Annotated in this window: 56 protein-coding genes (1 of these 56 running past the window's edge); 31 read left to right on the forward strand and 25 right to left on the reverse strand. The window is 45.0% G+C overall.

Features of this window, described 5'->3' with window-relative positions; all coding sequences use genetic code 11:
* Nucleotides 1-145: 145 nt before the first annotated feature.
* Nucleotides 146-1,699: a 2-isopropylmalate synthase gene (locus tag QUF61_RS00005; protein ID WP_103922170.1), complete on the reverse strand. Its 1,554-nt coding sequence runs from the start codon at nt 1,697-1,699 to the stop codon at nt 146-148.
* Between the two features lie 586 nt (nt 1,700-2,285).
* On the opposite strand from QUF61_RS00005, the gene QUF61_RS00010 reads away from it, so the two are divergent.
* The 3 genes from QUF61_RS00010 (at nt 2,286) to QUF61_RS00020 (ending at nt 5,175) form a co-directional block, all read left to right on the forward strand.
* A complete protein-coding gene (locus tag QUF61_RS00010) occupies nt 2,286-4,358 on the forward strand; it encodes a pilin (RefSeq protein ID WP_289679852.1) in 2,073 nt (690 codons plus the stop codon).
* A gap of 168 nt (nt 4,359-4,526) precedes the next feature.
* Complete coding sequence (locus tag QUF61_RS00015; protein ID WP_177428666.1) at nt 4,527-4,676, forward strand: hypothetical protein; 150 nt, start codon at nt 4,527-4,529, stop codon at nt 4,674-4,676.
* Between the two features lie 100 nt (nt 4,677-4,776).
* Entirely contained in the window at nt 4,777-5,175 is a 399-nt protein-coding gene (locus QUF61_RS00020) for a hypothetical protein (protein ID WP_103922168.1), read from the forward strand.
* 205 nt (nt 5,176-5,380) lie between these two features.
* On the opposite strand, the gene epmB is transcribed toward QUF61_RS00020, so the two are convergent.
* Entirely contained in the window at nt 5,381-6,400 is a 1,020-nt protein-coding gene (gene epmB, locus QUF61_RS00025; protein ID WP_289679853.1) for an EF-P beta-lysylation protein EpmB, read from the reverse strand.
* A gap of 77 nt (nt 6,401-6,477) precedes the next feature.
* Here epmB and efp point away from each other — a divergent pair, with 77 nt between their 5' ends.
* The 3 genes from efp (at nt 6,478) to QUF61_RS00040 (ending at nt 8,117) form a co-directional block, all read left to right on the forward strand.
* Nucleotides 6,478-7,050 carry an elongation factor P gene (efp, locus tag QUF61_RS00030; RefSeq protein WP_103922166.1) on the forward strand — a complete coding sequence of 191 codons (573 nt, stop codon included), beginning with the start codon at nt 6,478-6,480 and terminating at the stop codon, nt 7,048-7,050.
* A 100-nt stretch (nt 7,051-7,150) separates the two neighbouring features.
* On the forward strand, nt 7,151-7,807 hold the full coding sequence (gene rpiA / locus QUF61_RS00035; RefSeq protein ID WP_289679854.1) for a ribose-5-phosphate isomerase RpiA: 657 nt from the start codon (nt 7,151-7,153) through the stop codon (nt 7,805-7,807).
* Nucleotide 7,808: 1 nt separating this feature from the next.
* A complete protein-coding gene (locus QUF61_RS00040) occupies nt 7,809-8,117 on the forward strand; it encodes a S24 family peptidase (RefSeq protein ID WP_289679855.1) in 309 nt (102 codons plus the stop codon).
* 364 nt (nt 8,118-8,481) lie between these two features.
* On the opposite strand, the gene QUF61_RS00045 is transcribed toward QUF61_RS00040, so the two are convergent.
* Genes QUF61_RS00045 through QUF61_RS00075 form a run of 7 tightly spaced genes read right to left on the reverse strand, consistent with a single transcriptional unit; the run spans nt 8,482 to nt 15,470 of the window.
* On the reverse strand, nt 8,482-9,870 hold the full coding sequence (locus QUF61_RS00045) for a sigma-54-dependent transcriptional regulator (protein ID WP_289679856.1): 1,389 nt from the start codon (nt 9,868-9,870) through the stop codon (nt 8,482-8,484).
* A gap of 5 nt (nt 9,871-9,875) precedes the next feature.
* Entirely contained in the window at nt 9,876-11,516 is a 1,641-nt protein-coding gene (locus tag QUF61_RS00050; protein ID WP_103921770.1) for a sensor histidine kinase, read from the reverse strand.
* A gap of 31 nt (nt 11,517-11,547) precedes the next feature.
* Nucleotides 11,548-13,140: a leucine-rich repeat domain-containing protein gene (locus tag QUF61_RS00055; RefSeq protein WP_289679857.1), complete on the reverse strand. Its 1,593-nt coding sequence runs from the start codon at nt 13,138-13,140 to the stop codon at nt 11,548-11,550.
* The gene (locus tag QUF61_RS00060) at nt 13,137-14,030 is read right to left on the reverse strand and encodes an SDR family oxidoreductase (RefSeq protein ID WP_289679858.1); all 894 of its coding nucleotides are present in this window, start codon (nt 14,028-14,030) and stop codon (nt 13,137-13,139) included. The genes QUF61_RS00055 and QUF61_RS00060 overlap by 4 nt, the downstream gene beginning before the upstream one ends.
* Nucleotides 14,027-14,488, reverse strand: a complete 462-nt coding sequence (locus QUF61_RS00065) for a hypothetical protein (protein ID WP_289679859.1) — start codon at nt 14,486-14,488, stop codon at nt 14,027-14,029. The genes QUF61_RS00060 and QUF61_RS00065 overlap by 4 nt, the downstream gene beginning before the upstream one ends.
* Before the next feature lie 29 nt (nt 14,489-14,517).
* Nucleotides 14,518-14,997, reverse strand: coding sequence for a type II toxin-antitoxin system VapC family toxin (locus QUF61_RS00070; protein ID WP_289679860.1), 480 nt, complete (start codon nt 14,995-14,997; stop codon nt 14,518-14,520).
* Nucleotides 14,994-15,470 (reverse strand): hypothetical protein, encoded by a 477-nt coding sequence (locus QUF61_RS00075; protein ID WP_289679861.1) that lies wholly within the window; start codon nt 15,468-15,470, stop codon nt 14,994-14,996. Before QUF61_RS00075 ends, QUF61_RS00070 begins: the two co-directional genes overlap by 4 nt.
* Nucleotides 15,471-15,621: 151 nt before the next feature.
* Between QUF61_RS00075 and QUF61_RS00080 the strand changes: the two genes are divergently transcribed.
* Together QUF61_RS00080 and QUF61_RS00085 are read left to right on the forward strand one after the other, a co-directional pair.
* Nucleotides 15,622-19,353: a Nudix family hydrolase gene (locus QUF61_RS00080; protein ID WP_289679862.1), complete on the forward strand. Its 3,732-nt coding sequence runs from the start codon at nt 15,622-15,624 to the stop codon at nt 19,351-19,353.
* Between the two features lie 13 nt (nt 19,354-19,366).
* A complete protein-coding gene (locus QUF61_RS00085; protein ID WP_289679863.1) occupies nt 19,367-20,461 on the forward strand; it encodes an EndoU domain-containing protein in 1,095 nt (364 codons plus the stop codon).
* 25 nt (nt 20,462-20,486) lie between these two features.
* On the opposite strand, the gene QUF61_RS00090 is transcribed toward QUF61_RS00085, so the two are convergent.
* Nucleotides 20,487-23,627: a cytochrome c3 family protein gene (locus QUF61_RS00090; RefSeq protein WP_289679864.1), complete on the reverse strand. Its 3,141-nt coding sequence runs from the start codon at nt 23,625-23,627 to the stop codon at nt 20,487-20,489.
* A 4-nt stretch (nt 23,628-23,631) separates the two neighbouring features.
* Nucleotides 23,632-24,342 (reverse strand): hypothetical protein, encoded by a 711-nt coding sequence (locus QUF61_RS00095; protein WP_289679865.1) that lies wholly within the window; start codon nt 24,340-24,342, stop codon nt 23,632-23,634.
* A gap of 479 nt (nt 24,343-24,821) precedes the next feature.
* Between QUF61_RS00095 and QUF61_RS00100 the strand changes: the two genes are divergently transcribed.
* Complete coding sequence (locus QUF61_RS00100; RefSeq protein ID WP_289679866.1) at nt 24,822-24,989, forward strand: hypothetical protein; 168 nt, start codon at nt 24,822-24,824, stop codon at nt 24,987-24,989.
* Nucleotides 24,990-25,288: 299 nt separating this feature from the next.
* Here QUF61_RS00100 and hpf read toward each other — a convergent pair whose 3' ends face one another.
* The 6 genes from hpf to kdsC form a co-directional block, all read right to left on the reverse strand.
* Complete coding sequence (gene hpf / locus QUF61_RS00105) at nt 25,289-25,621, reverse strand: ribosome hibernation-promoting factor, HPF/YfiA family (RefSeq protein WP_103921105.1); 333 nt, start codon at nt 25,619-25,621, stop codon at nt 25,289-25,291.
* Nucleotides 25,622-25,718: 97 nt separating this feature from the next.
* Nucleotides 25,719-27,215, reverse strand: a complete 1,497-nt coding sequence (locus tag QUF61_RS00110; protein ID WP_289679867.1) for an RNA polymerase factor sigma-54 — start codon at nt 27,213-27,215, stop codon at nt 25,719-25,721.
* A 48-nt stretch (nt 27,216-27,263) separates the two neighbouring features.
* Entirely contained in the window at nt 27,264-27,989 is a 726-nt protein-coding gene (lptB, locus tag QUF61_RS00115; protein ID WP_103921103.1) for an LPS export ABC transporter ATP-binding protein, read from the reverse strand.
* Nucleotides 27,986-28,513 (reverse strand): lipopolysaccharide transport periplasmic protein LptA, encoded by a 528-nt coding sequence (gene lptA / locus QUF61_RS00120; RefSeq protein WP_289679868.1) that lies wholly within the window; start codon nt 28,511-28,513, stop codon nt 27,986-27,988. The genes lptB and lptA overlap by 4 nt, the downstream gene beginning before the upstream one ends.
* Nucleotides 28,506-29,066, reverse strand: a complete 561-nt coding sequence (gene lptC, locus QUF61_RS00125; RefSeq protein WP_103921101.1) for an LPS export ABC transporter periplasmic protein LptC — start codon at nt 29,064-29,066, stop codon at nt 28,506-28,508. Before lptC ends, lptA begins: the two co-directional genes overlap by 8 nt.
* A 14-nt stretch (nt 29,067-29,080) precedes the next feature.
* Nucleotides 29,081-29,614, reverse strand: coding sequence for a 3-deoxy-manno-octulosonate-8-phosphatase KdsC (kdsC, locus tag QUF61_RS00130; RefSeq protein ID WP_103921100.1), 534 nt, complete (start codon nt 29,612-29,614; stop codon nt 29,081-29,083).
* A gap of 75 nt (nt 29,615-29,689) precedes the next feature.
* Here kdsC and thiD point away from each other — a divergent pair, with 75 nt between their 5' ends.
* From thiD to QUF61_RS00145, 3 genes are all read left to right on the forward strand, one after another.
* A complete protein-coding gene (thiD, locus tag QUF61_RS00135) occupies nt 29,690-30,532 on the forward strand; it encodes a bifunctional hydroxymethylpyrimidine kinase/phosphomethylpyrimidine kinase (RefSeq protein ID WP_103921099.1) in 843 nt (280 codons plus the stop codon).
* A 30-nt stretch (nt 30,533-30,562) separates the two neighbouring features.
* Nucleotides 30,563-31,282: a DUF928 domain-containing protein gene (locus QUF61_RS00140; protein WP_289679869.1), complete on the forward strand. Its 720-nt coding sequence runs from the start codon at nt 30,563-30,565 to the stop codon at nt 31,280-31,282.
* Between the two features lie 355 nt (nt 31,283-31,637).
* On the forward strand, nt 31,638-32,375 hold the full coding sequence (locus QUF61_RS00145) for a DUF928 domain-containing protein (RefSeq protein ID WP_289679870.1): 738 nt from the start codon (nt 31,638-31,640) through the stop codon (nt 32,373-32,375).
* Between the two features lie 113 nt (nt 32,376-32,488).
* Here the strand turns inward: QUF61_RS00145 and QUF61_RS00150 are convergent, their stop codons facing one another.
* The 4 genes from QUF61_RS00150 to QUF61_RS00165 all read right to left on the reverse strand — a co-directional run bounded on the left by QUF61_RS00150 (nt 32,489) and on the right by QUF61_RS00165 (nt 36,383).
* Nucleotides 32,489-34,630: a VTT domain-containing protein gene (locus QUF61_RS00150; protein ID WP_146066863.1), complete on the reverse strand. Its 2,142-nt coding sequence runs from the start codon at nt 34,628-34,630 to the stop codon at nt 32,489-32,491.
* 273 nt (nt 34,631-34,903) lie between these two features.
* A complete protein-coding gene (gene trxA, locus QUF61_RS00155) occupies nt 34,904-35,272 on the reverse strand; it encodes a thioredoxin (RefSeq protein WP_103921094.1) in 369 nt (122 codons plus the stop codon).
* A 133-nt stretch (nt 35,273-35,405) separates the two neighbouring features.
* A complete protein-coding gene (locus tag QUF61_RS00160; RefSeq protein WP_103921093.1) occupies nt 35,406-35,681 on the reverse strand; it encodes a segregation and condensation protein A in 276 nt (91 codons plus the stop codon).
* 363 nt (nt 35,682-36,044) lie between these two features.
* Nucleotides 36,045-36,383 carry a TusE/DsrC/DsvC family sulfur relay protein gene (locus tag QUF61_RS00165; RefSeq protein WP_103921092.1) on the reverse strand — a complete coding sequence of 113 codons (339 nt, stop codon included), beginning with the start codon at nt 36,381-36,383 and terminating at the stop codon, nt 36,045-36,047.
* Nucleotides 36,384-36,542: 159 nt separating this feature from the next.
* Here QUF61_RS00165 and QUF61_RS00170 point away from each other — a divergent pair, with 159 nt between their 5' ends.
* Genes QUF61_RS00170 through QUF61_RS00185 form a run of 4 tightly spaced genes read left to right on the forward strand, consistent with a single transcriptional unit; the run spans nt 36,543 to nt 40,590 of the window.
* Nucleotides 36,543-37,502, forward strand: a complete 960-nt coding sequence (locus QUF61_RS00170) for an ABC transporter permease (RefSeq protein WP_103921137.1) — start codon at nt 36,543-36,545, stop codon at nt 37,500-37,502.
* Between the two features lie 12 nt (nt 37,503-37,514).
* Nucleotides 37,515-38,090, forward strand: coding sequence for an FHA domain-containing protein (locus QUF61_RS00175; protein WP_289679872.1), 576 nt, complete (start codon nt 37,515-37,517; stop codon nt 38,088-38,090).
* A 2-nt stretch (nt 38,091-38,092) separates the two neighbouring features.
* Nucleotides 38,093-40,411 carry a serine/threonine protein kinase gene (locus QUF61_RS00180; protein ID WP_289679873.1) on the forward strand — a complete coding sequence of 773 codons (2,319 nt, stop codon included), beginning with the start codon at nt 38,093-38,095 and terminating at the stop codon, nt 40,409-40,411.
* A 41-nt stretch (nt 40,412-40,452) separates the two neighbouring features.
* Entirely contained in the window at nt 40,453-40,590 is a 138-nt protein-coding gene (locus QUF61_RS00185) for a hypothetical protein (RefSeq protein WP_289679874.1), read from the forward strand.
* A 217-nt stretch (nt 40,591-40,807) separates the two neighbouring features.
* On the opposite strand, the gene QUF61_RS00190 is transcribed toward QUF61_RS00185, so the two are convergent.
* On the reverse strand, nt 40,808-41,437 hold the full coding sequence (locus QUF61_RS00190; protein ID WP_407080038.1) for a ribonuclease HII: 630 nt from the start codon (nt 41,435-41,437) through the stop codon (nt 40,808-40,810).
* A gap of 35 nt (nt 41,438-41,472) precedes the next feature.
* Between QUF61_RS00190 and QUF61_RS00195 the strand changes: the two genes are divergently transcribed.
* The gene (locus QUF61_RS00195; RefSeq protein WP_103922055.1) at nt 41,473-41,994 is read left to right on the forward strand and encodes a hypothetical protein; all 522 of its coding nucleotides are present in this window, start codon (nt 41,473-41,475) and stop codon (nt 41,992-41,994) included.
* Here QUF61_RS00195 and dksA read toward each other — a convergent pair.
* Nucleotides 41,991-42,410 carry an RNA polymerase-binding protein DksA gene (dksA, locus tag QUF61_RS00200; RefSeq protein ID WP_103922056.1) on the reverse strand — a complete coding sequence of 140 codons (420 nt, stop codon included), beginning with the start codon at nt 42,408-42,410 and terminating at the stop codon, nt 41,991-41,993. The genes QUF61_RS00195 and dksA overlap by 4 nt on opposite strands.
* Before the next feature lie 285 nt (nt 42,411-42,695).
* Here dksA and rlmN point away from each other — a divergent pair, with 285 nt between their 5' ends.
* The 7 genes from rlmN to QUF61_RS00235 all read left to right on the forward strand — a co-directional run bounded on the left by rlmN (nt 42,696) and on the right by QUF61_RS00235 (nt 50,001).
* The gene (rlmN, locus tag QUF61_RS00205) at nt 42,696-43,808 is read left to right on the forward strand and encodes a dual-specificity RNA methyltransferase RlmN (protein WP_103922057.1); all 1,113 of its coding nucleotides are present in this window, start codon (nt 42,696-42,698) and stop codon (nt 43,806-43,808) included.
* Nucleotides 43,805-44,608 (forward strand): type IV pilus biogenesis/stability protein PilW, encoded by an 804-nt coding sequence (pilW, locus tag QUF61_RS00210; protein ID WP_289679875.1) that lies wholly within the window; start codon nt 43,805-43,807, stop codon nt 44,606-44,608. Before rlmN ends, pilW begins: the two co-directional genes overlap by 4 nt.
* A gap of 61 nt (nt 44,609-44,669) precedes the next feature.
* Nucleotides 44,670-45,803: a RodZ domain-containing protein gene (locus tag QUF61_RS00215; protein WP_177428649.1), complete on the forward strand. Its 1,134-nt coding sequence runs from the start codon at nt 44,670-44,672 to the stop codon at nt 45,801-45,803.
* A gap of 180 nt (nt 45,804-45,983) precedes the next feature.
* On the forward strand, nt 45,984-47,051 hold the full coding sequence (gene ispG, locus QUF61_RS00220; RefSeq protein ID WP_103922060.1) for a flavodoxin-dependent (E)-4-hydroxy-3-methylbut-2-enyl-diphosphate synthase: 1,068 nt from the start codon (nt 45,984-45,986) through the stop codon (nt 47,049-47,051).
* A gap of 2 nt (nt 47,052-47,053) precedes the next feature.
* Nucleotides 47,054-47,914, forward strand: coding sequence for a prephenate dehydrogenase (locus QUF61_RS00225; RefSeq protein WP_289679877.1), 861 nt, complete (start codon nt 47,054-47,056; stop codon nt 47,912-47,914).
* Nucleotides 47,915-48,087: 173 nt separating this feature from the next.
* On the forward strand, nt 48,088-49,299 hold the full coding sequence (locus tag QUF61_RS00230) for an argininosuccinate synthase (protein ID WP_103922061.1): 1,212 nt from the start codon (nt 48,088-48,090) through the stop codon (nt 49,297-49,299).
* Nucleotides 49,300-49,554: 255 nt separating this feature from the next.
* Complete coding sequence (locus tag QUF61_RS00235; protein ID WP_407079415.1) at nt 49,555-50,001, forward strand: Hsp20 family protein; 447 nt, start codon at nt 49,555-49,557, stop codon at nt 49,999-50,001.
* 88 nt (nt 50,002-50,089) lie between these two features.
* Here the strand turns inward: QUF61_RS00235 and QUF61_RS00240 are convergent, their stop codons facing one another.
* On the reverse strand, nt 50,090-50,332 hold the full coding sequence (locus tag QUF61_RS00240; RefSeq protein ID WP_103922062.1) for a DUF6868 family protein: 243 nt from the start codon (nt 50,330-50,332) through the stop codon (nt 50,090-50,092).
* A gap of 187 nt (nt 50,333-50,519) precedes the next feature.
* On the opposite strand from QUF61_RS00240, the gene aroA reads away from it, so the two are divergent.
* The 6 genes from aroA to lapB all read left to right on the forward strand — a co-directional run bounded on the left by aroA (nt 50,520) and on the right by lapB (nt 56,441).
* Nucleotides 50,520-51,839: a 3-phosphoshikimate 1-carboxyvinyltransferase gene (gene aroA / locus QUF61_RS00245; protein ID WP_289679878.1), complete on the forward strand. Its 1,320-nt coding sequence runs from the start codon at nt 50,520-50,522 to the stop codon at nt 51,837-51,839.
* Complete coding sequence (gene cmk / locus QUF61_RS00250) at nt 51,836-52,513, forward strand: (d)CMP kinase (protein WP_103922064.1); 678 nt, start codon at nt 51,836-51,838, stop codon at nt 52,511-52,513. The genes aroA and cmk overlap by 4 nt, the downstream gene beginning before the upstream one ends.
* Nucleotides 52,514-52,697: 184 nt before the next feature.
* A complete protein-coding gene (gene rpsA / locus QUF61_RS00255) occupies nt 52,698-54,365 on the forward strand; it encodes a 30S ribosomal protein S1 (RefSeq protein WP_103922065.1) in 1,668 nt (555 codons plus the stop codon).
* A gap of 249 nt (nt 54,366-54,614) precedes the next feature.
* A complete protein-coding gene (locus QUF61_RS00260) occupies nt 54,615-54,908 on the forward strand; it encodes an integration host factor subunit beta (protein ID WP_103922066.1) in 294 nt (97 codons plus the stop codon).
* Between the two features lie 51 nt (nt 54,909-54,959).
* Entirely contained in the window at nt 54,960-55,256 is a 297-nt protein-coding gene (locus QUF61_RS00265) for a lipopolysaccharide assembly protein LapA domain-containing protein (protein ID WP_103922067.1), read from the forward strand.
* Nucleotides 55,257-55,259: 3 nt separating this feature from the next.
* Nucleotides 55,260-56,441, forward strand: a complete 1,182-nt coding sequence (lapB, locus tag QUF61_RS00270) for a lipopolysaccharide assembly protein LapB (RefSeq protein ID WP_289679879.1) — start codon at nt 55,260-55,262, stop codon at nt 56,439-56,441.
* Between the two features lie 36 nt (nt 56,442-56,477).
* On the opposite strand, the gene crcB is transcribed toward lapB, so the two are convergent.
* Nucleotides 56,478-56,873, reverse strand: a complete 396-nt coding sequence (crcB, locus tag QUF61_RS00275; protein ID WP_289679880.1) for a fluoride efflux transporter CrcB — start codon at nt 56,871-56,873, stop codon at nt 56,478-56,480.
* A 391-nt stretch (nt 56,874-57,264) separates the two neighbouring features.
* Between crcB and QUF61_RS00280 the strand changes: the two genes are divergently transcribed.
* Nucleotides 57,265-57,671, forward strand: partial view of a Calx-beta domain-containing protein gene (locus tag QUF61_RS00280; protein WP_289679881.1) — the 5' end (the start) only. The gene runs 2,248 nt beyond the window's last position; only the first 407 of its 2,655 coding nucleotides appear in the window; it begins with the start codon at nt 57,265-57,267; its stop codon lies off the right edge, out of view.

The following is a 57,671-nucleotide window of genomic DNA, read 5'->3' on the forward strand; positions in this document are numbered from 1 at the left end:
GTACAGCGAACACTAAGTTCACATAATAACTTTGAGCGTAGGACTGGCAGTCCTTTAAGGACTGCCAGTCCTGAAGTTATTATTTATTTTTACCAGTTACTGTACTAGATATAGTCGATCTTACCCAACTATAAACTTGCAGCGATCAAACATTATGCACTTGTGGATGGGTGCGAATCGCAGCATTCATCATCCGGTTCAGAGCATTAATATAGGCCTTAACCGAAGCGATGACAATGTCGGTATCCGCACCTTGACCCGTGATGATATTCCCTGCTTTTTCCAGACGTACACTGACTTCTCCCTGAGAATCCGTGCCATCAGTGACATTGTTAACAGAATATAATTGCAAGTGGCAGTTACTGCTCACAATCTGTTCAATGGCATTGTAGGCTGCATCCACCGGTCCGCTACCTTCAGCTTGTGCATTTTTTTCTTCACCATTAACATTTAACACCACTTTGGCTGAGGGCATTTCCCCAGTTTCAGAAATCACCCGTGAGGTGATTAATTCAATGGGTCCTTCATAATTGGTCAATGCGGTTTCACTGATCAAAGTCTGCAAATCATCATCATAGATTTCATGTTTTTTATCAGCCAATTCTTTAAATCGCGCGAAAGCTTTATTGAGTTCCGCATCGGACTCAAAATGATAATCCAACTCAGCAAGGCGCTGGGAAAATGCATTACGCCCGGAGTGCTTACCCAACACCATGCGATTGGCATTCCAGCCGACATCTTCTGCGCGCATGATTTCATAAGTTTCACGGTGTTTAATGACGCCATCCTGATGGATGCCTGATTCATGGGCAAAGGCATTGGCACCGACAATGGCTTTATTGGGCTGCACCGGGAAACCCGTGATACTGGAAACCAAACGTGAGCAGTTCAAGATTTGGGTAGTATCCAAATGATTAACCTGACAGTCAAACAAATCCTGTCGGGTACGCACCGCCATGACAATTTCTTCCAAAGCCGCGTTACCCGCACGCTCCCCCAAACCGTTGATAGTGCATTCCACCTGTCTGGCACCGTTGCTCACTGCCGCTAAGGAGTTGGCAACAGCCAGGCCTAAATCATTATGACAATGCACTGAAAAAATGGCTTTGTCAGAATTGGGGATGCGCTCTATCAAGGAATGAATTAAGCTGCCAAAACGATCCGGGAGGTTGTAACCCACGGTATCCGGCACGTTAATGGTGCCAGCCCCAGCATCAATTGCCGCTTCAATCACCCGGCACAAGAAATCTAATTCTGAACGTCCGGCATCTTCTGGAGAAAACTCAACATCATCGGTATAACGGCGGGCACGGGTTATGGCGTGTACTGCATGTTCTACCACCTGATCCGAACTCATGCGTAATTTTTTCTCCATGTGGATCGGAGAAGTCGCAATAAAGGTGTGAATCCGTGCGCTGTTAGCCGCTTTCAGGGCTTCACCGGCAGCGTCTATATCACGGTCTAAAGCCCGCGCCAAACCGCATACAGTGCTGTCTTTAACTTGTGCTGCCACCGCCGCCACGGATTCAAAATCACCGGGACTGGCGGCAGGAAAACCCGCTTCAATCACATTGACCCGCAATTTTTCAAGGGCTTTGGCAATCCGGACTTTTTCTTCTTTATTCATGGACGCGCCAGGGCTTTGCTCGCCATCGCGCAAGGTGGTATCAAAAATGATCAGGGAATCTTTCTGGCTCATGAGAACATGCTCCTGCAAAAGTAGGTTTTTTTAAATAATTTGGGATGTGCGTAAGCCCCGCCGGGATAGCTGTTTATATGCCCATCAGGGCAGCAGCGGATAAAGCAGCAGGAATGCCAGATGCAGACACACGCTTCCCATGCGCTGAGGATGCGCAAAGAAAAAGCCGGAAAACGTGTCATTTGAATTCATTGTGGTCACTTTATTTCAGAAAATTCATACTTGTTTTTTATGATAAGGTTAATTTTTTCATTTGCCAACCCTTAATTTGCCACCCCTTAATTTTTTCCTTATCGCCTGGATATTTCATGAAACAACCTCAATAAATTACAACGTATTGATATAATAAGGTTTTCAAATCATCTTTTAAAAAGCAAATTAGCAACAAATATTGTAAAATAAAAGCCTAAGCTGTGAAATGCTAAGAGGCTATCCGAGAACTCGGTTTTTTAGAAAATCAATTTTTTAACACATTGATAAATAATGGTTAAATTTAGCAAAATAATTGATTTTGCCATTCTCGGACAGGCTCGTGTTGGAGATGTTATCCATAAAACCATACGAAATATCAAGGAGCACATAAAAAATGAAAAAAATCACATTATTATTTTTAAGTTTTTATTTATTTCCTGTTTGGCTGAACGCTGCGCCAGCAACAAATACTGCCTATTTAATTCAACCAGCCAGTTTACGTACCCAATTACCGGCAGATAGCATCGCCTATTTACGCATTCCCGCGCCTTTAGGTTTAATGTCCATGCCCAAAGGCAATGCGCTGGATAAGGCATTAGCCAGCGCAGCGCACCAACAACAACTGAAACAATTGGTTGAGAGCCTGGATAAGCAAACGCTGCTGCAAAGTGAGCCATTATTACGTTTGTTATTGACCCAGCTACGCTCACCATTGGAAATGGTGGTATTGTTACCCCCGGCAGCACCACCAACCATGGCAAATATCCTGGCACGGATGCAAGTTAAGATCAGTTCAGTGGAAGAAGCTAATCAGTTATTACAAGCCATTGTTGACCAGGAACCCGCTTTGCAATTAGCAGAAGCTTTTGATAAGCAAGGCCGTGCTTTACTGAAAACAGATAGTTTGCCGATATTATTACGCTACCAACCAAAACAACAATACTTATATGTATTATCTGGTGTCGCGGCAACCCCCACAGCTTTTGATGAAATATTGGCAACACTCAAACCCATCACTGAACACCCCATGTATGCGTTAGAACAAGCAATTGACAGCAGTTATCAGGGCTTGTTTGTCTGGGTGGATATGCAACGGGTGTTGCCGATGGTTTCCGCATCCATGCCACCACAGGAACAGGCGCAATTACAACAAATGGGTTTATTAGAAACCAAAGCCATTGCGCTGGGTTATGGTTTCAGCAATCACAAAGGCCGCTTAAAACTATTAGTGGATGCGCCTAAAGCAGGCTTGCGTACACTGGTTCCCAAAATTAAAAATGAATTTGCCTTATACAGCGCAGGTAAACCCGGAGTGGTGGCAAGTCTGAATTTACCGCTGGCGCAATTGCAACAAAGTTTTGAACGCTTTGGCAAAGAAAACATGGCGCAATCTGGTGACTGGCAAGACTATTTAGAATTCAAACAAGATTACCAGAAAAATATGGGTATTTCCCTGGAAGAAACTTTACAAGCCTTTGGTTCAGAAATGATTTTCTTTACTGATGAGGCTGGAGAGTTTATTGCCATTAAATTGGCCGATACCAAAAAATGGCAACAGTTGCTGGATATATTTGTCAAAAAAGGCAATGCCATATATCAAACACACCGTGCTCATGGTCAAACCTGGCACCATTTGCAAATACCCTCATTCTTTGAAATGATTGATGAACCACTGGATTCAGATATTAGCTGGCTGGCTGACATCAAAGGCCATAGTTACTGGGTGGAAGAAAATGGCTATTTGATTTTTGCCCAGGTACCGCAGGCTTTATATGATCGTCAGGCCAGCAGTGATCACGTATTACTCAAAGATTGGCTGGAACAGGAACAAAGACAAGAAATTGATCACAGTCTATTACTGCTGTCCACGCAGTTTGATAAAACACCACGTTATCTCTATTACTTTTATTTGCAATTTTTGAATGTTATCGGTGATTTAACACACAGCCCGGTTGATTTGTTTACCTTGCCTTCAGCGCGGGAAGCCGGTCTGCCACAAGCAGGTAGCTACGGCCTGCAATTCTCAATGAGTGATAATTTAATTGGTGCGGAACTGGTATTTGAAAATAATCCGCTGGAAATTATATTAGGTATGTATCAGGGCAATACCATTGCTTTGGTTGGGGTGATGGCAGCAGTTGCCATACCGGCTTACAGTGACTATCTCAATCGTAGTAAAGTTGCTGAAGGCTTAGGCTTATTATATCGCTTAAAAACACCGGCAGAAGAATTTATGTTGGCAAAAAAATCCAATAAACTGCCCAGTGTAGAAGAAATCGGTGCTAAAACTTCCGGGAAATACGTCAGCCAGATTTATTTATTGGAAAATGGCAGTGGTTATGCTGCTGAGTTTTATGACAGTGCATTATCTGGACGTGTCATACTCAGCTATGATCCTGAGCAACAAACCTGGGACTGTTTTGGTGACGATATGAAGCCTTCATTCCTGCCAAAATCCTGTAAATGAGCAAGCAATTACAAGCACCTTCGCCACGCCCTGGAGAATGCGCGGCGGGGTGTGAAGTCCCTTGTAAGTCATGGCAACACTGCGCGACTCGCAAACATCCAAAAGTTAAGGGTAATCCCTGTACTTGCGGTATGCGGCAAACTGATTGTATTTGTGGTAAACCCAAAAATGTTGCCACGTAAATTCAGCATAAGCTTTATTCAGCACTTGCTGTATCGCCACCCTCAAGCCCTACGCACCCGCTATTCCCTGGGTGATTGCATGGTGTTAGATACCATTGAAAAAGGCTTGACGGCGTTAGGAGTGAGAATTTTATAACTTCAGAAACTGGGCTTATTTCATTCTCACTCCTTAATGACAGGGGTTGTCAAATAAAGCAAACATAAGTACATCATCAATAATCTATGGAGTAAAGATCATGTCATCAAAATCACAAGGCGGTGCCGGACGCTTTTTACTGGGTTTAGTGATGTTAATCATGGGCAGCTATTTGTTTCTTAACTCGATTCAGGTCATTAACCAGATGTCCTGGGGCATGAGTCTGTACTCTATGGGAAATTTTAAGGTCACGCCCGGACTAACCCTGGTGCCTTTTTTATTTGGTATTGGAATGATGTTTTATAACCCAAATAATGACTTAGGCTGGATTCTGGTCATTGCCACCATTATTATGATTTCTATTGGTGTAATCAGTAATTTGCAATTCAGAATGCACCGCATGAGTCTGTTTGAATTATTAATGATCCTGGGTTTGGCGGTTGGCGGACTGGGTTTGCTGCTCAGCGGTATACGCGGTATGTCGCGTTCAGAGGAATAAAAATAAACCTAGGAGGCTGTCCGAGAACAGAGGCCGTAGCGAGGGAAGGCTGGTTTGAGGCAGATTTTTTCATTATTTGAGGCGAATATTGGGTATATTTAACGAAAATAAGGGAGAAATCTGACCAAATCCAGCTTTTCCGCAGTAGGTCTTGTGTTTTCGGACAGCCTCCTAGAGACGTAGCAGTGCTACGTCTCTACACCTGTTAATACACGGGTGTTTTATAAGCTTTCCCCGCTTCTTCCCGTACTAAACGCGGCACCAGATAACCTGGCAGGGCTTCACGCATGGCTTTCATTAAGCTTAATGCCCGGGATTCGGCGACTTCAAAATGTGCTGCACCCTGCACCCTGTCTAATAAATGCAAATAATAGGGTAATACCTGTAACTCGCCTAAACGTGTATGCAGCGCAATTTGTGTTTCCGCTTGATCATTGACACCTTTTAATAAGACGGTTTGATTGAGCAAAGTACAATCTGCCTGACGCAGTTGCTGTAGTGCATTGGCACTGGTTTCATCCAGTTCATTGGCATGATTGCTGTGAATCACCATAAAAACCTGTAACCGACTCTCTTGTAAGCTGGATAACAAAGCATCGGTAATACGTGATGCCAATACCACGGGCAGGCGGGTGTGAATACGTAGGCGTTGAACATGTTTGATGGCAGATAAGGCTTGAATCCAGGCAGTTAAATGGGGGTCACTGAGCAATAAGGGATCGCCGCCGCTTAAAATCACTTCATGAATCTGTTTCTGAGCGCGGATTTGCGTTAGTTGCTGCTGCATTTCTGCATGACCGGTTTCCCCATAAGGATAACAGCGCCGAAAACAATAACGACAATGTAGTGCGCAAGCTCCTGTTACCAGCACCAGCATCCGGTGTTGATATTTCTGTAATAAAGCCGGACTTTGCCGTGCATTTAAGTCTCCCACGGGATCGGTATTAAAACCTGCTGCCCGGTTATTCTCCTCATCCAGCGGTAACACCTGGCGTAATAAGGGATCTGTGGGATCAGACTGGCGCATTTTTGCAACATATTCCAGAGGAACTTTTAAGCTGAATGTATTTGCAATATCAATCGGTAATTGCGTAGCACTTAAGCCTAAATGTTCAAGTAAGGTTTCCGGATTGCGGATAGCTTGCTGCAAACTACGTTGCCAACTGGCTGAAGCGTTGTTGTGAGAAAGCCCTGAAGACGCTTGGGAAGGCAATAAAATATCCATTTAAAAATTTTCCTGATTCAAACTGAGATTCTTTAGAGGTATCATAGGGGGTTTTATTTTTAACTCCAGGAATCAATATGGCAACTTATAGTACCAATGAATTTAAATCCGGTCTGAAACTCATGATCGATAATGACCCGCAAACCATTGTTGAAAATGAGTTTGTCAAACCCGGTAAAGGACAGGCATTTAACCGGGTTAAGCTGCGCAATCTCAAAACCGGGCGCGTGGTAGAGCGCACCTTTAAATCCGGGGAAAGCGTGGAAGGCGCAGATGTCATGGATACTGAAATGCAGTATCTGTACGAAGATGGCGAATTTTGGTATTTCATGGTGCCCGACACCTTTGAACAGTATTCCGCTGACGCCACAGCAATGGGAGACTCTGCTAAATGGCTCAAAGGTCAGGAAGAATGTCTGGTTACGCTGTGGAATAACGTACCCTTATCCATTACCCCCCCTAATTTTGTGGTGTTAAAAGTGACCCAGACTGATCCCGGTCTGCGTGGTGATACCGCCAGTGGCGGCACCAAGCCTGCGACTATGGAAACCGGGGCGGTGATTAAAGTGCCTTTATTTTTAGATGAGGGTGAACTGATTAAGATTGATACCCGTACCGGAGCCTATGTTTCTCGCGCCAAAGAAGAATAGGTAAAAGATGCAATCTATCCCTACTCGCCCTATAATATAGGGATTTAAAAATTTGTATTAAAATTCAGCGCTTAATTAAGCTGATAAACAGGAAATTGACATGACACCTGATGACAAGAAAAAACAGGTCGCTTTAGCCGCCCTGGAAACGGTTGAAATGGATACCATTATCGGTATTGGCACAGGCAGCACCGCAAATCATTTTATTGATGCTTTAGCGGGTATTAAACACAAAATTGAAGGCACGGTAGCCAGTTCCGAAGCCAGCGCAGAACGCCTGCGCTCACACGGCATTCCGGTACTGGAACTGAATAACGTCAATGAAATCTCGGTTTATGTTGATGGTGCTGATGAATCCAATAAGCATATGCACCTGATCAAAGGTGGTGGCGGCGCTTTAACCCGTGAAAAAATTGTTGCCGCTGCCAGTAAGCGTTTTGTCTGCATTGCCGATGACAGTAAATTAGTTGATGTTTTAGGCAAGTTCCCATTGCCAGTTGAAGTGATTCCTATGGCGCGTAGCTATGTGGCACGGGAATTGGTTAAACTTGGCGGCAAACCCATCTGGCGTGACAATTTTGTAACGGACAATGGTAATGTTATTTTAGATGTACATAATCTGGAAATCACCGACCCCATTGCTTTGGAAAATGAATTAAACGCTATTACCGGTGTGGTGACTAACGGTTTATTTGCACGTCGTGGTGCTGATATTTTGATGTTAGGCAGTGATAACGGTGTGAAGGTGATCGAATAAAATGTCAGAAGCCTGTGGTAATGAGCCATTCGCCCTGCAAGTGCTGGGTGACAGTATGGAACCTGAATTTAAGGATGGTCATATTATTGTGATTGATCCGGAAGCAGTGGTAAAAAATGGCGCTTATGTGTTTGCAGTTCATGATAAAGAATATATTTTTCGGCAATTACAGATTGAAGGCGAAAATTATTATTTGAAGCCGCTAAATGATAAATATCCCACATTGGAAATTTCAGGCCTGGATCAGGTGCAGGGCGTGATTATCCAGGGCGGCGGCGTGCGACGGCGGGATCGTAAAAAATATGAATAAGCTGTAATTGTCAAAACAAGCTTGCTGATGTACTACCCTATTATTTTGCCTTTACAGGGCTTATGCGCTAGGAGGCTGTCCGAGAACAGAGGCCGTAGCGAGGGAAAGCTGGTTTGAGGCAGATTTTTTCATTATTTGAGGCGAATATTGGGTATATTTAACGAAAATAAGGGAGAAATCTGACCAAATCCAGCTTTTCCGCAGTAGGTCTTGTGTTCTCGGACGGTCTCCTAGTAAAGACGTAGCAGTGCTACGTCTCTATGATTGGCGGTCACATAGCGAATAAAAGCGATCCCCCCTTACTTTGCTTTTTATCCTTAGCAAACAAATAATACGGGCACACTTCCGTAAACCGTAAACCATTTTACGGTTTTTTATCCAATTGCAATTTTTTCAAACGATAGCGCAAGGTACTGAAAGTCAGGCCCAAGAGTTTAGCTGCCTGAGTTTTGTTCCAGCGGGTTTGTTCCAGGGCTTTGAGTATGGTTTCTTTTTCAACATTATTCAGTAATGGATCCAGTGATGCATCACCTGTAGCCTGCTCATTGCTTGTCAACTGTTCCACATCAGAATGAATGACACAGGCGGTATAAAGCTCAGCTTCAGGCAGTTGTAAGTCTTCTGCCTCAATTTTATTGTCTTCACACAAGGTCATTGCCCGCTCAAGAATATTTTCCAATTCCCGGACATTGCCTGGAAAAGGATAGTTTAATAAGGCATCCATCGCGGCTGTGCTGAGGCTCGGCAAATGATTTTCCTGGTTATTGGTGTCTTGTAATGTCAGGCGCAAAAAAATATGTTCAATCAGGGCAGAAATATCATCCTGGCGTTCACGCAGGGGCGGCACATGCACTTCAATGACATTAATCCGGTAAAATAAATCCTGACGAAAATGCCCCTCTTGCACCAGTTTAACCAAATCTTTATGGGTTGCGCTGAGTATACGCACATCCACTGCAATTTCCTGTTGTGAGCCAACCGCACGTACTTTTTTCTCCTGAATTGCACGCAGTAACTTAACCTGCATCCCCAGGGGTAAATCTGCAATCTCATCCAGAAACAAAGTGCCACCTTGCGCTGCCTGGAATAAGCCGGGTTTATCGGCTAAAGCCCCGGTAAAACTGCCTTTTTTATGCCCAAAAAATTCACTTTCCATTAATTCGCTGGGAATCGCGCCGCAGTTCACCGGAATAAATGCATTATCACAACGTGCTCCCTGGCTGTGAATCAGGCGCGCAACCAATTCCTTGCCAGTACCGGATTCGCCACTGATATAAGCGGGAGCCTGACTTCTTGCTAATTTGGCAATGGTCTTTTTCAAGCATTGTATGGGTTGTGAGTTACCTGTCAGCATTGGGGTGTCAGGTAAATTGTGACGTAAATTCAATTTCAGCGCATTACTGGTGATATCCCGTAAACTTTTCAGGTTTACCGGTTTTGAGAGAAAGTCAAAAGCACCGGCTTTTAAGGCATTAATAGCGGTTTCCATACTGCCATAGGCAGTAATCACAGCGACCGGTATATGGGGGTGCTGTTGCTGAATATAACGCACTAATTCAATGCCATCACCATCGGGTAGTTTCATGTCGGTAAAACACAGATGAATTTCCCGGTTTTGTAAACAGCGTTGTGCGGTTGCGAGGTCTGCGGCGGTTAAACATTCAACAGGTGGCACCATACGGGCCAGGCTCAGACTCAGGGTTTCCCGAATATCCGGTTCATCATCAACAATTAAACAGCAAGGGGTATTCATGAATATCAGTTTCCATGATTTGTTTGAAAGACAACAAAATGGATGCGAAAACGACAACCTGTTTGACTGTTTTCGATCAGATCCAATACGCCGCGATTGACTGCGCATAATTCTCTTGCAAGATATAAACCCAGTCCCGTACCGTGGGTTTCGGTGGTAAAAAATGGTTCAAAAACTTGTTTTAAAACAGATTCACTCATACCTCGTCCATTGTCCTGTATGTCGAGATAAATGCGTTTAGCTTCAGGATTTTTGCCGCAAGTAATCGATAATAAGGGTTGTTTTTGGCTATAGCGCAATCCATTTTCGCATAAATTCCATAGCACCTGGTGTAATTGTATGGGATCAAAATCAATATGCAGTGGCTCAGTGCTGATATTTAATAAAATATCAGCATCACTGAGCTGATTTTGTTCTTTAAATTCAATAATAAAGTTTTCCAGCCAGCTATTGAGCAATAATTTCTGATTGTTACTTTCTTGCTGGCGACTCAGTTGCAGCACATTTTCAATAATCGTATTCACCCGCTGACAATGTTTTAAGATCATGCTGGATAAATCTTTATCTGCCACGCTTAAACCCGGTGATTCTTCCAGTAATTGTCCCGCCTGACTGATGGCAGCCAGAGGGTTACGCACTTCATGCGCAATACTGGCAGTTAAACGGCCTAATGAAGCCAGTTTTAATTGCTGTGCGCGTTGTGTGGTCAGGGTGGCATCTTCCAGCAGAATTAATGAGCTGACCGCACCTGCGCCATATAAGCGGGTGAAACTGGCAATCACTTCCACTTCTCCATGCTGTGGCTTAAATAATAAAGAAGCAGAGCGTCTGCCACGCCGCCAACTGCGCAGCGATTCTGCCAGTGAGGGCAATAACTCATTTAAGTTTTGTAACAGGGGGTTTGGAGCCAGCCCCAGCAAACGGATACTGGCTTCATTACATAGACGAACCTTACCCAGGGTATCTATCACCAAAATTCCGGTATGAATATGCTGCACAATCTGTTCATTTAATTGCGCCAGATGTTCAACATGGATACCGCGTTGTCGCGCCAGGGCTTCCGTAGTACGAATGCGTTGGCTGAGGATATGCACCAGAAGTGCAGAGGTGAAAAAAACTGCGCCTAACATGCCCGCCTGGGTATAACTGGTTTGCAGGAAAACATGATAAATACTGGCGTAGACTTCTTGCAGTAACACTGCAAGACTGGCAATAGCCGCAAAGAAAAATGCGGTGCGCCCTTCTGTCAGCATACTGCAACCAGCAATGGTGACCACCAGTAATACCCCGACACCACTGGTCAGACCACCGCTGGCATACATCAATAAGGTAATCGTTAAAATATCCCAGATACCCTGTAATAATACCTGTGCATTAAAATTCCACCACTGTAAATGGATTAAAATTTCGCTGATAAGCGTAAACAGAAAATAAACCGCAGCGACCACCAGATAAAGTTCAGGTTTATAACTGCCAAAAAAATTGGGCGCAACATTGGTGATATAGGTGGAAATAAACAAGGCCGACAGTACCAGACGGTACACATTAAACAGGCGTAATAATTTCCATTCTTTATTCTGCAATGGTTTTTTTTCTGGTGGCGGTGTATCAATATACGGCGGAGACGTAAAAGAAATAAAACTCACGAAATGCTGAACTCCTGTTTTGTATTTTGCATCATTCCTGATTTAATTCATCCACCCCAAACCAGGAAGCCCAGGCACGTAGCGCGGCATTTTTCAGGAGATTGTTTTCCATATCCAGATAGCGCAATGTAGCAGTGCCAGGCAGATTGCTGGGTAAGTTTCGCAGTTGGTTACTACTGAGATTCAGCCATTGTAAACGTGGCAGGATAAATAATTCTGCGGGTACCTGAGTCAGTTGATTGTTACTTAAATCCAGACGTTGCAGGTGATTTAACTGATTAAGGCACAAAGGATAAGTATGGAGCATATTGCCGTTGGCTTCCAGGGTATGCAGGTTTTGCAGTTCAGCCAGACTGGCAGGTAATTCACCCAGCTCATTATTACTGAGATCCAAACGCTTGAGCAAGGGCAAGGCATCCAGACAATCAGGGATATGATATAACTCATTACCGGCTAAGATAAAGCGGCGTAAATCAGGCAGTTTGATGTTTTTTGGCAGATTATTAAGCAGGTTATAACCTAAATCCAGGTGTTGCAGGGTATCCAGTTGAAACAGTTCCAGCGGTAGTTGCGCCAGTTCATTGCCATTAAAATCCAAACGCAATATCTGCCTGAGTTGTTCTATGCCTGCTGGCAACTGAGATATGGCGTTGTAGCTGATGTCCAAACGTTGCAGCTTGGGAAAATGAAAAATATCCTGCGCTAATTCAGTAAACAGATTATGGCTGAGATCCAGTTCAATCAGCGCAGACAGCTTTGCAATGCCGGTTGGGAGTTCGCTCAGTTCATTATCGTATAAATCCAGCCAGCGCAATCGCGTTAAGGCGTAACAGGCAGCCGGGAGTTCTGTAATCAGATTATTACTGAGATCCAGGCGTTGCAGTTGTTGCAGTTGACTCAGGCTTGTGGGCAGGATTTTTAGTTGGTTATCGTAAACATCCAGGCGTAGCAGTGCTTGCAGATCACCGATATTATCAGGCAGTTCAACTAAACGGTTATTATTCAGATTCAGGCGCTCTAAACATGTTAATGTGGTGATTGAGGCAGGTAGTTTTTTCAGGCCATTTTCACGCAACATCAAGTGTGTTAAATGTTTAAGCTGCCCGATGGCTTCCGGTAAAATCCCCAGCTCATTTTCATCCAGATTTAAATATACCAGGGCAGGCAAGGCAAAAAAACTGTCTGCTAAATGTGTCAGAAAATTACTGTTAAGATCGAGTTTTTGCAAGGATTGTAATTGACTTATCTCTGCGGGTATTTCATCAATGGCATTTTGTCCCAGCAAGAGCTGTTGTAGTGATGATAGGCGAAACAACACACTTGGGCATTCACGTAACTCATTGGATAATAAATTCAGTGATTCCAGTTGCTGTAGCTGTTGAAAATTGTCAGGGAGTTTTTTTAGATAATTATGACTGAGATTCAAGCTGCGCAAAGCGGGTAATTGACACACAACATCAGGTAATTCAAACAACATATTGCTGCTGAGATCAAGTTTTTCCAGATGTATCAGGCACGCCATTTCTTCAGGTAAGTCAATCAACTCCTGCCCCGCCAGATCCAGCTCAGTGCTTTGTTTTTGCTGTGCCTCTAAAATAGTTTGCAGTAATATTTTTTGATTCATAATTCGGTATTTGCTATGCAGGCAGCCAGCCCAGCCTTCAGGTTGGGGTATTGGAGCTGTATGCCCAATTGGGTGCACATTTTATGGTTAACAATACGTTTGGACTCTGCCAGATAACCCAGCATTTCCGGGCTGAGTTGGGTTTTTGCCAACTCAGCACTGATAGATGGAGGACGGGATAAGCCTACAGCATCAGCAACCTGGTTAAAATAGTCTGTCATAGTCGTTGGTGTCCCGTCACAAATATTATAAATTTCTGATTGTTTAGTGGCTTGTAACAGTACTGCCACACAGGCGCTGACCAAATCATCAACATGAATCCGGTTGCTGTAAGGTGCGATGCTTTCATCCAGAACAGGTAAGCCTTGTTGCAGCCGCTTGATGGGTAAACGCGCAGGGCCATAAATGCCGGGTACCCGGAAAATGCTAACCGGCACTTGTTGCTGCTGGCTCCATTGCTGTAGCTGCTGCTCAGCATCAACGCGCCGCCGCGCCCGATCAACACGGGGATTCAGTGGCTGCGTTTCATCAATCCAGTCCCCCTGACAATCGCCATAAGTACCGGTTGTGCTAATCAATAAAATTTGTGATGGCAATGTACTTTGCTGTTGCAGTGCCTGTAAAAAATGTGCCATACGCGGGTCGGTTTGCCCCTGCCTGGGGGGTGGCGCAAAATAGGCAAGTACAAAGCGGGACAAGTCAATACCGGACAATGCCGCTGCTAAACTAGCTGGCACATCGAGATCGCCAACCAGGACTTGTATGCCCAGAGCTTGTAGCTGGGACTGACTTTGCTTCCGGTGGCTGAGCGCAATCACCTCACCATATTGCATCCATTGTTGTGCCAGTTTTTGTCCGACATAACCGCAGCCGATAATTAGTATATTCATGGTTCAAGCATTTCAACACCGCCAAAACGAAAACTGTAAACGGCTTCATAGCGGTTCAGCGTATTGCTCAGTTCTTTATCACGCCGTGCATTACTATCCAGACGACGCACCAACACCGTATAAAACAAGCCGGATTCCAGTTTCTTGGCAGGTCGCAAGGCCTGCGCACCCGGTGGTATTTCACCATAACGGATAGGTGACTGGATACTGTTATCTGTTGTTGCGCTGAGCGTCCATATCAGGTTCTCGCCAGATAAGGTATTATCATCTTCCTCGTATTTCCCCTGGTAAACCCGCACTAACTGCGCCCCCTGCGGTTGCCATTGAATCAGCGGCATACCCTCGCGCTGCACCTGAATCAGTGGTTGCAAATCCTCATTATAAGGATTGACTGCAATGCAGCCATTTAATAAGAGCAACAGACCTGACAACAACAAATATTGCCTTAATTTAAACATAACGCTCATTTATCCTTTATAAAATATTTTTATGGTATAAAAATACCGGTTTCTTTTAATTGATTTTTCCATTGATTGTAATCCAATACCTTTATCCCTTGTCTTTCCGCTAAAGACAATGCTTTTTTGTCACGGCTGAAAAAGATCAATTTTTCAAAATGATATTCTATAGCATCGCTCTGACAAGCTTTTTTAATTTGCATCAGCGCATCTGCTTCTCCTGCATCCTGTGCTTTATTGCCAATAAGTAAGCTGATTTCATGTTGAGCAATGGTGATTGGGCAAATTTCCACATGATATTTTTTTTGTAGGGAATCCAGACGTTTTTCTAGTTTTTTAGTGTATTTATACGATAAAAACTCTTTTTTAACGGTTTCAGGAATCCAACAATGGGAATATTCTACTAATAAACGGCTGAAAACACGATGAAATAAGGCTTTATCAGTGTTATAAAATTCTTCAACAAGATGAATCAGAATATTAGTATCCAGAATCAATAATGCTCTCATTTTTTATTTATTGAAGAAAATAAGATGATGCCTGCTATTAATAAACCACCTGCAATTAACAATTTCATATCATCATTTTGGGGTGGCTGTCTATCTTGTACTGGCTGTAATCTTTTGGCAAAGTTTTGTGCCATCACTGCTAAATTATCCAGGTTGCCTTTGGTATAATGAATAGACTCAGTAGCGGATAGTAATCCCTTAAAATCAGGTGGTATCAAACAAACCGGCTTAATACCTTTTTGAATCAATGTCTGCATTTCAAATTTACTCTTTTCATCTATTATTAAAGCATCACACGCAATAAACAAGGCTGCTTGCGTTTGTTGTAATTGTTGGGATATTTGCTCCTCATTGCGTCCAAAATGCTTGGCAAGTACCTGTATACTTTGTCCTTCTCCAGCAGCCAGTGCCTGCACTCTGACTGCAATATCAGCGGCAGTAAAATCATCTTTAGGATAAAAAATAGTTAGCATGGTTTCGTTTCCTGTAATGCAGATGAAGAGGAATTATAACGATTTTAGTCAGGATTTCACGAAATCCTGTCAAAAACCGTTATAATTTCAGCAAAACACCCTACCCGTCAAGTCTTAATCCTTGGTAATAGAGACCAGCCTGGAACCCTGTATGCAAATTGAATTAATGCATCTTATCGCATTGGTTATCGGTATTTTATTCTTTTCTACCTGGTTAACCTGGCGATTTGCCACAATTGCCTGTCAGCAACAGCTCAATAAACAAATTAATCAAGGGGTTAAGGAAAACCAGAACTTACAAGATCGTATTACCCATAATGCCTTGATAAATGGCATTGCCCGTTATCTGCTGACCCAGCAGATGGGTGAGGCCTTAAATTTTACCATCGCCAAAATCGGCAAAACACTGGCAGTCGATAGGTGTTATATCCTGACTTATTATGATCGCCAGCGCCGCTTTAAGTTGACCCATGAATGGTGTGCATCCGGTGTGCAATCTTTTTTACAGGAACTCAAAAACCTGCCACTGAGTATTGATGATTATAAACATGCACACCAGGCTTTATTACAGGGCGAGGCATTCAGTTGTCAACAAGTCAGCCTGTTGCCGGAAGCGGCCAGCAAACTGCGCACGATGCTGGAAGTGCAATCCGTGCAATCTTTTTTACTGGTGCCGATGATGATGCCAGATGGCCCGGTGGGGTGTATTGGTATTGATGCAACGCAACAGGAGCGTCGTTGGAGTCAGGAAGACATTGAAACCTTAAGTCGTATCGGTGAACTTTTGGCAGTTGCAAAAACCCGGCAAAAAATGGAGCAGGCACTGCGGGAAAATGAATTTCGCTTAAAAGAAGCGCAGCGTATTGGTCAGACTGGGCATTTTTATTGGAATATTCACACGGAAAAGGGTTATTGGTCTGAACAGGTTTACCATATTTGTGGTTTACCGCTGGATTTTGAAAAAAATCCCTTACTCAAAGTTTTACATTTCCAGGATAATCAGATTTTACAAAAGTCCGTACTGGAAGCCATTACCCAACGCCGCACGGTCGATTGTGAAGTGCGCTTGCATCCACCCGATAAAAGTCTGCGTTATGCCGGTTTATACCTGGAGGTACAATATGATGGCAAACAAAACCCGGTCACGATTGCTGGCACGATACAGGATTTAACCGCCTCCCGTCAGGCAGAAATGGATTTGCGCCTTGCCCGTGATGAAGCCGCCCGCGCCAATCGTTTTAAAAGTGAATTTATTACCAATATGAGCCATGATATTCGTATGCCCATGCATACGATTATCGGTATGACGCACCTGGCGCTGCACAGCCATTTAAGCAACCAGCAAGCCGATTATCTCAATAAGATTCAGCAATCGGCTTACCATTTACTGAATATTTTTAACAATCTGATCGACTTTTCCCAGACTGAAACCCAAACCCTTAAGCTGGAGCATATTGACTTTCGGCTGGATGATATGTTGAATAATCTTGCGCAATTATTGTTGCCGATTGTCACTAAAAAACAAATCCAGTTACAATTCTCCTGCACTGAAAATGTACCACGTTCACTCAATGGTGATCCCTTGCGACTGGGACAAATTTTATTAAACCTGATTGACACATTGTTAAAATTTACACCACATCAGGAAAAAATACAGATTAGCACCCAATTAAAACAAGCTGATGAGCAACAGATTGTTTTGCAGTTTATTATTAAAAATAAAATCATAGATAGCAAACTCAAGCCCTTGAAATCCTTGTTTGATTTATTTCTCTCCAGTCAGATGCAGTCGGGTGAACACATGACGGGCGCAGGCTTGAGTATGATTTTAAGTCGACGTTTAATTGAAATGATGGGGGGAGAAACACAAGCGCCAACGCAGCAGGAAACTGCATTTTGTTTTTCAATTGTCCTGCAACGGGCACAACAAAAATTGGATAAAACACAAATCACAGCGAACTTTAATGAAAAGCTGCCTCAACACCCGCATGTGCAGTCACATACTTATTCAGATTTGGATTTGTCGCTGGAACACTGTTTTGAAATGGAACCGGATACCAATGGCAGCTTGCATGAATTACAAGATGACTGGCAACTTAAGGCCATTACCGGTGCGCATGTCTTACTGGTTGAAGATAACCGGGTAAATGAACAGGTTGCCAGAGAGCTATTGGAAATTGCTGGACTGAAAGTGAAATCAGTCAACAATGGGCCGGAAGCCTTGCGCGCCATTGCAGAAATTCCGTTTCATCTGGTGCTGATGGATATTGGTCTGCCGGATATGGATGGTTATGAAATCACCATGCGTATTCGGCATGATACCCGCTTCCAGCACCTGCCGATTATTGCAACCACTGCTTATGCCTTGCCTGAAGACATTGAAAAGTGCCTGGCTTGTGGCATGAATGATCATCTGGCAAAACCCATCAGGCCGAAAGCACTGAAACATATTCTGGTGCGCTGGATTCCTCCACTGCATGTATTAGCGCACTGTAAACAGTTCAATGATCCCGCGCATTCCATTCCCTTACCACCGCAATTACCCGGTATTAACTTGCAAATGGCATTAGAGGAAATGCCGGGAGAGTCACAAACACTTTGTCATTTATTACAACAGTTTTACCAGAATCATTATGCTTATCTGGAGCGTCTGGAATCTGCAATTTTATGGCATGACAAACCCGCCATACAAACCATGACCCAGCAACTGGAAGCACTGACGACAAAAATTGGTGCACAGGATTTACAGCAAGCTGCCAGAGCCTTGCAACAACACAGTCAGCAGACAAGTCAAGCAATCTCATTGGAAGATGTGCAGTGGCAGACATTCGCAAATACTTTCCACACAGTTTTCAAATCATTGCGCATCCTGCTGTTTTCTAATCACAATGGCCTGAAGCAAACCGATTTGCCGCAATTACTGTCTGAACGCCGACATTTACATGTGGTTGCTGGCGTGGTGTACAACCCTCAGCAACAAATACTCTTAGCCCGTCGTCACCATCATCAGGAGCAAGGGGGATTATGGGAGTTTCCCGGTGGTAAACGTGAAACCGGAGAAGCCCCTTTTTCCGCCCTGCAACGGGAATTTCAGGAAGAAATTGGTATTCACATCAAACAAGCCAGACCTTTAATTCGGATTTTCCATGATTATCCTGAAAAATCTATTTTATTGGATGTCTGGCAGGTTGAAGCCTGGAAAGGTACGGCGCAAGGATTGGAAGCACAGGAAATCAAATGGGTGGCACCCACGCAATTACATTATTTTAATTTCCCTGCCGCCAATCAACCGATATTACGCGCCATAGAATTACCGGATCGTTATCTCATTACCCCTGAACCTGACAGTCTTTATAATATAGAACGCTTTATGCAGCATCTGGAAAACTCGCTGAAATCCGGTGTGCGCTTGGTGCAACTGCGCAGTAAATACTTATCCGCCACAGATTATCAACAATACGCGGAGCGGGTTTTTGAGTGTTGTCAGACTTATCAGGCTAAGTTATTACTCAACCAGATACTAGTGGAAAAAGATGCCGTTCCTGCGCATGGTCTGCACTTGAATGGTCAGCAATTACAACAATGTGACAGCCGCCCTATACCTGAGAGCCAATATTTATCTGTTTCCTGTCATAAACTGGAAGATATTTATAAAGCCAACCAACTCAATGCGGACTGTCTGTTATTATCCCCCGTCAAGGCTACCGCTTCACATCCTGATGCCAGTCCGATTGGCTGGTTGCATTTTATGAAATGGGTGGAAGCCGCACATTGCCCGGTATATGCCTTAGGGGGTATGCAAACTAAACACATCCCCATTGCCTGGGCTCATGGCGGACAGGGCATTGCTGCAATTCGGGGGCTTTGGAATGGCGAAGCTTAAAAAAGGAAACAAGATGTTGCAAATAAAAACTCAAAAATTACTGACGCATATTTTATACCTGGCTTTATTGTTGATGTTCCCGATAGAGAATCAGGCACAGGTCAATTTTGAACAACCAGCACATTTTAAGCTGCTGCATTCCTGTCCGGCATTTAACTCAATCCGCAAACAGAGTGGCGCGGTTAATTTGAAAGTGGGGCAAACCTATGCAGCTTATGCTGAAAACAAAGCCTCAGGCGCAACGCATGTCTATATTGATGTCAAGGGAAAACGTAAATGGTTATCTCTGGATTGTGGTGAGTATCTGAAGCAAAAACCAATATTGAGCCAACGCCCAAATACCAGGATACCTGCTGGTACTGACTGCCTGCCTTTTTTTGATAACAAAGATAACTTTATCAAAACAGGTGTTGGTGGCAGAGTGGATATGACGCCCCCTGCACCAAAAATTGAGGCTTTTGGCAAAGCACTGAATCAGGTTTGTGGTACAGCAGGCAAAAAAACCAGTAGGGCAGAATTTAAGCGTTTATTACAAGCGCATCCTCAGGTATTAACTGAGCTGATGGTTTATACGGGTGGAAAGGTATTTGCCGGACGCGCAGTACATCAGGACAGCAAGACTTATCTGGATGATTTGACGGAGGCCTGGTATACCGTCCATGCTTTTGATCATATATTTTGTGGCGAGCCAAAATCTGGCAAGGCGATTGGTGGCTTGCATTATCATGGGCGCTACCAACAATTACAGGCCAACGGCGAAGCCTGCCGCCTACCCAATTTTAAACGCAATGAAGTGATACCCGGCAGTGTTTATACGATGGGCGTGCGCATGAAACGCGCTGATGGCGGTTGGGCACAGTTTCCAATCAAAGGCTATGGCCTGACTTTGAGTGCCAGGGATATACTAAAACTGGTTACTCGCGCTTTTGTGGACAATCCCACGAACAGTCGTAACAGCACTGCTTGCATGCTGGCAATAAAAGATGGCGATATTAATTATAAAACCGTGTTTGTGCGCAGAGCTACGGGCATACGTACATTTTTCCCCGATGCCACGCCAGATTTCAGGCGTAATTCAGCCTGTAAAACACCGTTGATTTTAGAGTGAAAATACAAATAAGGCTTAAAAAATCTTATTTCAAATAATCCACTCCCATTCCCCGACTGCGTTCATGGTGATAAAACTGGTACTTCAAACGGCTTTCCAAACCATGACAATCCATACAAAAGGTTTTATTAACATCAGATTGGCGTAAAAAGCTGTTATTTATATCACCGTTTAGATCCTTGGTAATGGCGCTGAGTTGATGTAGCGTTTTGGAGGATTCTCCATCCCAATGATGCGGCGCGTGGCAGGTGATGCAGGCAATACGTCCAAAGCGGCTGATTTTTTCCTGTTCATCCAGCAGGGGCAGTATTTTCGGATCTGAGCGCAAGACAAGATCCTGATAAGGGTGGCTGAATAACTTAATCGTTTTAGTTTCAGCACTTTGTTTGTCGCTGTGACAACTCAGGCAGAGTTTATCGCGCATCAGCAGTGAATCCCCGCCCTCTATTTTCGGTTCAAAGTGCTTACCGATGTAAAGAAATGGCCATTCAGGCGAAGCTTGATGGAGGCTGTGACAAGTACCGCAGGCTCCGGCCTGGGCGGGTTTTTGTTCCAACTGATTAAGGCTGTCGCTGGCGGTGACTTTGAGGTGATGATCCGAGGCTAATACTGCTTGTTGTTGAGGGTGACAGGCGGCGCAGAGTTGGCCCTGGTGATGATCTTCAACCAGTGCCGGGGTATTCTTTTTGCCTTGATGAGTGGCGTGGCAGCTATTGCAATCCACGCGCTTAATTTTTTTACCTGCCAGGGTGACTTCTTCATCCAAAGTCATGTTCACAGGATGAATGCCCTGGGTTTTGGCTGTTTCCTTATCCTTGGCATATTGGCGTTCATGGCAGGTTTGGCACAGGCTTTGTTGATCCTTGACTGCGCTGGTGAGCAAAGCACTGTCTGCCAGACTTTGATGGGGCTGGTGGCAGGTGTCGCAAGTCAATTGAGTGATTTTTTGTTCACCCAGTTGGACGGGTTTGTCCAATGCTAACTCCGCTGGATGCTGGCCTTTGCGGCGCGCCTGTTTGGCATCAGCATTGGTTTGTTGTTGATGGCAAGACTGGCAAAGCTTGGGGCTGGGCATGATTAATAAGCGGGTATCCGCTTTGCCGCCGTGGGCTTGATGACAGGAGCTGCAAATAAGTTCCTTATCTTTACCCAGACGTGCGCCTTGTTGTTCCAGTTCAGCAGGCAGTCCGGTGTATAAATCAGGATTCTGGGTGTAATTTTTATCCCCCACAGTGGGCGGTTTTTGCAGGCGTATACCTATGGGATGATTCAAACCGTGCTGGTTTTGTTTGGCCTTAGTATTGGTTTGTTGTTGATGACAAGACAAACAAAGTTGGGTTTCGGGAGCGACTAATGAACGGGTGTCAACTTCACCCCTGTGGAGTTGATGGCAGGAGCTGCAAATAAGTTCCTTATCTTTACCCAGACGTGCGCCTTGTTGTTCCAGTTCAGCAGGCAGGCCGGTGTATAAATCAGGATTCTGGGTGTAATTTTTATCCCCCGCAGTGGGCGGTTTTTGCAGGCGTATGCCTACAGGATGATTCAAACTGTGCTGGTTTTGTTTGGCCTTAGCATTGGTTTGTTGTTGATGACAAGACAAACAAAGTTGGGTTTCGGGAGCGACTAATAAGCGGGTATCAACTTCGCCGCCGTGAATTTGATGACAGGTCGCACAAATGAGTTGTTTTTTCTCTCCCAGACGTGCGTTCTGTTGGCTGAGTTCAGTGGGCAGACCTGTGTATAAGTCAGGGTTTTGGGTATAATTTTTATCCCCCGCTGTGGGCGGTTTTTGCAGGTGTATGCCTACGGGATGATTCAAACCCTGCTGGCTATTATCATCATAGTCTTTATGACATTGATGACACAAAGAACCGTCCTTATTGGCAACCCGCATCCAGGCATTTTCATGGCCTTCATGTACTGCCAATACATCTTCATGAATGGCGTGGGGGGTATGGCAACTGCCGCAGTAAAGTGTATCGCCATCATCAGTTTTTAGCTGTGGAAAGGCCTTGGGTAATGGTGCTTCTCTGGGTTTGTCCGCTGGCGATGAATGCGGATGCTGCTCACCGTGACCAATACGGGCGCGTGAGTCGATCACCGCGCCATGATGACAGCTATAACACATTGCTTCTGTAGCTACAGGTAACACGGGTTGCGGTTTGGAAAAAGTATAGTTCTGCGACCAGGATAAGTGACAGGTCAGGCAGTTTTTACGCGATAACTTGGCTTTAGCATTTGTTGGGATTACTGGATTTTTGCCAATCTGTACATCATCCAGACTGAGAATAACCACCTGATTGCGGCGGGCTTCAACGACATACAGCCTGCCTTGTTGATATTGCAGGCCGACAGGACTGTCGAACAGAATGTTCTGGCCTTGCGAATCTTGCAACCAGCCTTGAAACTGGCGTTGTACAAATACAGCGACCTGACCGGTGTAACTGTCGCTGACAAACAAACGCGCATTGTCATCAAGCGTAATGCCATTGGGACGAATGAGTCCACCCTCTGCAAGACCAAAGCGACTGATAAGGCCAAAACCATGTCCCAGCAGGTTAAAGAGTTTAACGCGGCTGTTGAGCACATCCACGGCATAAATATAGTCGTCTTTATCCAGAGCGAGCATAAAGGGGAAGTTAAAATCTGCTTTGCCTTCACCGCGCTGCCCCCAGCAGGTTTTGGTTTTGCCGCTTTGACTGTTGGTACGACATAGACGATGGTGGCGGCGATCACTCCAGATGATTTGCTGATCTTTGACTAGCAGGGCTACAGGCTGCGCTGCAACTTGTTCAAGCATGGGCAAGTGGATATGGCGCTGGAATCTCCCTTGCAGATCAAAAATACTCAGGCGATGATTACCGGTATCGGCAATGTAGATTAGCTGGTCACTGATGTGAATATCCATCGCCAACCGCAACTGGCCTTCTTTGCTGCCAGGGCTGCCAAATTGAAAAAGCCGTTTTCCCTGGGCATCAAACACCACCACCCGACCTCGTACCCCATCAAGCACATAGGCTTGTCCCTGCTTATCAAGGGCAATGGCGCTGGGCTGATCAAAATCAGTGCGCAGCCATGTGGTGGATGCAGGGAAAGCACTGACAAGCTGACTGAGAAGGAGAAATCCCAGGCACAAGCCAGTCAGGAGATATTTGGATACAGGCATGAGATCAGTTCAATAAGTCAATTAAGCGAATTAAGGGCGTAGGCTGTTTGTTATCCTCGTTTTGCGCTAAAAACCGGGCAATGGAATTATGGGTGATGGCTTGTTGTTGATCGACACTGGCTCCAAGTTGCTTGAGATTGAGAATTTTTTGCTCCGAGTCATGACAACTGCGACAAGCAAGACCTTTTTCCTCCAAAGGGGTATGAATCCTGGCTTTAAGGGGGGCTTGCTCAGCGATAGGCATTTGTTGCCAATGGTCGGCTATTTTTTTAAACAAGGCATGATCAGTTTTTAAGCTCACAGCCTGCTGCTGATAAAACGGGCGTATGATCCCTGTTTTTGACGGGAATTGCGCCTGGGTCTGGTTCAGCAAGTCTCCTGATTTTACATCCACCCACTGCTGCTCCAGGGTATAAGCTTCCGGCCTGAAATGGCAGGTTTCACAACTGATATAAGTCGTGTGCATATTTAAAAAACTGCGTACTTGCAGGTTTTCTCCATGCGGTAAATCATCATGACACAGACCACAAAAATGTTCTGTTTTTTGTACGGGTGATACCTGTTGATGAAAACGCGGTAAATCAACAGATATATTTTCGACCGTTTGCGACTCCTGCAATTGCTGCTCGGTTTTGTGGCGCAATTTAGGGCTTAATTGCACCTGCGCTATAGCTTGAGCGTAAAGGCTTTCGGCTTGAACCACAGTGACAGGCATAAAACCCAGCAGAATGAATATTAAATATATTGTGATAGTTGGTGTTGGTATCTTATTGTTAAGCACGGGGGGAACCTGATAAAAAAATAAAACAAACCCCAAAGAGGTACCCATACCAGTTGGGGGGGATTAATCAATTTCAATTGATTTTAATAACAGAATGACTCCCTTCATTTTCCACAGGAGTTATTCAGTCATGAAAACGTTGCTGCATTACCTAACCAGCTAGACCTTGATGCCAATATTGCATTACTACGCCTGGAAGGCCAGGTATCCATCAGCGGTATTTCTGAAATTCTACAGATACAAGGTTATAAACATAACTCAACTGACATGGTCAGTGAGCACCTTAAACACTTAGCCAAACATCTGCCTTCTACTTTGAACACAGGGCAAGCACATCGTGTATTTTACCTGAGCGATGAAATATTTGCTTTAGACTATCCCATTCTAATCACGATAACAATAATGCAGTCGAATTGATCCACAGGCGGCGGCTGGTCGTTGATAAAAATACGTTTAACCATTGCCTGCACCGTAAACCAGATGCCGGATTGTTCTGCCTGGGGGATTTTACCCGCGACATTGGTATTTTCTCATTCCCACGCGCCTTGTGTGGTTTGCTCATCAAATGGAATGCCTGTTAATGCGGCGAGGAGGCTGTCCGAGGTGTTGTGCTATGGCTTCACCGAGTTGGCGTAATTTGATGAGGGTGGTGTTAGGGACGCTGGAAAATGCGCGTTCAGCCGCCATTGCCAGCTCGACAAACAACGGATCATGTTCTGCCAGAAAGTGAAAGTTGCTTACAGGCTCAGGTGATGTTATCAGCCCGAATCCCTCCAGGTGAAAACGGCTTGCAACTTATGGACTACAAAAAAATAAACCCTGCATAGTAGCCTGAATCCAGGCACCATGCAGGGTTATTATCGCAGGTGATTAAACCGTATTATTCAACAATGCCCTGAGATTTCAAGGCCGCGTCAGTACGGTGATGGTCCTGGATTTTTTCCTTATGTTTCTTAATCTGGCGATCCAATTTGTCAGTTAAGGCATCAATCGCTGCATACATGTCTTCATGGCTTGCATCGGCAAACAAGTTGCCGCCACCGCTGACATGCAGGGTTGCTTCGGCTTTCTGGTCGAGTTTTTCAACAGTCAGAACAACGTGTACATTGGTAACGTGATCAAAATGTCGTTCAAGGCGTTTCATTTTGTCAGAGACATAACTACGTAATGCCGGTGTGACATCGATATGGTGACCAGTCAGATTGAGTTGCATGATGCTGCTCCTTAAGTTTAAGCCATCTGATTTATTCAGATGGGTTCTTCATTTAATTTCCTGATTCATACCCATCAGGCATGGGACTTTCTTTCCATTATACCAGGCATTTGCGCTCATTAGAGGGCGGTATAACCATTGCCTCCCGGTATTTGGCAACAGTTCTTCTGGCAACTTTAATTCCCTGTTCAGAGAGTATGGTTGCAATTTTGTTATCACTCAGTGGCTTAGCCGTATTTTCTGCGGCAATCAGCTTTTTAATTAATGCACGAATTGCCGTGGAAGAGCATTCTCCTCCCGTGCTGGTACTGACGTGACTGGAGAAAAAATACTTCAGTTCAAAAATACCACGGGGAGTGTGAATATATTTCTGGGTGGTGACCCTGGAGATAGTCGATTCGTGCATCTCCAGTTCCGTGGCAATGTCGTGTAATACCAGTGGTTTCATGGCTTCTTCGCCATAATCGAGAAATCCACTCTGGCGCTCGACAATGCTTAAAGTGACTTTTAATAGGGTTTCATGGCGGCTGCGCAGACTTTTAATGAACCAGCGGGCTTCCTGCAAGTGTTCTTTGAGCTTGTCTGAATCGTCACGCGATTTAAGATGGGAGATTTGCTGTGCGTACAGTGAGTTGACGCGTAATTTTGGCGCAACATCGGGGTTCAGTTCAACCTGCCAGCGTCCTTTGACTTTTTTGACAAAAACATCCGGCACCACATAAGGTGTTTTGCTGCTTTCAATCTGGTTACCCGGACGCGGATTGAGGGTCTGGATTAATTCAAGCACCGCTTGTAGTTCCTCACGGTTTAATTTCATTTTCCTCATTAACTGAGTATAGTCCCGCGCAGCCATAACATCCAGATATTGTGTTAATAAGATGCGTGCTTGTGTCATCCAGGGGGTATTTTCATCCAGTTGTCGCAGTTGTAACAGCAAACATTCGCCTAAATCCCGCGCCCCGATGCCAGTGGGATCAAAGTGTTGTATCCGTAATAAGACAGTACGCACCTCATCTTCTGTCACTTCCGGGTTATCCAGGCTTTCAACGATGCTTTCCAGTGAGGTTTGCAAAAAACCCTGCTCATCAATGGCATCAATAATCATCATCGCAATGACGCGATCAACATCGGTAAAAGGGGTTAGCTCCAGTTGCCAGGAAAGATGATCATGCAAAGTCTCCGTGCTGCTGTTGTAATCCAGAAAATCACGCGGTTCACTTTCTGAGCTTTTAGCACCACTTGCCGTATTAGGACTGTTGCTGCTGATATAGTCCTGAATATGATTCAGGCCGGTGTCGTAAGTATCTTCCCAGTTGCTGTCAACGGGTAGTTCTTCAGGCAGGTTTTCAGTTTTTTCCAGGTTAACTTCAGCTTCGCTGTTATTAATTGTTGGCTCAGAGGTTTCTTCCTCTTTATTGCCTTCTTCGTTATCAAAGCCCTCATCCACTGTTTCCAGCATGATATTTTTATCCAGCGTCTGCTGAATTTCCAGTTGCAGATCCAGCGTAGACAATTGCAACAGGCGGATCGCCTGTTGTAACTGTGGGGTCATTGTCAGTTGCTGTCCTAAACGCAGTTGTAAGCTCTGCTTCATATTATTTTTTTATATCTCAGTTAAAAAACGAGGATTTTATGCTCGTTCCTAAAGGCTGAAATCATGTCCTAAATAGACATTTTTAACCTGTTCATTTTGTAAAATGGTATTGGGTGCGCCTTCGGCAATGATAGTGCCTTCATTAACAATATAGGCGCGTTCGCAAATTCCCAGTGTTTCACGCACATTATGATCGGTAATCAACACACCGATATCCAGACTGCGCAAATGTGTAATAATATTTTGTATATCAATCACTGACAAAGGATCAATGCCAGCAAAAGGCTCATCAAGCAAAATAAAACGCGGATTTGCCGCTAAAGCCCTGGCAATTTCAACGCGCCTGCGCTCACCACCGGATAAGCTCATGCCCATGCTTTTGCGTAAGTGCGTGATACCTAGTTCTTTAAGCAGACCTTCGAGACGTTGCTGGCGCTGTTTTTTACGCATTCCCGCCTGTAATTCCAGAATTGCCAGGATATTATCTTCCACGCTGAGCTTGCGAAATACGGAAGGCTCTTGTGGCAGATACCCTAAACCAAGCTGCGCCCGCTTATGCATAGGGTAACGGCTAATGTCTGTTGAGTTGAGAAAAATACGTCCCTGATCGCTGGCAATCAGTCCTACCACCATATAAAAACTGGTGGTTTTTCCCGCACCGTTTGGCCCCAGCAAACCAACCACTTCGCCACTATGCACATGCAGATTGACTTCCTTAACAACACTGCGTCCACGATAGCTTTTAGCCAGTTGTTTTGCTTGTAATACGCTCACTGTTTTGGTTCTTTACTATCCGTTGCTGATTTTTTTTGTGGTTTACTCACCGGTTCAATGACCATATTCACCCGGCCCTGGGCAGTAATCTGACCATTTTTCGCATCGTATACAATATGTTCCCCAGTGACGGTATCTTTGTCTTTCCATACTTTGGCATTGCCTTCCAAGTGTAACATATCCCGGCTTGCCTCATAGCGCATCTGCCTGGCATTGGCTTTGACCTCTTCGCCATTATCCAGTAATTGTCGAAAATAAACCGGCTCATCTTTTGAACTCAGCGTTTTAGCAACAATTTTGTGGATATTTTTATTTTTACCATAAAATAACGTCACCTGCGCTGCTTTTAAATGCAGGCTACCCTGTTTGATATCAACATTGCCCAGATAGACGGTTTCGCCTTTTGCATTATCTAAGGTCGCTTTATCTGCGCCAATTTTTAAGGGTTGTTCCGGATCCGTTGACAATGCCATTAATCCGGCAGGGAAACAACACCAGCACACAACGATAAGCCATTTATTCATTTTCTTCATTTTCATAAATACCTGTGACTTGAGAAAATAATTCCATTTGTTGCGTTTTCAACCATGCCCGCATACCCATGCTGTGCGTTGTGCCTTGTGGTGTGTGAATTTCAGCACTGTTATCAGTTTCTACAAATTCTTCTGCGGGTTTAATACGTAAGTTCTGCGTTTTTATATGCAATTGTAAATAGCCGCTCAAGTCGTATTGCCAAATCTGCACCTGTCCCTGTAATTCAATAATCTGCGCATCAGTGCTGACCCGGCCTTGTAGCGCGCGTACATACCAGCGCGGTTTGTTTTCCTGGTAAAATACCAGATAAGGCTGCACCAGTTCTGTATCGATTTGCGGATAATGCTTCAGCATCTGGGCTTGAAGCTGATAATCGATTTGCCCGTTTAAGTTGGTTGCCGTAGAGATAAAATCCACCATGGCATAATCCGGTACATAATCAATTTCCAGCTTAGCGTGAACCGTGTTGGTTTTTTCCAATGTTTTTAATAACCAGAAAGAGGCGGCAGCGCAAAGTATTAAAGCCAGTAACAATTTGGGCATTGGCAGAAAACTGATTAATGATGCACGGGCATAAATTGTTGTACCTGCGCATCCCAGGTTTTCTGCGCCTGCATAATTAACTCGCACACATCACGCGCAGCACCATGGCCACCATTTTTTTCCGTTACCCAATGCGCCTGCCCCAGTACCAATGGGTGCGCATCGGCTACTGCGATGGCTAAGCCCACTTTTTGCATAACCGGCAAATCAATCACATCATCCCCCACATAAGCCACCTGCTCAGCTGCCAAGCCCGCTTCCTGACAGATTTGTTCAAAGGCTGGTAATTTTTCAATCTGGCCTTGCCGTACATATTTAATTTTCAGTGATTCCATCCGAAATTTGACGACATTAGAAGTGCGCGCGGTAATAATACCGACATCAATGCCACTGCGCTGTAACATGACCATACCCAAACCATCACGGGCATAAAATGCTTTGTATTCTTCACCATTATCACCCACAAAAAGTGTACCATCAGTGAGGACACCATCAACATCAAACAAAACCAGGCGAATTTGCGCGGCTTTTTCCAGAATTTCACGCATGATTGCTTATTACCTTCATGAAACAGTGAGAAAAACTTTAGTATACCGCAGCCCTGATTACACGGGAAATAAAACATGACAAAAACATTCAAGAATATCCATTCCAAACTGCAAAAGCCCAAACCTGTGGTGTTAGTGATAGCCGGTCACGATCCCTGTGGTGGCGCGGGTATACAGGCAGATATTGAAGCCTTGGCAGCCACCGCCTGCCATGCTGCAACGGTGATTACCTGTCTTACCGTGCAAGACTCTGTCAATGTGCAGGCCATACAAGCGCAAAATGTTGCTTTATTTTCCGCACAAATTCAGGCGGTGATTAGCGATCTGCCGATTGCGGCAGTAAAAATCGGGCTGGTGGGTGACATGGACTTAGTACCAGCAATTGCAGCAGCACTGGATAATATTAAACAACGTTACCCGCAAGCTCCCATCATTTTTGATCCGGTATTAGCAGCAGGTGGCGGTACTGCCATGAGTCATGCGCAATTGCACCAGGCTATGTGTGATGAGCTTTTACCCCGTACCGACGTATTAACCCCGAATACTGAAGAAATTCGACAACTCAGTGGAGAAACGGTTTTAACCGCAGCAGTGGCGCAGTTACTAAAACAAGGGTGCAAAGCCATTTTATTAACCGGCGGTCATGAAATTGAATACCAAAATCATGAGAAAAATATGGTTTATAATCGTTTATATACGCAGCATGGTGAGATCAGTTGTCATGCCTGGTCACGTTTACCCGATACTTATCATGGTTCCGGTTGTACGCTGGCAGCCGCATTAGCAGGCTATCTGGCACAAGGTGAGCAATTGAAAGATGCAGCTTTGCATGCACAGGACTATACTTGGAATAGTCTATGTTATGCGCAGCAGATAGGTCATGGACAATTATTTCCAGATCGTACACTGCGTTTGTAAAATATTAACTTATTAACAAAGAGGATAGCAATGATGAATTCATTAAAAATCAGTCTTGCCGGTCTGTGCGCCAGTGCTTTGTATTTAACTCTGGCCAGCAGTCCGCTTAATCTGGGCATGACACAAACTGCCCTGGCTGCGCCACCGGCCTATAAACCACCGACAGTCGGCTCTCCCAGTCGTCGAGTGGGTGGGGGTACCCGTACCAAAGGTACACCGCCTATGATTACACTGTTGGCACCGCCAACCACGGCGTATACCCTGCAAACGCAGCCCGTCATTTATTGGGCAATTTCCGAGTCAAAATATCCTATTGATATTCAGTTAATGGAAGCCAACCCAGATAGTATCGAAGCGATGCAGCCATTGCTGGAAAAGCAAATTAGCATTGACAATGCCGGGATTCAAAAACTGGATCTGAAAGCAATGGAAGTCACGCTAAAACCCAATGTGGAATATGAGCTGTTTATTTCTGCCATTATGGATCCCGATAATCGCGGACAGGATGTCATCAGCAGCGCAATTTTGAAATCCGTGCCGAAAACTGGAAAAGTTGCAAGCTGCCTGCAACAAGCAGATAAGCAGACTGTCACTTATGAAAATTTAGCCACTTGTGGTATTTGGTACGATGCAATCGCTGAACTTTCTACGCAAATTCATACGCAAAAAGACAATACAAAATTGAAAGCAGCACGGCGTGCTTTAATGATGCAGGTGAAACTACCGGAAGTGGCGGAATTAGATAAATAACTTGAGTTTGATGGAAGCTTCTTTTTGCGCTAACAGCGCAAAAAACTGCTTCCATCTCATGCTAAGTTTCTGATAGCGTGTACTGAATTTGACTGGTTTTTATTAAAAAGCTTTATGTCGGGTTCAGGTTTTAACGCTTAGGAGTGAGGATAAAATAAATACAGAAACTGGGCGCAGAATTTTTATTCATTTTCAAGGTATGAAAACAGGCGCATAGCAAGCTATGTAACTGTTTTCGGAACGCAGAAAATGGAGAAAAAGACCAGCCAGGTTGCTGAAGTTATAAAATTCTCACTCCTTAGAATGCCGAAAGAAATCCAAACCCCCACACTTATAAAATTAAGGAATCGTTGATATGAATATAAAACAACTTGCGCTGAGTAGTGTATTTTTACTGACCTTGACCAACTTCTCCATATTTGAATCAGCATCAACTGTCTGGGTATCCGCTGCCCATGCTGCTCAGGATTCTCTTATCAGTTTCAAACCACCGGTTACGGGTAAGCCAACCCGTCGGGTAGGGGGAGGGACGCGCTCAGCACAAAACAGTCCTGCTTTAGCGGTATTAACAACGGAACAAACCGGGCTGACAATCTCTTCTTCTCCCACATTGTATTGGGCCAGTAACCAGGTATCTTCACAGCCAGTAAAAATCAGCATTATCTACACCTTGCCTGAAAGCAAAGACATGATGCAACCCGTATTTGAAGCCGATATCACAATGGGTAAAACGGGTATTCAAGCCTTGCCATTAAGTCATAATGCCATTGAATTACAAACCGATATTGAATATCAATGGTCGGTCAGCGTGAAAAATCCAGGGATGGAAGGTACCGAGCAAACATTAATCAGTCGCGGCACGATTAAACGTGTTGCGCCCTCAGCAAGTTTACAACAGTTATTACAAACAGCGAAACCCAGAGACTTACCTGAAATTTATGCAGATCATGGTTTATGGTATGACGCATTTGCCGCAGTCAGTCAGTTAATTGCGGAACATCCTGACGATCCTGCATTGCGGGAAATGCGCGCCTCTTTGCTGTCACAAGTGGGCTTAAAACAATTTGTGCAATTAACGCAACAAACGGGGTAAATAGCCACCCGCTTGAAGCGGGGTCAGAAAGCTTGTTTTGACGGAAGGGCAGACCTGACAGGTTTTTAAAGCCTGTCAGGTCTTTAGGCAGTGTTCTAAAAGCAATTTTCCTTTTATAACCTGCTATCATTTTTTTCCACTTCCACTGGCTTTGTCATTAATAACACCTGACCATTCCAGTTTTTGTTGTTACTCATTTCCAAATGTTGCCTTTTATACAGGGTAAACCCTTCAACAAAATCTTGAAAAAGTAGTAATGGTTGTAGATAGTATTCTTGAGTACTAAGCAAGCTGACAATGCCCAGGGAATTCTTAGGTTTCTGACAAGTAATATTACCCATCCAGATTTGTTGCTGATTTCCTAAATAGGTATCACTGCGCCATAAACGCAAGACCAGTTGCGCGCTGGCGCTGGATGGTGGCTTTAATTCAGGGTTTAAAAAACGCATATCATGCTGCGCTCCTTGTGGTATTGCAGCAGCATCACTCGCTTCCGGTGGAATTTCCCCCATCACATAGACCAGCTTAAATGCCTCATAACGACTGTCATGAATTTGGGGTAATACGGGTAGCTTAGTCAATACCGGTTCACTGGACAAGGTATGCAATAAGCTTTTGGCATTAACCGGGATGGGATCGCGCCAGCCCTGGCTTAATAAATGCTGGCGTAAAACGTCTAAATCTCCGGCCCATTGCAAAGTTATCGGTTGTGGCGCATAACCACCCCAATTAACACGATAAGGCGTGAAAGCAGACCAGGCATCGTTCAGCCATTCCTGTTTGCTCAACTGATAGCTAGGCCATTCCTGTGTATAACGTTGCTGGTTTTCATGATAATTCAGCACCGCGCAAGCACCGCCCACCACAAATTGTGCGGCTAAAATCGAAATCACCAGCCCACGAAAGGGGAGCACGGAAGGATGATGCTGACGATAAGCCAATCCCATCACGGTCACCCAAAACAAGCCCAGAGCCAGACCCAGCAATGCGTCGCTTAACCATTGCTGGGCCAGATACAGACGCGATAAAATCAGCAACAACATCCAACTACTGGCAATGGCATAAGGTCTCCAGCGCAAATGCACAGGTAGACAACGCACCAATAAAACCGCGATAAAGCCGTAAATAATGGTACTGAGCATGATCTGGCTTTCCAGAAAGCCATTGGCGGGAGTATCGGCTTCAGTCAATAAATGCAGTGAGGGTGAAGACAAGGGTAATATCTGATACAAAGCCCAGGCAGTGAGCAAACCAAAAAATAAACTGCCCAGCCAATAACCCACGCCATGCCAGTGACGTTTCCAGGCCAGCCAGCTTAATCCTGCCAGCACCACAGCCAGATTGCTGTAACCGCTGTTTAAGGCGTTAAAAATAATGGGAAAGGGATCGGCCCAAGGTACCCGCAGGTTTTTAAACAGATAATAGACCTGGCTGTCTATTTCCAGTGGCGTACTGCCACTGAGATTAAACGCCAGCAGCGTCAGCAATAACCAGGTGGCGAGCAATAATACCAGTCCCATTTCCAGCATGGCAATAATATGCGGATGATTGGGATCTAAAATGCCACTGGTTAAGTTACGAAAAAAACGGTTTTTATGGCTCCAACGCAACAAAATATTGATAAATTGGTTGGTATGCGGTACCAACAGACGATAACCCTGATGTATTATCCAGACGCTGAGCCAGATTAAGGCAGGCACGCCGACCACGAGCAGGGTTAAACGGGTGCCGACATCCATTAAAATGGTCAGGGAAGCGCCCAGTAAAACACCGGGAAAAATATGCGAAGGTGCCCAGATCAGGGTGGCAAAAAAATCCAGGGTATGAAAGCGCAGAGGGTTCATCCCCACCATACCGACTGTAATGGGAATAAATGAGCGTGTTGCACCAATCAGGCGACCAAAAATGACACTTTTAGCGCCGTGGCGCTCAATCAACTGCTCGCCACGCTCCAGCCAGTCCGGGTGACGGGTAAAAGGCCAGATATTGCGGATTTTATCGTGATAATAATAACCCAGCCAGAAGCTGATGCCATCACCTAAAATGGTACCCAGCGCAGCCCAGAATAAGGTTGACCAAAGTTCCAGCGCGCCAAAGGCGATCAATACGCCAAAACCCAACATAATCGGCGTGCCCAGAATAAACAGGCCAACGATAAATAAAGACTCTCCCAGGGCGATGGCAAAGACTAATAAACCTGCCCAGCCTGGGTGTGCATTGAGCCAATGTAATGTATCGTTGATCAATTCGAGCAAAATCAAGCATCCATTTAAAAACCTGCCAGGTATTTGCCTGGCAGGTTTTTATAAAGCAAAATCAATCGGATATATAAGTAAGTAATTATCTTCACCTACTTAGGAGTGAGAATTTTATAACTTCAGCAACTTGGCTGGTCTTTTCCTCCATTTTCTGCGTTGTAAAAACAGTTACATAGCTTGCTATGCGCCTGTTTTCACGCCTTGAAAATAAACAAAAATCCTGCGCCCGGTTTCTGTATTTATTTCATCCTCACTCCTTAGACGATTGTATTATGCAGATTCTTGCTGCTCTGCAATTTCCTTACGCACCAGTTCCATGTCCAGTGCCTGGACTTTAGCAATAACATCTTCCAGCGCCGGTGCAGGCAGACTGCCAGCCTGGGAGAAAATAATGATCTGCTCGCGGAAAATCATCAATGTGGGAATGGAACGGATCTGAAATTGTGCGGCCAGGGCTTGTTGCTCTTCGGTGTTAATTTTGCCAAAGGCAATATCTTGATGTTGCTCAGAAGCCGCTTCAAATATTGGTGCAAAAGAACGGCAGGGGCCACACCAGGTTGCCCAGAAATCCAGCAATACGATATCGTTATTTTTTACGGTATCTTCAAAGTTAGTATCATTGATTTCAATGATTGGCATTGTGTACTCCTAAAAGTAGGTAAGATCTATCCATGTCCGGATCAAATGTTGAAGCCAGAGGATTATACAAGAATTTGCCAAGGTTTTGTGATGGAAATGATCCCATAAATTTCAGGCATTCAGGACATAAAGCCTAAGATTTTTTGAGTTGATCGATAGCAACCGCATGACTGGTTTTGTGTTCATCGACATAATGCGGGCGCGCGGTGTTTTGAATACCCGCAGCTTCAGCCAGCTCCCGCTCACGCGCAGCGATCAGTCCCAAACACATGCGTATATCCGTTACTGTCTGCTCTGACAAAGGATGCACGACACCAGGCTTAGGTGCGGTATCACGGGCAACGCTACTTAAGACCTTACGCATAGTCACTAGAATTTGTTGTTCTTTGCTCAGGTTTTCAAAACTCATTATTACATGCCTTTTAGCTAGCAGATTTTAGGAATGAGAATTTTATAACGCCTAAAAATAAACAATAATCCTGTGTCTCGGACTGCCTCCTAGTTTCAGACCTTATTTCATTCTCGTACCTTATCATGGTGATATTTGTCAAAATATCCAGTCTTGTTTTTAGATTTTCTATTGTGGCAGTAAGTAAAATCTGGATAGAAAATAAATAAAACGCTAAAAAAACACGGAAATTTCTGACTGTTGCCAACAATAAGATTAAAACTCAGGAAGGAGAAACACTAAAACTAAAAAACAGGAGGAGAAATTTCCCTCCTCCTGCTTATATAGTAACCCGCCACCTAAAAAGCGCAGGTTTTAAGTTGTTTAACTACAACCTTTAGGACGGGGCAAACCAGCAATTTTATTAGCCGATTTAATCAGGCCATAAGGAAATAAAGCATAAATATATTTACTGCTGCTGCGATCTGCGCCATATTTCTTTTTCATAATTTTAGAAAATACACGGGGTTCTGCAACAGTGCCAAATTCTTCAAAATAATCCCGCGCCGTGTTAATAATGTCCCAATGCTCTGGCGTTAATGCTTCCAGCTTTTCATTTACGGCAATACCGTGAGCGACTTCTTCGCTCCATTCACCGAGTTCTTCCAGCCAGCCTGCTTCACTTAACGCAATAATTTTGCCATCACCAAGTTCTAATTGCATGATCAATTTCCTTTATAACATAAGTTAATAACATGCTTGAAGCATAAAATACCTTACTTTTTTAGTCAAGAATTATTTCAGGTTTTTTTGACTGACTTGAAAATCAAGTATAATTTTGACCTTTTGACTCTCAAGTTTAATGATCTAAAATTGGGCATTATGTTTTCTTATTTCCTAAAAAATATTTTCCAGCGTTTGCTTTTGCTGTTTGTGGTTTCGATTCTGGCACATGCGGTTGTGCATCTTGCACCAGGACAACCCAGTGAAGTTGATCCACATAACCCACGGATGCAGGCTGAAGATATTCAGCGCATTCGCGATGCTTTTCACCTGGATGCGCCCTTACATTTGCAATATTATTACTGGATGTCTGATTTATTAAGTGGGGAATTAAAATCGTTTAAGGATAGCCAGCCGGTGTTACCCAAGATTCGTGAACGTTTTTTAAATTCTTTACCCTTGTTCATACTGGCAACCGTTTTGATATGGACCTTGTCGTTTCCAGTGGGTATTCATGCGGCATTGCACCGTGGCAGTCTATATGATCGCAGCAGCACCTTGATTGCCTGGTTATTGATTTCCATCCCCGGTTTTTTTCTCGCGTATTTATTGATTTTATGGGTGGTTCAAACTGTTGCCCTGCCGGTATTAGGCATGCGTACTTTTGGCATGGAACAGGCAGGATTATGGGCGCAAAATATGGATAAGATTTGGCATCTGACCTTACCAGCCCTGCTTTCAGCAGCGGCGGGCATTGCCGTATTATCACGTTATGTGCGCGCGCAGATGCTGGAAACCTTAAACCAGGATTATGTACGCACGGCAAGAGCAAAAGGACTGGACGAACACGATGTGGTGTATCATCATGCTTTGCGTAATGCGCTGCTGCCTTTTATTACCATGTTTGGTTTGATGCTGCCCGGATTAATTGGGGGTTCGGTCATTATTGAACAGATTTTTGCCTGGCCGGGTATTGGTCGCCTCAGTTATGAGGCCATCATGGCGCGGGATTTTCCGGTGATTCTCACAATTAATTTTTTTGCTGCCGTATTGACACTGGCCGGTACGTTTTTATCCGATATGTTGTATGCACTCGCCGATCCCCGTATTCGATTATAAAGGAGTATTGCGATGAGTGAATTTGTCCGCATCTGTCCAAAATGCCAACAACAGAACCCTGAGTACGAGCACGTCTGCCAGTCCTGTGGGCAATTTATCGCAATGGAAATGGCAATTCAAAAACCGGAAGGGGATAAGGCAACGACTACGCCACCTGTCGCTGAAGAAACCCATACCACACCGCCCCCAATTTCTGAGCAAAAAACCCGCAACACAGCGGCAACACAGCGTTTTGATAAAAATGAAGTCGCGGCCATTTATTTGCAATTAAATAACAGCGAACAGGTGTTTACCGTCAAACATGGCTGGGTCATGGGGCAGGCACATGTACAGAATAAAGCGCAGATTCAAATTCCCGATGATATTTCTGGCAGTGAATATCTACACCGCCGTCATTGTCGTTTTATTTACCAGGATGGTAAATGGTATGTGCAGGCTTTAGATCAAAAACGCTTTCAGCGGGAATTTACCAATCCCACCCAGGTAAATCAGAAAACGCTGACACCGGGTAAGGCCGCACAAATTCAGGATGGCGATACGCTTATGCTCTCAGGGCTGGGTTTTGATGTACATTTTATCCGGGTTTAACAATGTCCGATAAACCGGTAACGCAGCGTTATCAACAACCGGCAACACCACTCACCCAGCGTTATCCGGCAACCCAAGCTGTTACCCAACGTTATGTGCCAGAAGCTGAAGTGGCTGTACACGCAAAAACCCGCAAAGATTTACTGATTGCTCAGCGTTATGCGGTAAAAGACGGGCCGTTAGGTGCTTGCAGTGGTGAGGCAGAAGTGTATTTATGTCAGGATAGAGTTGCTGCTCGGGAGGTTGCCGTTAAGTTATATCATGATCACGCCATGCCTAAAACCAGCATTATGGACACGCTTAAACAACTGCAACATCCTAATGTGGTGCGTTTATATGAATACGGTAAGTGGCAGGCGCGTTTTTATGAAGTGATGGAGTTTTGCGCAGGCGGGGTGATGGCAGACTTCATGCCTTTGAGTGAAGAAGATATACGCGCTTATTTGCCAGGTATCCTGGATGGTTTATCCCATTGTCACCAGCAGGGCATTATTCACCGTGATATTAAACCCAATAACCTGTTTTTTCTCACCCCGCAGCGGCAAACTGTGTTATTAGGTGATTTTGGCATCAGCTCTTATCTGGACAGGGGCAATCAAATTCGTATGACCCAGTCCGCCAGCCATTTAACCCTGGATTATGCTGCGCCGGAACTGATTGACGGGCATGAAGTCAGCCCCAAAACCGATTATTATGGTTTAGGCATCACCCTGATGCACCTGCTTGCCGGGTATTCACCATTTCATGATAAAAGCCAGAATGATATTCTGGTCGCGCATCTACGCGGACGCCTGCCCATACCGGAAAAACTGTCGCTGGATTTTCAGAACCTGTTGCGTGGTTTAACGCTGCCCAAACCCGAAGCGCGCTGGGCTTATGCAGAAGTCTTAGCCTGGCAGCGCGGCGAATGTGTGCCGCTGAATCTGGACAGCTATGCCACGACAACGGCGGAAGCGGTAACAACGCAACCTTATCCCGGTTATCCCCAAGCCAGCACGCCGCTGGAATTGGCGCAAAGCCTGGAATATTTTAAGGCTTATAATCAATTAATGCGCGGTGACATCCGCCGCTGGGTATTTGATCACGTCAGTCAAAGCATGGCCGAAGCCATTGAAAAAATTGTAGTCGGCTATAGAGACAAACCTGAACAGGCTTTATGTAAACTGTATTACACCCTGGCACCACAAAGCCCTTTACAAATTGCAAGGCACAAGCTGGAAAACCTGCGCCAATTCGCCGATTTATTAAATATTGCCTTGCAGGACAGGGAACAGGGGGCAGATACGGATTTAGTGCAGGCAATAGAATCAGCATTATGGCAAGAGCGCATAGAAACCTGGTTGCTTGCAGGAAAACATGCAGGCAACCGCAGCCAGGAACTGGTCGATAAGCTCAGTTCGCTGCGCAAACGGCTGCAATATAAGCAGCCTGAAACCGCCTTGTTCGCGCTGCTGTATACCCTGGATCCAAAACGCCCGCTGGTGATTGTGCCAGGTGTGGAAATTCAACAACCCAAGGACTTAAAAACCCTGTTTCAACAGCATAAAAAAGTCACAGAAAAATTCTTAAAAACCAGCCTGTATAATAAATATTTTGAAGAATGGTTACGGGCTGCGGCATTTCCCAACTGGCAACAAGATGTGGCTTTTATTGAAGAAACCCGCCGGATGTATCTGGATAAACCACAATTAGGTATTTATAGTTTATTGTGGCGTTATTATCCCGATCTACCCCTGCCCTTTGCAGGACATAAGGTTACACAGATTACTGAATTAGCTCACTTAATTGATGCATCCCATGAATCCAGGCACGCGGGTTTGAAACTATTAAAAACAGGCTGGTTGCGCACCTGGCTGGTTGCTACGCAAAAGGTCAGTTCGGTGGCTAAGCTGGATCACGCTTTACTGGCCGTTGATGTCAGCCTGGAAAGTAAGCTGGAAGCCTTGTTACAGTTACTTGATCCCAATCTGGCACAGCCACAATTACAAGTAAAACCCACACATCTTAATTTTGGCTCCCTGTTTCATGATGAAATCAGCAGTGAGACGCTACAGATTAAAAATATCAGTCGCGGTTTTCTCAATGGGGAAATCACGCTGGAACACTATGGTGAAGGCATCACCCTGGATAAATACCTGATTGAAGGCAATCACCTGTGCTTTGAGATAACCCTGGAACCCTTGGCAAAACTCAGTCCCGGCGTACACCAAAATAACCTGCATATTCACAGCAATGGCGGTGAGCAAGTCATTCCAATCCGTTTTATTTTACGCAAAACACCGCAAGAACCGTTACCTTGGTGGCGCAAGATTTTTTCCTGAAAATTTCCTGACCTTATGTAATAAAGGTGCAGGCAGGTAAGGTGTATAAGCACAGCACCATACACCGCATGAAATACCAACATGACGGAGGCGCTATCGCTTATCCACCTTACGAGTTATTTTCCCACGCACCCTTGGGAACCTGTGGCGGCGCGCCTGCGCCGCGTGTTGATTCGTGATGCAGGCGCGTGGGAGCGAGAAACGGATAACACCCCTTCGAAGGGGTGTTATCCGTGAGGTATCTGGAAATTATTTACCTGAAAAACTGAATTTATGACACCCATCAAATTAATCAGATAAAAGACATAGCTATTTTTGCAAATTTTATATTTCTGCGTCTCTGCGGAAAAATTTGACGAATTAATGACCAAAGCCGGTGCTGGCATCGAATTCAGGTTAAATAAATTTTTTAACCGGTGCAAAACTGCGTCGGTGCCAGCGGGTTGCACCCAGTTTTTCCAGACCACTCAAATGTGCCTTGGTGCCATAACCAGCATTGGTTTCCCAGCCATAACCGGGATTTTTTACCGCCAGGTGTCGCATCAGGCGATCACGCACCACCTTAGCAATAATCGAGGCGCAGGCAATACTGTAGGATTTTTGATCACCGCCTATCACTGCGGTATGCACACCCAGATCATGTTTTTTAGTGTCGCGCCCATCAATCAAGGCATGATCCCAGGGTTGCAGGCGGGACATGGCGCGTTGCATGGCAAGATAGGTGGCGTTGAGGATATTGATACGATCAATTTCGGCAACGGAGGCTGCGCCGATTGCAAAAGCCAGCGCCTGTTGTTTGATATTGTCATAAATAGCCTCACGTTGTTTTAAACTGAGTTTTTTGGAATCGGTAACGCCTGCCAGTGGGATGGTGTCAGGTGGTAGCATGACTGCTGCTGTAAGCACAGGGCCGCTGAGGCAGCCACGCCCCACTTCATCAACACCGATGACGCGCAATTGTCCGTTTGCCCATAATTCATTTTCCAGAATTAAATCAGGCATTGCCAGTGATTGTTTTTTTTTCATACAATAACAAATTTTTATATTACAGAATCTAAATCATGTCTCAAGCGATACACCAAATGCAAGTTCGTTATATACCGGCAGAAGATCGTTTATTATTTCGGCTGAATACCCGCAACCAGGAGGAGTTTCGTTTCTGGTTAACCCGTCGTTACAGCATGGAGTTATGGAAAGCGTTGCTACATATGCTTGATGGTGAGCAGGCACCTCAAATGCTCAGTCAAACGCCTCAAGCCAAACAAGCTGTGCGTGCATTTCAACATGAGCAGGTACTCAATCAGGCAGATATGGAAACGCCTTATAAAGAGCATGAAGAAAATATGTTTCCACTGGGGGAGGAGCCTGTGTTGCTGTCACGCATAAAAATTAAAACCACGGACAAACAACGCCATATTTTATGTCTGCACCCTGCAACCGGCAAAGGTTTGGATTTGGCACTGGATGGCAACTTATTACATTCATTTTGCCATTTGTTATCTCAAGGTGCTTCCCAAACCAATTGGGGATTGCGTTTTAAGTTAGCGGAAACGGTCTCACCTGAAACCGCTGCGCCACACTAGCCCATTTGTTTTTCACGGATTTCGTCCAGGGTTTTGCAATCAATACATTTTGTTGCCGTAGGTCGCGCCTCTAAACGGCGCAGACCAATTTCAACGCCACAGGATTGACAATAACCATATTCTTCATCATCGATTTGTTTGAGTGACTCATCGATTTTTTTCACCAGTTTACGTTCCCGATCCCGGGCGCGTAACTCCAGCGCAAATTCTTCTTCTTGAGAAGCCCGATCATTGGGATCGGGGAAATGCGTGGCATCATCCTGCATATGATGTACCGTGCGTGCCACCTCATCGATTAATACCTGTCTCCAGGTCTCCAGCAGATGACGAAAATGCGCTTCTTGCGCTTCATTCATATATTCTTCATCCGCTGCAAGTTGATAAGGGGCTATTTTGTGTTTGAAACTGTCAGGCATTATATTTTTGCTCCTGAAGGGCCAGTGTCCAATTGACCAGTATTTTTGTGAAATGCTTCCAAACCCGGATTTTAAAGGTAAATCTCCACTGGAGATAAGAAGCTTAAAAACAAGGGCGCAAACGTATACCATGAATATTTGCAAAGCTCAAGATTTTTATTGCTGCAAATTTGTATCCAAGGCATCCATTATGAGATATTTTTGTTACTAGCACATCAATACAGCTATAGCGTATAATTTCAGTTTTTTACATTTTCAAAGTAAATATAACGGAATTGTTTCATTGTGAATACAGCAAGCCGACAAAATCTTTTTAGCCTGGACCGCCAGCGGCTGGAAGCTTTTTTTCAGGCGTTGGGGGAAAAACCCTTTCGCGCCAGCCAGGTATTGAAATGGATACATCAGCAAGGTATAACTGATTTTGAGCAGATGAGCAATATCAGTAAGAATCTGCGTCAACGGCTTGCTGCTAAAACAGATTTAATTACACCGCAGGAAATTACTCATCATTATAGTGAAGATGGTACCCGCAAGTGGGTGTTGCAGGTCGATAGTGGCAATGCGATTGAAACCGTTTTTATTCCGGAAGAGGGTCGTAATACGCTGTGCATTTCCTCACAGGTCGGTTGTGCGCTGAATTGTAGCTTTTGCGCAACAGCGCAGCAGGGCTTTAATCGCAATCTCAGCGTTGCTGAAATCATCGGTCAATTATGGTTGGCTGAACACAGTTTGCGCCCGGAACTGGATATTAAACCCGGACAAAGGGTGATTAGTAATGTCGTACTCATGGGCATGGGTGAACCCTTATTAAATTTTGATGCGGTTGTTGCCGCGATGCGTTTAATGATGGATGACTTTGCTTATGGTCTGTCCTGGCGGCGCATTACTTTGAGTACGGCAGGCGTGATTCCGGCACTGGATCGCTTAAAGGAACAATGCCCGGTAAATCTTGCCGTCTCCCTGCACGCACCGGATGATAAATTACGCGATCAACTGGTACCGCTGAACCAGAAATATCCCATTCATGATTTAATCGAAGCCTGTCAACGTTATCTCGAAGGGGAAAATCGTAAACGCATCACTTTTGAATATGTTTTACTCAAAGGCGTGAATGATTCTACGGCACAGGCGCGGGCCTTAGTGAATTTGTTGCGCGATGTGCCCGCTAAAGTCAACCTGATCCCTTTTAATCCCTTTCCTGAATCAAAATACCAACGCTCTTCACAACAGACCGTTGATCGTTTCCGGGAGGTCTTAATGTCGGCAAACTTAATTACTGTCACCCGTAAAACGCGTGGTGATGATATTGCCGCTGCCTGCGGTCAACTGGCAGGCAAGGTGCAGGATCGCAGTCGCAGGCAGACCCCAGTCATTCAGCCTTCAGATTTAACAACATGAATAAACGTCTTTTTTTATATCTGCTCCTCCCCCTGTCAGCACTACTACTGGTTGCTTGCGGCAATCAAAGACATCAACCTGCGCCACCTAACCCTATTGTGCTGAATGAAAATGCAAAATATGACCCGAAATCAGCAGCGGAGTCCAATACTGAATTAGGCATTAACTATATGCGTCAGGGGCGTTATGCCGTCGCCCTGGATAAACTGAATAAAGCATTAGAGCAAGATTCAAAGAATCCTATGGCGCATACTGCAATGGCTTTGTTAAATGAACATCTGGGTAAAAAAACAGAAGTCGAGCCGCATTATAAGAAGGCGCTGAGCCTGGAACCAGATAATTCAGCAACCCATAATAATTATGCGGCATTTCTGTGCAGCCAGGGCCGAATGGCGGAAGCTGAGACTCATTTTCAAACCGCATTAGCCAATCCGCTGTATAAAACCCCGGAACTGGCTTATACCAATGCCGGTTTATGCGCTGTACGTTTTAATAAACGCAATAAAGCGATGGATTATTTCCGTAAAGCCTTGCAGCATAACCCCAATATTGCCCGCGCTTTATATCAAATGGCGGAATTATATGAAGAACAAGGCGCATTTACTGAAGCACAAGCTTATTATCGGCGTTATATTGCTATCGCGTCACAAACGCCGCAAAGTTTGTGGCTGGGGGTACGTATTGCTCGTGCCTTAAATGATAAAGATGCTGAAGCCAGTTACGCGCTGCAATTAAAATCTCGTTATCCCGAAGCTAACGAAACCTACCAATTAAAACAATCTGAACAGATTTATTATTAAGATAAAAGGTTCGATTATAATGACAAAACAAGCGACAAGAAACCCCCCGGAGGAGATAAATATGGGTAGTCCGCAACCTGAAGTGTCTGAGCAGATTCCCAATATTGCCATGAATCAGGACATGGAGCCAACACGCCAACCGGCGATGGAAAGCAATCATGACTTGGAACTGAATGAAACGAGTTCGTTGGGTGATTTACTCAGACGTTCACGGGAATCCATGCACTGGTCGATTGATGAAGTTGCAGAAAAGTTGTATCTGGAACCGCGTATTATTGAAGCACTGGAAATGGAAAATGAAAAAGTGCTGCCACCCGCTATTTTTGTGCAGGGTTATTTACGCAGTTATGCGCGTTTGCTGAACTTGCCTGCTGACAAGTTAGTGAAACATTATAAAAATAACCCAAGCTCATCTGCACCGGATTTGGTACCTGACAACCGTTACCCTGCAAAAAATAAAAAAACCAGCGGTGGTCATGGCTGGTTTTATAAAACCATGACCCTGCTGATTATTGTTGGCACAATCTTACTGGTGGTTTGGCGTTATGTGGGTGAAAATCCGTTTAATCATAATTTTTTCAAATCACAGAAATCTACAGAAACACCTGTAGCGGTATTGCCTGGAATGGCATTGCCACCCATTACACCCCCCGGTCAAATTACGCCTGCAACTGATGCGCTTGAATCCGAGGCTCAGTCTGCATTAGCCGATAATACGGAAACAACCGTCTTTACACCGCCATCGGAAGCTTCCGAGCCGCCCGTTGTTGAGGAAACCGAAACCAGCAACCCGGTGAGTGCGGTCGCAGCAGGCGCTGTTGAGGATGCCACAACGCTTGAAACTGCTGAAACAGAAGCCGTTGAAGATGCTGCTGAAGAAGCCATTGCAGAGAGTGAACAAGCAACGGAAGCCGTAGAAACTGAAACGCCCGCAGCCATTGATGGGCATAAAATGGAATTAAGTTTTACGGGTGATAGTTGGGTCAGCCTGGTTGATAGCAAGGGTAAGAAACTGATTTGGACCGTTTTAAGGGCGGGTGATAATAAAGTCATTAGCAATGGAACGCCGCCACTGACCTTAAAAGTCCGTCATGGCAAATATGCAAAACTACGCTGGCAGAACAAAGATATTGACTTAACGCCGCATCAAGGTGGGGATGGTCGCACCAAAATCAGCTTATCCCTAACGCAGTAAGCCGTATGTTTTGCTGTTTATAGCAAATTCTGTTGATATAACAAAACCAGCCCCAACGGGGTGTAATCTATATAGCCAGGGGCAATGTCCCTGGATTGGATAATCACCGCATAAGCCCTAAGGGCAAAATAATAGGGTGGCAGTGATTTTTATTTTGCCCCTTCCCATTCAGGATAAATAATGACGCAACACAGTCCGATTTCGCGCCGGGTTTCCCGGCAAATCCAGGTAGGCAATGTCGCTGTTGGTGGCGATGCGCCTATCAGTGTACAAAGCATGACAAATACCAATACTTGTGATGTCGCAGCAACCGTCGGACAAATTCAGGCGCTGCAAAAAGTGGGCGCGGATATTGTGCGGGTTTCAATTCCCGATATGGCGGCGGCTGAAGCCTTTGCGGAAATTCGTAAAGCCATTGATATGCCGCTGGTTGCCGATATTCATTTTGATTATAAAATTGCGCTGAAAGTCGCGGAATACGGTGTTGATTGCTTGCGCATCAACCCTGGCAATATTGGACGGGAAGAACGGGTGCGCGCGGTGATTGATTGCGCAAAAGATAAAAATATCCCGATTCGCATTGGCGTGAATGCTGGCTCGCTGGAAAAGGATTTACAGAAAAAATACCGTGAACCAACGCCCGAAGCTTTGGTGGAATCCGCCATGCGCCATATTGATATTCTCGATAGGCTGAATTTTCCTGATTTTAAGATCAGCCTTAAAGCCTCTGATGTGTTTATGACCGTTGCCGCCTACCGACAGCTTGCTGGTCAGATTGAGCAGCCTTTGCATTTAGGGATTACTGAAGCAGGCGGTTTGCGCTCCGGTTCCGTCAAATCCGCCATTGGCCTGGGTATGTTATTAGCAGAAGGCATTGGCGATACCATCCGGGTGTCACTGGCTGCCGATCCGGTGGAAGAAATCAAAGTAGGCTTTGACATCTTAAAAAGCCTGCATTTACGCAAAAAAGGCATTAATCTGATTGCCTGTCCTTCCTGTTCAAGACAGAACTTTGATGTCATCAAAACCGTTAACGCGCTTGAAGAACGTCTGGAAGATATTGTCGAACCACTGGATGTTGCCGTGATTGGCTGCGTGGTAAACGGGCCGGGAGAAGCCAAAGAAGTACATGTTGGCGTAACGGGTGGTTCTCCGAATTTGCTGTATTTAGATGGAAAGCCTCACCACAAGGTCAGCAATGAAGCGCTGGTGGATGAGTTGGAACAGGCAATTCGGGACGCGCTATAGTCATGTTGTTCAAACGTTTGTGTATTATCGGGGTTGGTTTAATTGGCGGCTCGCTGGCGCGCGCGCTGCGTGATGCAAACGCCTGCGAAGAAGTTGTGGGCTGTGGTCGACAACTGGATAATTTAAACAAAGCGGTTGAACTGGGCGTGATTGACCGCTATAGCACCGATATGGTCGAAGCCGTTAAAGATGCCGATATGGTGGTATTGGCGGTGCCTTTGGGTACGATGGCCAGCGCCATGCAGAAAATTGCACCGGTTTTGCCTGATAATGCCATTATTACTGATGTTGGCAGCGCCAAAGGCAGCGTATTGCAGGATGCGCAACACTATCTGGGCAAGCATCAATCCCGTTTTGTGGCCGGACACCCGATTGCGGGTTCAGAACAACACGGCGTAATCGCCTCTGTCAGTAGTTTGTTTCAACAGCGTCGGGTAATCCTGACACCAACGCCGGACACCGACACGCAGGCACTGGAAAGCGTGCGCCAGATGTGGGAAACCACCGGTGCTGAAGTGGTGGATATGAATGTACAACACCATGATGAGGTGTTGGCTGCCACCAGCCACTTACCACACATGCTGGCTTATGCCTTGGTTGATATGCTTGCGCATATGGAAACCCGGCGTGAGATTTTTCGTTTTGCCGCAGGCGGCTTTCGGGATTTTACCCGTATTGCTTCCAGCGATCCTAAAATGTGGCATGACATCTGTCTTTCCAATCGTGAAGAATTGGTCAATATGCTGGAGGCTTTTGGTCAGCAATTACACAATCTTACCCAGGCAATTCGGGAAAGTGACAGCGAAAAAATCAATACCCTGTTTTACAACGCAAAAACTGCCAGAGATGAATTTACCGATTAACCCATCTTTAATATCCCTGTCTTCCATCGCGCAAAGCATGGCAAATACCTCACCCAAATTAAATTATACTCCCCCAGTCACCACTGGAAGCGATATAATGCCTCATTTTTATGTGTAAATGCTGTTACGCACCCTGTTATTTTGCGTAACGCCTGTTTGTAACGGAAACCATTATGTCTGATATTAATAAAGTGGTACTGGCTTATTCTGGCGGCTTGGATACCTCAATCATTTTAAAATGGCTGGAAGATCAATACCAGTGTGAAATCGTCACCTTTACCGCCGATATTGGGCAGGGTGAAGAAGTCGAACCTGCGCGCGCTAAAGCCGAGGCTTTAGGCGTTAAAGAAATTTATATTGAAGACTTGTGCGAAGAATTCGTGCGCGATTATGTCTATCCCATGTTTCGCGCCAATGCGATTTATGAAGGCGAATATCTGCTGGGTACGTCCATCGCCCGCCCCTTGATTGCCAAACGTATGGTTGAAATCGTCAAGGAAACCGGTGCGGATGCCGTTTCTCATGGTGCAACTGGTAAAGGCAACGATCAAGTACGCTTTGAACTGGGCGCTTATGCCTTAAGCCCCGGTATTGAAGTGATTGCGCCGTGGCGTATCTGGGATATGAATTCACGGGAAGACTTGCTGGCCTATGCGGAAAAACATAATATTCCGGTAGAAATGAAACGCGGCAAGCAATCGCCCTATTCCATGGATGCCAATCTGCTACATATTTCTTATGAAGGCGGCATTCTGGAAGATCCCTGGAATGAGCCGGATGAGGAAATGTGGCGTTGGAGCGTATCACCACAGAATGCGCCGGATACCCCGCTGGAATTAACCCTGGATTACGTGCAGGGAGATATTGTTGCGATTGACGGGGAGAAAATGACCCCCGCGCAAGTGCTGCGGTATTTGAACAAAGTTGCTGGCGCGCATGGCGTTGGACGGCTGGACATGGTGGAAAACCGTTATGTCGGTATGAAATCCCGTGGTTGTTACGAAACCCCCGGCGGCACGGTAATGTTAAAAGCCCATCGGGCAATGGAATCCCTGACCCTGGATCGGGAAGTCGCGCATCTAAAAGATGATTTAATGGCGCGTTATGCCAAGTTGGTTTATAACGGTTATTGGTGGAGTCCTGAACGTCAGGCGCTGCAAACCCTGATTGATGAAACCCAGCAGGTGGTCAATGGTCAGGTGCGCCTGAAATTGTATAAGGGCAATATTATTATCATTGGTCGCCAATCGGCTGAAAATAGTCTGTTCAGCGAAGCCATTGCCACTTTTGAAGATGATGACGGCGCGTATAACCAGAAAGACGCGGAAGGCTTTATTAAATTAAATGCTTTGCGTTTGCGTATCGCGGCTTTATCCGGGCGCTAAGAAACCTCTTTCATTAACAGACCTTCCCGGTTTTAAAAACCGGGAAGGTCTAAAAATCATCAAAATACAGCCCATTATTTGGCATCAAAAAAATTTAACGGGTTTGCTTGAAAAAACAAATAAGTTGATCTATATCTATAAGCAGAGGCAGGGGTCAGAGAGACACTGCTGATACCAGGTGGTTCTTGAACGCTGACAGGTTCACACAGAACACCTGAATATTTTTACATATTGCTTTTTTATGAGGATATGATCATGATTGATTTCACCCCTTTATTCCGTACCGCCGTTGGTTTTGATCACCTGGCTCCCATGTTGGAAGAAGCCAGTCGCGCTGATGTGGGTGGTTACCCCCCTTATAACATCGAGCTGACCGGCGAAGATCGTTATCGCATTACTTTGGCTGTTGCCGGTTTTTCTGAAGAAGAACTGGAACTGGAAGTCAAAGAACATGTATTGCGCATCTCAGGTAAAAGAACCGAAGATAAGGAAGTACCAGAATTCCTGTATCAAGGTATTGCAACCCGTGCCTTTGAACGTCGTTATCAATTAGCGGAACACATCCGCATTGAAGGCGCTCAGTTAAAAGATGGCTTGTTGCATATTAATTTAGTACGCGAAATTCCTGAAGCCATGAAACCGCGTAAAATTGCGATTCATACCGAGGAAGCGCATCCAGTGATTGAAAATAAAGCCGCATAAGCACTTTATTTTTCACCGTAATAGAAAGGAGGGTCTAGGAGCCTGTCAGGCTCCTGGTGTCCTCCTTTCTTTGTTTTTATTGCTATGCTTAAATCAAAAAGCGTAATACCAGATAAGGCATAACATTAAAAATCAGTACCAGAATCTTAAACAAGGCGATACCGGCATAATGGATGGTGTTAAATTGTTCCTGGGATAAGGTGAACCAGCGGCTGTGCATCCGATAAACCCAATCACGGGCAAAGACGATAAACAAAAACCACCACAACAAAATCGCAATATTCAGTATCGCGCACCAACCCAGTATTGTTTGTAACAATTCAATGTTCATAAGAAACTCCCGATGTTAGCGTGTTTCAATCAACATACAGCAAAAACTGCACACCAGCAACGGTCTGTTTTTTTGGAAAACCAAGTAAAAAATATTGACAGAATCCGTTATAGACGGATTCTGTAATTGCCCATATAGTTGTTCCAGACTATAATTTGCGCCCCTTTACTATTAAATAGATATACTCATGAGCAATGATAGCAACCCCGTCCAGTTTGAACTGATGCCTGGTGGTCATTTAAACGGTCAACTGCGTGTGGCAGGTGATAAATCCATTTCCCATCGCGCCATTATGTTAAGCGCGATTGCTGAAGGCGAAAGCAATATTACCGGTTTTCTGGAAGGCGAGGATACGCTGGCAACCCTGGCGGCGTTTCGCACAATGGGCGTGAACATCAGCGATCCCAAAGATGGCAAGGTAACGGTACAGGGCGTGGGGATGCATGGTCTGCAAGCACCGGATACGGCGCTGGACCTGGGCAACTCCGGCACCTCCATGCGTTTGTTATCAGGTTTGCTGGCAGGACAGGATTTTGCGGTGACTTTAACCGGGGATAAGTCATTATCCACCCGCCCCATGCGCCGCGTGACCGATCCTTTGGCATTGATGGGCGCAACCATTGACAGCACGGAAAAAGGTACACCACCGTTGTGCATTCAGACAGGTAGCCAACTCAACAGCATCGCTTATACCCTGCCTATGGCCAGTGCCCAGGTGAAATCCTGCGTCTTGCTGGCGGGTTTGTACGCCAAAGGGGAAACCTGCGTCACGGAACCCGCACCCACCCGCGATCATACTGAGCGCATGTTGCAGGGTTTTGGTTATCAAGTCCAGCGTGAAGGCAGTCGGGTTTGCCTGCAAGGCGGTGGACGTTTATCCGGCATGGATATTGACGTGCCTGCCGATATTTCTTCAGCCACTTTTTTTATGGTGGGCGCTGCTATTGCTTCCGGCTCTGATGTGTCTCTTGAACACGTCGGTATCAATCCTACCCGCACTGGCGTAATTGAAATTTTACGTCTGATGGGGGCTGACATCAGCCTGCATAATGAACGTGAAGTGGGTGGCGAACCGGTGGCTGATATTCAAGTGCGCGCCAGTCAATTACGTGGCATTCAAATCCCGGAAGCACAAGTACCGCTGGCAATTGATGAGTTTCCCGCCATATTTATCGCCGCTGCCTGCGCGGAAGGTGAAACAGTATTAACCGGTGCGGAAGAGTTGCGGGTGAAAGAAAGTGACCGCATTGCGGTGATGGCTGACGGTTTGACGGTACTGGGTATAGACTGCCAAGTAACGGATGATGGCATTATTATTCAGGGTGGTCAATTGCAGGGTGGCACGGTTAACAGTCACGGCGATCACCGCATTGCCATGTCTTTTGCAATGGCGGCATTGCGTGCCAAAGCCCCGATTAAAATTTTAGATTGTGCCAATGTCGCCACCTCTTTTCCTGATTTTGTCACACTGGCAAAAACAGCCGGATTGGGTATACAAATCTCATGAGTATTCCGGTAATCACCATAGACGGCCCCGGCGGTGTGGGTAAAGGCACCGCAGCACAAGCCGTGGCTGAACATTTAGGCTGGCATATTTTAGACAGCGGCGCATTGTATCGGGTGCTGGGGCAAGCTGCCGTGCATCATCAGGTGGCATTGGATGATGAGAGCAAACTCGCGCAATTAGCAGAAAATCTGAATGTGGAATTTATGCCTAATGCCAATCATCAGGGTTTGACGATTTGGCTGGATGGCGATAATGTCGATGCACAGGTGCGCAGTGATGCGGGTGGGCAACGTGCCTCTCAGGTTGCGGTTTTTCCTGCGGTGCGGGAAGCTTTACTGCATCGCCAGCATAAGTTTCGAGTCAATCCCGGTCTGGTTGCAGACGGGCGGGATATGGGTACGGTGGTGTTTCCCGATGCTCACTTAAAAATTTTTCTCACCGCCAGTCCTGAAGTACGCGCAAAAAGACGATATAAACAGTTGAAAGAGAAAGGAAACAATGTTAGTCTAGCGGCCCTTATTCAAGCACTGGCAGAACGGGATGAAAGGGACAGCTCGCGTGCGACTGCGCCATTGAAACCCGCTGATGATGCTTTGCAGATTGATACCGGCGCATTGGATATTAAAACCATGATTCAAACAATTTTGAATCACTGGTTTAAAATTTCTCCTTAGGGAGAAATTTTAATTTTGGGTTTTTTAGATGATTAAATAATTAAGCTTATTTTTATAAGTATCTAAAAAACATTATTTTTACTCATAAAAAATTTTGTTAGAAATTTTTTATATAACTGAGACGATCTTTACGCTATCCCGGCTTAAAAATATTGGATAATCGTTAGATCTAGGTAATAGTGGAATGAGCGAAAGCTTTGCTGAAATGTTTGAACAAAGCCAGGTTAACATGAATATGAAACCTGGCAGTATTGTTTCTGGTACTGTTGTTGATATCCGTTCGGATATGGTGATTGTCAACGCCGGCTTAAAATCCGAAGGCATGATCCCGATTACCCAGTTCAAAAATGAAATGGGTGAAGTCGAAGTAACCGTAGGTGATGCTGTTGATGTGGCATTAGATGCCGTTGAAGATGGCTCTGGTGAAACCCGTCTGTCGCGAGAAAAAGCGAAACGTGCAGCGGCCTGGGCGGTACTGGAAAAAGCATTTGAAGATGAAGAAACCGTCACCGGTATTATTACTGATAAGGTGAAAGGTGGTTTCACTGTAAATATGAAAGAAATCCGGGCCTTCCTTCCTGGTTCTCTGGTGGATGTGCGTCCTGTACGCGATACCACTTATCTGGAAGGCAAACCACTGGAATTTAAAGTTATTAAACTCGATCAGCGTCGTAACAACGTGGTTGTTTCCCGTCGCGCTGTGGTTGAACAAGAAAATAACGAAGAACGCGAAGCGCTGCTGGAAAGTATGCAAGAAGGCATGATCCTCAAAGGTGTGGTGAAAAACCTGACCGATTACGGTGCCTTTGTTGACCTCGGCGGTGTCGATGGCCTGCTGCATATCACTGATATGGCATGGCGTCGGGTTAAACACCCCAGCGAAGTGGTTCAGGTTGGCGATGACATCAAAGTTAAAGTATTGAAGTTTGATCGTGAACGTACCCGTGTTTCTTTAGGTCTGAAACAAATGGGCGAAGATCCTTGGTTGGATATCGCACGTCGCTACCCAGAAAGTGCACGCCTCAAAGGTGTGGTTACTAACCTGGCTGATTATGGCTGCTTCGTGGAAATCGAAGAAGGCGTAGAAGGTTTGGTTCACGTTTCTGAAATGGATTGGACTAACAAAAATGTTCATCCTTCCAAACTGGTTCAGGTTGGTGATGAAGTTGAAGTGATGGTACTGGATATTGACGAAGAACGTCGTCGTATTTCCTTAGGTATCAAACAATGTCATCCGAATCCTTGGGACGAGTTTGCTGCGACCCATAACAAGAGTGATCGCGTTTCCGGTAACATCAAATCCATTACTGACTTCGGTATCTTTATCGGTCTGGACGGTGGTATTGATGGTCTGGTTCACTTATCTGATATTTCCTGGAATGTACCGGGTGAAGAAGCCGTACGCAATTACAAACGCGGCGATGAAGTCGAAGCGGTTGTGTTGGCAGTTGATGCAGAACGTGAACGTATCTCCTTAGGCATTAAGCAACTGGATCAAGATCCTTTCATGAGCTACCTGGATGCACATCCTAAAGGCAGCCTGGTGAAAGGTGTTGTAACCGAAGCGGATGCTAAGGGTGGCGTTATCAAGTTGGCAGACAGCGTTGAAGGCTATCTGCGTGTTTCTGAGCTTTCTCGCGAGCGTATCGAAGATGCGCGCAGCATTTTGAAAGAAGGTGAAGAAATTGAAGCGAAATTTATTGGTGTAGATCGTAAAAAACGTAGTATTTCTTTATCGATTAAAGCCAAGGATAGCGACGAAGAAAGCGCAGCGATTCAGGATTATGGTCAAAGTGCAACCAGCACTGCGGCAACACTTGGTGATTTGATCAAAGAACAAATGAGCAAATAAACGCTTTTTGTTGTTAGATCAGTTATAGCTCCCTGGGCTTTATTGATAGTTTTTTAGCTAACTCACAAGAAATAACCTGCTCAGGTTGTGCAGGATTTTTGTTCGGCATCAAGGCATGAAAACCTGCGCATAGCTATGTAATGGTTTTCATAAGGCCGATGCCGGATAAAAAGGCCAGTGAAATGGGAAGGTTTTTCGCTGGGAGTTAGCTTACATCAATAAAGCCCGGTTTCATTTTAGGATACTTTAATGACGAAGTCTGAATTGATTGAAACCCTTGCTGCTAAACAAGTCCAGTTAACTTATAAAGATATCGACTCTTCCGTAAAGATGTTACTGGAACACATGTCGGATGCACTGGAATCTGGAGAACGAATAGAAATTCGTGGTTTTGGCAGCTTTTCCCTGCACTATCGTCCACCACGGACGGGGCGCAACCCAAAAACGGGTGATCCGGTTTCCTTACCTGCTAAATATGTCCCACATTTCAAACCCGGTAAAGAATTACGTGACCGTGTTAATGCGGCAGCCGCTGCAAAATAACACCACTTGCATACAACGACCTGACAGGACATTTTTTAAAAGGAATACACAATGCCCAGAATCCTGACTTGGCTGTTTTTCTTATTGATATTTCTGTCAGGGGTTATTTTTACGGTCTATAATCCCCACCCAGTGACGCTGAATTATATTATCGATACCATGCAAGTGCGCTTGGCGGTGTTATTGCTGGTGAGCTTATTAATCGGTTGTCTTTTAGGGATCTTATTTTCTGCTGCCTGGGTCTTAAAACTGCGTTATCAAAATCGCCGTCTGCGCAAAAATTATCAGCAGGCAAGTCGCGAAATCGAGCGCCTCAGCACACAACAGCCTGATATTGCCAAGCACTGATTTATGGATTTTTCCCTGTTGCTCTGGCTGTTACTGCCAGTAGCTGCTTTATCAGGGTGGCTGCTGGCTCAGCGGCATTATACGAAAAAGCAATCCGTCAGGGAGTATTTACCTTATCCTGACTATCTGCAAGGTCTCAGTTATCTGTTTGATGAACAACATGATAAGGCCATTGAAGTCTTTATCCGCTTGCTGGAAGTCAATAACGATACAGTAGAAACCCATCTGGCTTTAGGTGTATTGTTTCGCCGCCGTGGCGAAATTGATCGTGCCACTCGCATCCATCAGAATCTGATGGAACGTAATAACCTTCATCCTTCGCAACATGCGCTGGCAATATTAGAACTGGCGCATGACTACTTCAGCGCGGGTTTGTTAGACCGCGCTGAAGCCTTATTCTGGAAACTGGTTAAAAATCAGCAATATCGCGCAATCGCTTATCGCCAACTGCTGCAAATTTATCAGCAGGAACAAGACTGGCAGCAAGCGATTGATACCGCCAAAGCCTTTTCCCGTGATGAAACTATCAAACTGGATGCGGTTATTGCGCAATATTATTGTGAACTGGCGCAACAAGCCTACCAAAAACAAGCACAGGAAACGGCATTAAGCCATATTCAACAGGCTTTAGACAGGGATAAGCAATGTGTTCGCGCCAGTTTGCTTGAAGGTCGGATTTATTTGGAAATGCGACAGTTTCCTGCGGCTATTAGTGCCTTACAACGGGTTGAGCAACAAAATTCAAGATTTTTATCAGAAATTTTACAGCCACTGCAACAATGTTTTTGTGAAATAGAAAAGACTGAGCAATTTATTCAATATTTACAGGCAATACTCGAACGTTATGCGGGTACCGATACTTTACACCTGTTAGCACAAATCACACTGCGCAGGGAAGGTAAACAAGCAACATTAGAGCTGATACATCAACATATTAATACGACACCCTCATTACAGGGGGTGGCTGATTTAATTCAGTTTGCGCTACCCGATGCCAAAGGGCATTTACATGACGGTTTGTTATTGCTGCAAAAAATCACCCATATCCTGCTGGAAAAACGTCCCTTATACCACTGTCGTGAATGTGGTTTCAGCAGCAAAACACTCTACTGGTATTGTCCTAGTTGTCAGCAATGGAACAGTATTTATCCGATACAGGATGCAGAGTATCTGTATAAACATTAAAAAAATTACCCCAAAATTTATGTAACACCCGTACATTCATAGTTGTCTGGCAAACCAAAATCCCACGCCTGCTGCACCAATACATGTGACTAAACTTAACAATATATTTAAAAAAGCCCGTAAATAGTCATCATCCAGTAGTAAATGCAGGGTTTCCAGGGAAAAGGTGGAAAAAGTGGTGAAACTGCCTAAAAAGCCAATCAGAATAGCAGCGCGCCATTGTGGGCTGAATTCGGGGCCAAGCCGTTCAACTAAATAAACCGCGAGAAATCCCATCAAAAAAGAACCGATGATATTCACAGCCAAAGTACCATAGGGAAAACCACGGCCCAGCCAGTGATAGATACTGGTTGACACCCAAAAGCGGGTAACCGCTCCCAGCGCGCCGCCACAAGCAATCACAAGTAGTTGGGGGAAAATCATATTTGACATAAGTGCTTTACATAGACAAAATTTAGCATTTAATGAGCTACTAACTTAGCTGAAATATAGATTTTCAGGTAAATAATTTCCCGACACCAATTGTCCCAGACATATTACCAGCCCTCAATTTGGAAATTTAAGATCTGAAAATCTAAGTACCCAAGCATAATTACTATAACATTCCGTTCTTGAATTCATGAAGCTTTACACAGAATAAATGTTAATACACTACCTACTTATAGCTAATATAATGTACTTCAGCAGCAAGCTTCTCAAGCTGTGGCATTATATCAGTCAACTCTTTACAGTATAAGCAATTATGCTGACTTCCCACCTATTTAGGGCGTTTATTATGGATAATTACTTAAGGTATTTTTTTGGCCTTATTTTCGTATGTTTTATGACGGCAAGTCATGCGCAAAGCAACTGTCAAAATACAAATTTGACGGGCATAGCAACCCAGGAATGTGAAGCATTACTGTCCTTTTATCACAGTAGCAATGGTGAGCAGTGGCTGAAACAGGATAACTGGAACACGACAGAAGCTTGTTCAAATTGGTATGGCCTGGAAGTGGAAGACGGTCATGTCATCAGTATTGAGTTGGAAGCTAATAACTTAACGGGTATTTTAACCCCGGATTTGGCGATGTTGCCGCAATTAAGTTATCTATCATTGTCGGAAAACCGTATTACCGGTACCATTCCACCAGAATTAGGTACTTTATCAGCATTATCCGGCTTATATCTGAGTGGAAACCAATTTGAAGGTGAATTTCCCCTTCAATTGACCGACTTGAGTCAGTTACT

The sequence above is a fragment of the Candidatus Venteria ishoeyi genome, assembly GCF_030378065.1.
Classification (GTDB): domain Bacteria; phylum Pseudomonadota; class Gammaproteobacteria; order Beggiatoales; family Beggiatoaceae; genus Venteria; species Venteria ishoeyi.

Bases quoted from the DNA above. Each gene is read 5' to 3' on its own strand.
- QUF61_RS00005 (WP_103922170.1), bottom strand. From the start codon at position 1,699: ATGAGCCAGAAAGATTCCCTGATCATTTTTGATACCACCTTGCGCGAT.
- QUF61_RS00010 (WP_289679852.1), top strand. From the start codon at position 2,286: ATGAAAAAAATCACATTATTATTTTTAAGTTTTTATTTATTTCCTGTT.
- QUF61_RS00015 (WP_177428666.1), top strand. From the start codon at position 4,527: ATGTTGCCACGTAAATTCAGCATAAGCTTTATTCAGCACTTGCTGTAT.
- QUF61_RS00020 (WP_103922168.1), top strand. From the start codon at position 4,777: ATGTCATCAAAATCACAAGGCGGTGCCGGACGCTTTTTACTGGGTTTA.
- epmB (WP_289679853.1), bottom strand. From the start codon at position 6,400: ATGGATATTTTATTGCCTTCCCAAGCGTCTTCAGGGCTTTCTCACAAC.
- efp (WP_103922166.1), top strand. From the start codon at position 6,478: ATGGCAACTTATAGTACCAATGAATTTAAATCCGGTCTGAAACTCATG.
- rpiA (WP_289679854.1), top strand. From the start codon at position 7,151: ATGACACCTGATGACAAGAAAAAACAGGTCGCTTTAGCCGCCCTGGAA.
- QUF61_RS00040 (WP_289679855.1), top strand. From the start codon at position 7,809: ATGTCAGAAGCCTGTGGTAATGAGCCATTCGCCCTGCAAGTGCTGGGT.
- QUF61_RS00045 (WP_289679856.1), bottom strand. From the start codon at position 9,870: ATGAATACCCCTTGCTGTTTAATTGTTGATGATGAACCGGATATTCGG.
- QUF61_RS00055 (WP_289679857.1), bottom strand. From the start codon at position 13,140: ATGAATCAAAAAATATTACTGCAAACTATTTTAGAGGCACAGCAAAAA.
- QUF61_RS00060 (WP_289679858.1), bottom strand. From the start codon at position 14,030: ATGAATATACTAATTATCGGCTGCGGTTATGTCGGACAAAAACTGGCA.
- QUF61_RS00065 (WP_289679859.1), bottom strand. From the start codon at position 14,488: ATGTTTAAATTAAGGCAATATTTGTTGTTGTCAGGTCTGTTGCTCTTA.
- QUF61_RS00070 (WP_289679860.1), bottom strand. From the start codon at position 14,997: ATGAGAGCATTATTGATTCTGGATACTAATATTCTGATTCATCTTGTT.
- QUF61_RS00075 (WP_289679861.1), bottom strand. From the start codon at position 15,470: ATGCTAACTATTTTTTATCCTAAAGATGATTTTACTGCCGCTGATATT.
- QUF61_RS00080 (WP_289679862.1), top strand. From the start codon at position 15,622: ATGCAAATTGAATTAATGCATCTTATCGCATTGGTTATCGGTATTTTA.
- QUF61_RS00085 (WP_289679863.1), top strand. From the start codon at position 19,367: ATGTTGCAAATAAAAACTCAAAAATTACTGACGCATATTTTATACCTG.
- QUF61_RS00090 (WP_289679864.1), bottom strand. From the start codon at position 23,627: ATGCCTGTATCCAAATATCTCCTGACTGGCTTGTGCCTGGGATTTCTC.
- QUF61_RS00095 (WP_289679865.1), bottom strand. From the start codon at position 24,342: ATGCCTGTCACTGTGGTTCAAGCCGAAAGCCTTTACGCTCAAGCTATA.
- hpf (WP_103921105.1), bottom strand. From the start codon at position 25,621: ATGCAACTCAATCTGACTGGTCACCATATCGATGTCACACCGGCATTA.
- QUF61_RS00110 (WP_289679867.1), bottom strand. From the start codon at position 27,215: ATGAAGCAGAGCTTACAACTGCGTTTAGGACAGCAACTGACAATGACC.
- lptA (WP_289679868.1), bottom strand. From the start codon at position 28,513: ATGAATAAATGGCTTATCGTTGTGTGCTGGTGTTGTTTCCCTGCCGGA.
- lptC (WP_103921101.1), bottom strand. From the start codon at position 29,066: ATGCCCAAATTGTTACTGGCTTTAATACTTTGCGCTGCCGCCTCTTTC.
- kdsC (WP_103921100.1), bottom strand. From the start codon at position 29,614: ATGCGTGAAATTCTGGAAAAAGCCGCGCAAATTCGCCTGGTTTTGTTT.
- thiD (WP_103921099.1), top strand. From the start codon at position 29,690: ATGACAAAAACATTCAAGAATATCCATTCCAAACTGCAAAAGCCCAAA.
- QUF61_RS00140 (WP_289679869.1), top strand. From the start codon at position 30,563: ATGATGAATTCATTAAAAATCAGTCTTGCCGGTCTGTGCGCCAGTGCT.
- QUF61_RS00145 (WP_289679870.1), top strand. From the start codon at position 31,638: ATGAATATAAAACAACTTGCGCTGAGTAGTGTATTTTTACTGACCTTG.
- trxA (WP_103921094.1), bottom strand. From the start codon at position 35,272: ATGCCAATCATTGAAATCAATGATACTAACTTTGAAGATACCGTAAAA.
- QUF61_RS00160 (WP_103921093.1), bottom strand. From the start codon at position 35,681: ATGAGTTTTGAAAACCTGAGCAAAGAACAACAAATTCTAGTGACTATG.
- QUF61_RS00165 (WP_103921092.1), bottom strand. From the start codon at position 36,383: ATGCAATTAGAACTTGGTGATGGCAAAATTATTGCGTTAAGTGAAGCA.
- QUF61_RS00170 (WP_103921137.1), top strand. From the start codon at position 36,543: ATGTTTTCTTATTTCCTAAAAAATATTTTCCAGCGTTTGCTTTTGCTG.
- QUF61_RS00175 (WP_289679872.1), top strand. From the start codon at position 37,515: ATGAGTGAATTTGTCCGCATCTGTCCAAAATGCCAACAACAGAACCCT.
- QUF61_RS00180 (WP_289679873.1), top strand. From the start codon at position 38,093: ATGTCCGATAAACCGGTAACGCAGCGTTATCAACAACCGGCAACACCA.
- QUF61_RS00190 (WP_407080038.1), bottom strand. From the start codon at position 41,437: ATGAAAAAAAAACAATCACTGGCAATGCCTGATTTAATTCTGGAAAAT.
- QUF61_RS00195 (WP_103922055.1), top strand. From the start codon at position 41,473: ATGTCTCAAGCGATACACCAAATGCAAGTTCGTTATATACCGGCAGAA.
- dksA (WP_103922056.1), bottom strand. From the start codon at position 42,410: ATGCCTGACAGTTTCAAACACAAAATAGCCCCTTATCAACTTGCAGCG.
- pilW (WP_289679875.1), top strand. From the start codon at position 43,805: ATGAATAAACGTCTTTTTTTATATCTGCTCCTCCCCCTGTCAGCACTA.
- QUF61_RS00215 (WP_177428649.1), top strand. From the start codon at position 44,670: ATGGGTAGTCCGCAACCTGAAGTGTCTGAGCAGATTCCCAATATTGCC.
- ispG (WP_103922060.1), top strand. From the start codon at position 45,984: ATGACGCAACACAGTCCGATTTCGCGCCGGGTTTCCCGGCAAATCCAG.
- QUF61_RS00225 (WP_289679877.1), top strand. From the start codon at position 47,054: ATGTTGTTCAAACGTTTGTGTATTATCGGGGTTGGTTTAATTGGCGGC.
- QUF61_RS00230 (WP_103922061.1), top strand. From the start codon at position 48,088: ATGTCTGATATTAATAAAGTGGTACTGGCTTATTCTGGCGGCTTGGAT.
- QUF61_RS00235 (WP_407079415.1), top strand. From the start codon at position 49,555: ATGATTGATTTCACCCCTTTATTCCGTACCGCCGTTGGTTTTGATCAC.
- QUF61_RS00240 (WP_103922062.1), bottom strand. From the start codon at position 50,332: ATGAACATTGAATTGTTACAAACAATACTGGGTTGGTGCGCGATACTG.
- aroA (WP_289679878.1), top strand. From the start codon at position 50,520: ATGAGCAATGATAGCAACCCCGTCCAGTTTGAACTGATGCCTGGTGGT.
- cmk (WP_103922064.1), top strand. From the start codon at position 51,836: ATGAGTATTCCGGTAATCACCATAGACGGCCCCGGCGGTGTGGGTAAA.
- rpsA (WP_103922065.1), top strand. From the start codon at position 52,698: ATGAGCGAAAGCTTTGCTGAAATGTTTGAACAAAGCCAGGTTAACATG.
- QUF61_RS00260 (WP_103922066.1), top strand. From the start codon at position 54,615: ATGACGAAGTCTGAATTGATTGAAACCCTTGCTGCTAAACAAGTCCAG.
- QUF61_RS00265 (WP_103922067.1), top strand. From the start codon at position 54,960: ATGCCCAGAATCCTGACTTGGCTGTTTTTCTTATTGATATTTCTGTCA.
- lapB (WP_289679879.1), top strand. From the start codon at position 55,260: ATGGATTTTTCCCTGTTGCTCTGGCTGTTACTGCCAGTAGCTGCTTTA.
- crcB (WP_289679880.1), bottom strand. From the start codon at position 56,873: ATGTCAAATATGATTTTCCCCCAACTACTTGTGATTGCTTGTGGCGGC.